Genomic DNA, 41,934 nt, shown 5'->3' with positions numbered 1-41,934 from the left:
GCGACCGCCGCCCGGCGGGCCTCCGCACCCGCCTCGCCGCCGGCCCGCGCGGCGCGGCCCGCGCCCTCCGCGGCCCCGCACCCTGGCGGCGCGGCCTCGTGCTCGCGGCGCTGGCGCTGCTGCTCGGCCTGCTCATGATGCTGCACGCGCAGATCCCGAACCGGGCCGGGAACGCCGGCAGCCTGGTGGAGACCTTCCTGCCGTGGTTCGGCGCCTTCGTCGTGCCGCTGCTCGCCGGGGCGCTGTGGCGCCGCTCGGCGACCGCGGTGGTCGCGCTGGTGCTGCCGGTCACGGTGTGGCTGAGCCTCTTCGGCGGGCTGCTGGCCGACAAGTCCCGGCCGGGCAGCGACCTCACGGTGGCCGGCCACAACGTCGGCGCCGCCAACCCCGACCCGGCCGGCACCGCCCGCGAGCTGGCCGCCTCCGGCGCGGACGTGCTGGCGCTGCAGGAGGTGCCCCCGGCGGCCCGGCCGGTGTACGAGGCGGAGCTGGCGAAGACGTACCCGTACCACACCGTGCGGGGCACGGTCGGGCTGTGGAGCAGGCTGCCGCTGTCGGACACGCGCACGGTCGACATCGCGATGTACCCGTCCCGTGCGCTGCGCACCACGGTGGCCACCGGCCGCGGGACGCTCGCGGTGTACGTGGCCCACCTGGGGTCCGTACGCGTCAACCCCCGGGCGGGGCTGTCGACCGGGCAGCGCGACGCGGGCGCGCGGGCGCTCGCCGGGGCCGTCGCCGCCGAGCCGGCCGAGCGGGTCGTGGTGCTCGGCGATCTGAACGGCACCATGGACGACCGTGCGTTCGACGGTCTCACCGGACAGCTGTGCTCGGTCCAGGAGGCGGCCGGGAACGGCTTCGGCTTCACCTGGCCGGCCGGCTTCCCGGTGGCGCGGATCGACCAGATCCTCGTACGCGGCGTGGAGCCGAGGAGCGCCCGGGTGCTGCCGGCGACGGACAGCGACCACCTTCCGGTGGCCGCCGGCATCAGCTGGTGAACCGGGCGCGCGGGACCCCGTCCGCGGGGCGGGCGGGAGCCGTGTGCCGTGGCAGGAAGGCGGCACCGCCCGCGCAGACGTATTGACGTGTCCCCGCGCCGTTGCCAGACTCCGCGGCCGAGTTCTCCTCGGCGGCCTCCACTGGGGGAGCAGCCCCGTCGGCCGGCCACCGATGCCCACGCAGCACACCCGACGGCTGAGGAGTGTTCTCATCATGCGGTTCACGCGGTCAACCACCACGCGCAGACGGGCCGTCACCGGCCTGCTCGGCACCGCGGCGGCGCTCGGCGCCGGCGCGTCCGCCACCGGCCCCGCCGTCGCCCGCTCCGGCGGCGGGGCCGGTTCCGGTTCGCCCGCCCGGCTGCTGGCCAGGGCGCTGGCCCGCCGGATGTCCCTGACGGAGAAGGTCGGCCAGCTCTTCGTGGTCGAGGTCGCCGGCCAGGACGCGGACGACGTCACCGACGCCGCCGCGGCCGTCAACGAGCGGCGCTACGGCGTCCGCACCCCGGCCGAGGTCGTACGCAAGTACCGCCCCGGCGCCGTCATCTACTTCAGCGGCCGCGGCGACGACAACCTCCGCGACCCCGGCCAGATCGCCCGGCTCTCCAACGGCCTGCAGCGCGCCTCGCTGGCACAGGCCCGCGGCGTTCCGCTGATCATCTCCACCGACCAGGAGAGCGGCCTCGTGCGCCGGCTGCCCGTCCCGCCGGCCACCGAGCTGCCCGGCAGCATGGCGCTGGGCGCCACGTACGCCGCCGCCGACGTCCACCGCGCCGCCGAGATCACCGGGCGCGAGCTGGCCGCGCTGGGCATCAACCAGAACTACGCGCCCGTCGCCGACGTCAACGTCAACCCCGACAACCCCGTCATCGGCCTGCGCTCCTACGGCGCCGACCCGCGGCAGGTCGCCCGCATGGTCGCGGCGGCCGTACGCGGGCACCGCCGCGGCGGCGTCGCCTCCGCCGCCAAGCACTTCCCCGGCCACGGCGACACGGGCGAGGACAGCCACTTCCGGCTGCCGCGCATCGAGCACACGCTGGCGCAGCTCCACGAGCTGGACCTGCCGCCGTTCCGGGCCGCGATCGCCGCGGGCCTGGAAACCGTGATGACCGCGCACATCCTCGTCCCGGCCCTCGACGAGGGCGTGCCCGCCACCATGTCGCACCGCATCCTGACCGGGCTGCTCCGCGAGGAGCTGGGCTTCGAAGGACTGATCGTCACGGACGCGCTGGACATGCGCGGCGCCACGTCCCAGTACCCGCCGGACCGGGCGCCGGTGGCGGCGTTCGCGGCGGGCGCGGACATGCTGGTGCTGCCGCCCGAGACGGACGTCGCGTACGCGGCGGTGCTCGCGGCCGTGCGCGGCGGGGAGATCAGCGGGCGGCGGCTGGAGGAGTCGGTGGTGCGCATCCTGGCCCGCAAGATCGAGGAGGGGCTGTTCTTCGGCCCGTTCGTCAGCGAGCGCCGGGCGGAGCAGGTCGTCGGGAACGCCGGGCACCTCGCGGACGCGCGGGCGGTCACCGGGCGGGCGGTGACGCTGGTCAAGAACGACGCGGGGCTGCTGCCGCTGGCCGCGGGGGCGCGGCGGGTGCTGGTCGCCGGGTGGCAGACGTCGTCGTCGCCGGCGCTGGACCGGCTGGCGCGGGCCGTCGGCGCGCGGAGCGGGCAGACCGCGACGGTGCTGGCGACCGGCGGCACGCCGTCGCCGGCGGTGATCGACGCGGCCGTGGCCGCGGCGCGGGCGCACGACCTGGTGCTGGTCGGCACCCACGCGGCGGCCGGCGGGGCGCCGGCGGCGGAGCGGGGCGCCGCGCAGGCGGCGCTGGTGCGGGAGCTGCTGGCGGCGGGGACGCCGGTCGTGGTGGTGGCGGTACGGAATCCGTACGACCTGCGGCGGTTCCCGGAGGCGCCGGCGTACCTGTGCACGTACGGCACGGGCGCGGGGGTGCTGACCCGCGCGGTCGACGCGCTCTACGGCGACCTGCGCCCGACGGGGCGGCTGCCGGTGGCGATCCCGGAGCCGGGGGCGACGGGCTCGGACCTGTACCCGACGGGACACGGCCTCACGTACTGAGCGGGCGGGCCGGCCGGGGTGCGGCGGCGGCCTGCGGGTCGTAGGCGCCGGGCCCGGGGGCCTCGTACGGGCCGGAGAGCGGCTGGATGAGCTGGGTGTCGTCGGCGTCGCCCGCGGGGCCCGGCGGCGGTGCGGCGCCGACCGGGGGTATGAGCTGGGTCGCGGCCCCGTCGTCCGCCGGGCCGGGCGCCGTCCCGCCCACGGGCCCGGACGCCACCTCGTCGTCGGGTCCCGGCGCCGTCCCGCCTCCCGGTCCGGGCGCCACATCGTCCGGTGCGGGCGGCACCCGGCCCGACGGCCCCGGCTCCCCCTCGGGCGGCTCCCCCTACGACCGGCCCTCCGGCGGCTCCCCGTACGACCAGCCCCCCGGCGCGATGCCCCCGCCCCCGCCCACGTACGGCGGCGGCGACACGGGCGGCGCCGGCTACGGCGGCGCCGCGTACGGCGCCCCCGATCCGCGGCTCGCCGGGATGCCGCCGCTCGCCGGCCTCGGCCGCCGGCTGCTGGCGCGCATCATCGACGCGCTGGTGGTCTACATCCCGGTGTCGGTCTTCCTCACCCTCATCGGCCGCATCGACGACTTCGGCGACTCCGACGCCACCGGCTCCCAGTACGGCTGGGGCCTGTTCGGCATGCTCGTCTACCTGGTGTACGAGGGCCTGATGCTCACCCGCAGCGGCCAGACCGTCGGCAAGAAGCTCATGGGCATCCGCGTCGGCATGCTGGAGAACGGTGCGGTCCCCGCCGGGAACCCGGGCTGGATCCGCGCCGCCGTCTACTCGCTGCCGCAGCTCGTGCCGTGCATCGGCACCCTGTTCTGGCTCTACAACGTGCTGTCCTGCACCTGGGACAAGCCGTACCGCCAGTGCGTGCACGACAAGGCGGCCAAGACCGTGGTGGTCTCCACCCAGGGGCAGCGCTTCACGCCGTGACGCGACCGGCGCACCGAAGCGGCCGGCGACCTGTCAGCAGGTCGCCGGCCGCCTCTGTCGGTCTCTCGGCCGTTCCCCCGTCGGCGCCCTCGCGGGCGCCGTACCGTCTCAGCGTTGCGCGGGCTGCGCGCCGACCGGTCGCCGGTCCGCCGCGGGTGCGGCGATTCCCTCGGGCCGCGGCACGACGACCGGCTCCGCCTCGACGGCGGTGGCGGCGCGGCTGGCGCGCGGCGAGGGGGCGGTCAGTGCGACGAGCACACCGAGCGCCAGGGCGATGACGCAGATCGCCACGAGGGCGATGGCTGCGCCGGCCTGCGTGAGCAACAGCATGGCTGCCGCTGAGGCGATGACTGTGGCCGACCCGTAGAGGAGTTGGGAGAGAGTCGGACGCGGCATGGCGGCCCCCCTGGTGGGCTCAGCATCGGTACGGACGGGTGAACGTGCCGAAGGGCGGCCCCGTGCATGCAGCCGCCCCCCACTACCCAAGGCGTTGCCCGCCCGGGAACGCAAGTAAGCGTGACCTTACCCACCGGGGGGGTGCACGAGGGGGCGCACGGTGTCATGCCGGGGTGGGGAACCGTGTCACCAGGGAGTCCGGCCCGTCCGGCCCAGCTGCTGAAACCCCGTAGCCCTCTGAGGTGTCCAAGTCAAGACTGTCATTTCTCTGTTCACTCCGGTCGAATGCTGGCACACCTATTCGTGCGGCGACGCGGGAGGGACAGCGCAAACGTGAACACCAGGCACAGAAAGTTGTCAAAAACTGCCGTTCCTCCATGCGCCTCACGTGGGCATCGGTGAACACTCTGTGGCGGAACCTGGTCACGAAGACCACGTGCACATGCTTCACGAAAGCACAGTGCCGACCAGTTCTGATCTCCTGCATATCGCCCATAACCACGTATGTAGCCTGGCTGTCATGCAGCTCCGGTACGTCTTCAGGCTGTACCCGGACTCCGGCCAGCAAAGGGCGTTGGCGAAGGCGTTCGGGTGCGCCCGCGTCGTGTTCAACGACGCGGTGCACGCCCGCGAGGACGCCCGAGCGGCCCGGCAGCCGTTCCCGAAGATCGGCGAGCTGTCCACCCGCCTGATCACCCGGGCGAAGCAGACGACTTCACGCTCCTGGCTGGGCGAGGTCTCCGCGGTCGTCCTGCAGCAGTCCCTGCGCGACGTCGAGACCGCATACCGCAACTTCTTCGCCTCCCTCAGGGGCACCCGCAAGGGCCCCAGGATCGGCGCGCCCCGCTTCAAGTCCCGCAAGGACGCCCGGCAGTCGATCCGGTTCACCGCCAACGCCCGCTGGCACCTCACCCACAGCGGCCGGCTGAACCTGCCGAAGATCGGCCCGGTGAAGGTGAAGTGGTCCCGTACCCTGCCCGCCACACCCACCTCGGTCACCGTCATCAAGGACGCGGCCGGCAGGTTCTTCGCCTCCTTCGTCATCGACACCGACCCCGCCGCCGACGCCGCCCGGATGCCCGACACCGACCAGACCATCGGCATCGACCTGGGGCTGACGCACTTCGCCGTCCTCTCCGACGGTACAAAGATCGACTCTCCCAGGTTCCTGCGCCGCGCGGAGAAGAAGCTGAAGAAGGCCCAGCGCGAGCTGTCCCGCAAACAGAAGGGATCCCGCAACCGCGGGAAGGCGCGACTCAAGGTCGCCCGCGCCCATGCACAAGTGACGGACGCCCGCCGTGAGTTCCACCACCGGCTCTCCACCCGGCTGATCTCCGAGAACCAAGCGATCGGCGTGGAGGACCTGGCGGTCAAAGGACTGGCGCGCACCAGGCTGGCGAAGAGTGTGCATGACGCGGGCTGGTCGCAGTTCGTGCACATGCTGGAGTACAAAGCGGCTCGGTACGGGCGGACCCTGGTGAAGATCGGCCGGTTCACACCGACCAGCCAGGTCTGCTCGCAGTGCGGGGCCAAGGACGGCCCGAAGCCCTTGCACATCCGGACCTGGACCTGTGGCGCCTGTGGTGCGGTCCATGACCGGGACCACAACGCCGCGAAGAACGTCAAAACGGCCGCCGGACTGGCGGTTACAGCCTGTGGAGCGCAGGTAAGACCAGGACTCGTCCCGGCACCGCGCGACGAAGCAGGAAGCCACGGATTCCCGTCCGAACCCCGTGCCGCGTAGCGGCACAGCAACGGAACGGAAGGCCAGAATCCTCGGGCTTCAGCCCGAGGAGCAAGTCAAATCGACCACTTCCAGCTGGTGCACGCCGGCGAGGACGAGTCCGCCGGCGGCGGCGTGCAGGGCGAGGACGCCATCGGCGACCTGCCCGGCGACATGACCGCCTGGGACAAGCTGCAGCTCGGCTGGCTGGACTACGAGACGGCCACGGCGGCGACGCGCTCGAAGCACACCCTCGGCCGCGCCGAGGAGCAGCGGCACGGCAGGCCGCAGGCGCTCATAGTGGAGCTGCCGGAGAAGGCCGTCACCACCACCGTCACCACGCCCGCCGAGGGCGCGATGCAGTGGTGGAGCGGCATGGGCGACGACCTGTCGAACACCCTGACGCGCACGGTCGACCTGACCGGCGCGTCCACCGCCTCGCTGGGCCTCAAGGGCTGGTGGGACATCGAGGAGAACTACGACTACCTCTACGCCGAGGTCTCCACGGACGGCGGGGCCAGCTTCACCCCGCTCGACGGCACCGCGAACGGCGCGCAGATCCCGCGCGACGGCGGCGACCGGCCGGCGCTGACCGGCGTCTCCGGCGAGTACCGCGACCTGGTGTACCCGCTGGACGCCTACGCGGGCCAGGAGGTCCAGCTGCGCTTCCGCTACCAGACCGACGGCGGGGTGGCGCAGAAGGGCTTCACCGCCGACGCGCTGTCGATCACGGCGGACGGCGAGGAGGTCTTCTCGCGCGTCGGCGAGTCCTTCACCAACGACTACCCGCAGTACTACATCGCCGAGAACCGGCAGTACGTGTCGTACGACAGGACGCTGCGGAGCGGCCCGTACAACTTCGGCTGGGTGACCGACAAGCCGGACTGGGTCGAGCACTTCCCGTACCAGAACGGCCTGGCGGTGTGGCTGTGGGACACCTCGCAGCTGGACAACAGCACCAGCGTGCACCCCGGCGAGGGCCTGGTGCTGCCGGTCGACGCGCACCCGGAGCCGGAGAGGTGGGCCGACGGCTCGGTGATGCGCAACCGCATCCAGACCTACGACGCCACCTTCAGCACCAAGCGGACCGACGGCTTCACCCTGCACCGGGACGGGGCGGCGGCAAAGATCCGGCCGAAGAGGGGGGTCTCGGTCTTCGACGACCACAAGGGGACGTACTGGAACGAGGAGAACCCGGGCGGCAGCGTGCAGGTGCCCGACACCAACACGAGGATCGCCATCGTCAAGGAGCCCGGCCATGGCCGGACCATGACAGTCCGGGTGGGGCCCTCCGTCCGGTGATCCGGTAAAGCCGCAGGTCAGAGACGTATCGGCCGCTGCCCCTGGCGGGGCGGCGGCCGATCGCGTAAAGATGGCGTGAGCATCTGGCCGACGAGACGTCACCCGAGGAGCGCCATGGGCGGAGGATTCACCAGGCTGCCGGACGGCAGCATGGTCGTCGCCGTCGGGCTGCCGGCTCCCGTGGGGGGCCGGCGGATACGTGTGCTCGTCCACGCCGGGAACCGCGCCCGCGCCCTGACCCGGCTGCGCAACCTCGGCCTGCGCTCCGTCTACCTCCGCGGCAACGCGCACCCGCCCACGCCCGACGAGGTGACCGCCGTGCTCTGCCACCCCGACGGCCTGGTCTGGCGCGGCTCGCTCGACGACGAGACGGAGTCCTGGCACCCGATCGGCGCCCTCCTCCGCCTGGCGACGTAGACCGCGCGGGCCGGGTACGCGAGCCGGGCACGGCCGGGCGGCGCCGCGGGCCCGCGGGCCGCGTACGCGCGCCCAGGGCCCCGCACGGGGCCGCGGCGTCAGCCGACGACCGGCTTGCCCGTCAGCTCCACACCCGCCTCCGCCAGCTCACCCAGCGCCGTGTGCGTGCTGTCCTCGGCCACCCCGGCCGTCAGGTCCAGCAGCACCTGCGTGCGGAAGCCCGCCGCCGCCGCGTCCAGCGCCGTCGCCTTCACGCAGTGGTCGGTGGCGATGCCCACGACGTCGACCTCCGTGACCTCCCGGGCGCGCAGCCAGTCCGCCAGCGGCATCCCGTTCTCGTCCGCGCCCTGGAAGCCGCTGTACGCGGCCGCGTACGCGCCCTTGTCGAAGACCGCGGAGATCGCGCCGGAGGCGACGGCCGGCGCGAAGTTCGGGTGGAACCCGACGCCCTCCGTGCCGGCGACGCAGTGCCGCGGCCAGGAGTGGACGAAGTCGGGGTGGGCGGAGAAGTGGTCGCCCGGCTCGATGTGGTGGTCGCGGGTGGCGACGACGTGCTGGTAGCCCGCGGTGGACCGGCCGATCAGGTCGGTGATCGCGGCGGCGACGTCCGCGCCGCCGGTCACCCCCATGCTGCCGCCCTCGCAGAAGTCGTTCTGCACGTCAACGACGATCAGTGCCCGATGCATGGTGCGATGCCCTTCGTGAGTCGGCGTCGGAAGGACGGAGCGCTGGGGAACGAAGCGCTGCGCGTCCCGGTTCTCTGCCCGCTGTCCCGGGGGTCATACGTACTCCGTCGGCAGGACCGGCTCGCCCCTGGAGAGCTGGGTGGCGGACAGCGGCAGCCCGTCCCGGGCCTCGACGTGCCGCGCCCTGGCGTCGTCCATCGGCTCCCGCCCCACGACCTCGCCGCCGCGCACCAGCGGCACCAGCAGCTCCCGGCCCGCCAGCTCCGCGGGCACCGCCCCGGTGCCGACGACCTCGGCCTCCGCCACGCCGTCCGCGTCGAGCCGCCGGGCCGCCCACTTCCGCCCGCCGACCGACGTCTTCCCGCCCTGGGCCTTCTTCGCCACCGGCACCAGCGGCGCGTCCGGGCCGCCTGCGGCGGCGCGGGCCACCAGCTTGTAGACCATCGAGCACGTCGGGTGCCCGCTGCCGGTGACCAGCCGGGTGCCGACGCCGTACGCGTCGACCGGCGCGGCGGCGAGCGAGGCGATGGCGTACTCGTCGAGGTCGCTGGTGACGATGATCCGGGTCCGGTCCGCGCCCAGCTCGTCGAGCTGCTGGCGGACCCGGTGCGCGACCAGCAGCAGGTCGCCGGAGTCGATGCGCACGGCGCCCAGCTCCGGCCCCGCGACCGCCACGGCGGTGCGGACCGCGGCGGCCACGTCGTACGTGTCGACCAGCAGCGTCGTCCCCGTGCCCATGGACTCCACCTGGGCGGTGAAGGCGTCCCGCTCGCTGTCGTGCAGCAGCGTGAAGGCGTGCGCGGCGGTGCCCACGGTGGGGATCGCGTAGCGGAACCCGGCGGCCAGGTCGGAGGTGGAGGTGAAGCCGCCGACGTACGCGGCCCGGGACGCGGCCACCGCGGCCAGCTCGTGGGTGCGCCGGGCGCCCATCTCGATCAGCGGCCGGCCGCCGGCGGCGACGGCCATCCGGGAGGCCGCGGCGGCGATGGCGGAGTCGTGGTTGAGGATCGACAGCACCACCGTCTCCAGCAGCACGCACTCGGCGAAGGTGCCCTCGACCCGCAGCACCGGAGAGCCGGGGAAGTAGACCTCGCCCTCGGGGTAGCCCCAGATGTCGCCGGTGAAGCGGAAGTCCGCCAGCCAGTCGAGGGTCGGGGCGTCGACCACGTCGTGCGCGCGCAGGAAGGCCAGCACCTCGGGCTCGAAGCGGAAGCTCTCCAGCGCGTCCAGCACCCGGCCGGTGCCGGCCACGACGCCGTAGCGGCGGCCCTCGGGCAGCCGGCGGGTGAAGGTCTCGAAGACCGAGCGGCGCTCGGCGGTGCCGGCGTGCAGCGCGGCCTGGACCATGGTCAGCTCGTAGTGATCGGTGAAGAGGGCCGTCGAGGGGACGGTGACCGGCAGCTTCAGTTCCGACATGTGCTCGATCCTACGCCCATACTCGTCACTCTGACGATTTCCGGTGTCCGAATGGCTGCGGCACCGCCTGGGGTGGCAGCATGGGGGGCGTCAGGGCTGCGGTCGCAGCCGGAGCCAACGAGGAGTTGCCGCCAACCGTGAGCGTCGCACCCACGGAGATCGAGCGCCCGGAGACCGTCGAGTCCCAGTCACCCGCGGCGGTGCCTGAACCGGACGTCCCCTGGGTGACGATCGTCCACAACGACCCGGTGAACCTCATGAGCTACGTGACGTACGTCTTCCAGGCGTACTTCGGATATCCCAGGGAGAAGGCACGCAAGCTCATGATGGACGTACACACCAAGGGGAGGGCCATCGTCTCCAGCGGCACCCGCGAGGAGATGGAGCGGGACGTGCAGGCCATGCACGGCTACGGCCTGTGGGCCACCCTGGCCCAGGACCGCTGATGGCGGGGCAGTTCGAGGCGGTCCCGGGCGGCGGCGCCGCCGTCGCGCTGGACGAGCTGGAGATCTCCATCCTGCGCACCCTGACCGTGCAGCTGCTGGAGCTGATCGGCCCCGGCGACGCCCCCGCGGACGCCGAGCAGCCCGCCGACCCGCTGGACGCGCTCTTCGCCGAGGGCCCCAGCAAGCCGCCGGCCGACCCGGCGCTGGCGCGGCTCTTTCCGGACGCGTACGGCGAACCGGGCCAGGGCCCCGACGACGAGGAGCGGGCCCGCTCGGCGGAGTTCCGCCGCTACACCGAGCCCGACCTGCGGGAGAGCAAGCGCGAGAACGCCCTGGCCGTCGTCCGCGGGCTCGACTCGCTGGCCGTGCAGGGCGAGGGCGGCGCGGTGCTCAAGATCGGTCCGGAGGAGTCGCGGCAGTGGCTCGGGACGCTCAACGACCTGCGGCTGGCCATCGGCGCCCGGCTCGACATCCGGGACGACGACGACGGCGAGGTGCTGTTCCGGCTGCCGGACGAGGATGAGCGCAAGCCGATGGTGATGGCGTACCTGTGGCTGGGCGGGCTGCAGGAGACGCTGGTCGAGACGCTCATGCCAACGGACTAATCTGCACATAATCACCCTTTTCCCGTGGTAAGGCTCCAGTCCGGGGACCGCACGGGAAAGGGCGCAACTCCACATGACCACTGCGAAGCTCCCGGAGGGCGGCCGCGGGGCCCCGGCCGCCGACGAGGGCTACGAGCGCGGGCTGGGCAGCCGCCAGGTCCAGATGATCGCCATCGGCGGCGCCATCGGAGTGGGCCTCTTCCTCGGCGCCGGCAAGATCATCGAGAGGGCCGGCCCCAGCCTCGTCTTCATGTACGCGCTCGCCGGCCTCGTCATCTTCTTCATCATGCGGGCCCTGGGCGAACTGCTGCTCTACCGCCCGGTCTCGGGCAGCTTCGCCGAGTACGCGCGCGAGTTCCTCGGCCCGTACTTCGGCTACGTCACCGGCTGGACGTACTGGCTGATGTGGGCGGTCACCGGCATGACCGAGCTGACGGCCGCCGCCATCTACATCAACTACTGGTGGCCCGCCGTCCCGCAGTGGCTCAGCGCGCTGGGCTTCCTGCTGCTCCTCTTCGGCGTCAACCTGATCTCGGTGAAGATCTTCGGGGAGCTGGAGTTCTGGTTCTCGATGGTCAAGGTCACCGCGATCATCGGCATGATCGTCATCGGCGTCGGCGTGCTCACCCTCGGCTTCTCCGCGGCCGGTGACGCCGCCACCCCCGCCAACCTCTGGAGCCACGGCGGCTTCTTCCCGCACGGCGTCGGTGACAGCCTCATGACGCTGCAGGGTGTGATGTTCGCCTACCTCGCCGTCGAACTCGTCGGCGTCACCGCGGGCGAGAGCACGAACCCCGAGAAGACCCTGCCCAAGGCGATCAACACGCTGCCCTGGCGGATCGTCCTCTTCTACGTCGGCTCGCTGATCGTCATCCTGTCGGTGGTCCGGTGGACCGAGTTCAGCGCCGGCGTCAGCCCGTTCGTCGCGGCCTTCGGCAGGATCGGCATCCCGCTCGCGGCCGGCATCGTCAACTTCGTCGTGCTCACCGCGGCCCTGTCGTCGTGCAACTCCGGCATGTACTCCACCGGCCGCATGCTGCGCGCCCTGGCCGCCAACTCCGAGGCGCCGAAGGTCTTCGGCAGGCTCAGCGCCCGCCGGGTGCCGGCCGCGGGCATCGCGCTGTCGGTCGTGGTCATGTCGGTCGGCGTGGTGCTCAACTACCTCGTACCGGAGAAGGCGTTCGGGTACGTCATGTCCGTGGCCACCGCCGCCGGCATCTGGACCTGGGCGATGATCCTCGTCAGCCACATCCGCTTCCGCCGCCGGGTCGCCGCCGGCCGGCTGCCCGCCTCCTCGTTCCCCGCGCCCGGCGGGTCGGTGTGCAGCTGGCTCGCGCTGGCGTTCCTCGTCTTCGTCACCGTGCTCACGGCGCTGGACGCCGACGCCCGCGTCTCGCTGTACGTGGGCGCCTGCTGGGCCGTGCTGCTGTCGGCCGGCTGGGCGGTGAGCAGGCGCGGCGAGGCCCGCGGCGGCGGGCCGGCGCCGGAGTACGCCGCCGGGGCGCAGTAGGCCCGGTAGGCGCCGTAGGGCGCAGGAGGGTGCCGGGGCCGGGCCGCCGGAGGACGCGGCGGGGCGCCGGAGACGGTGCGTTCGGCGGGCGTCGCCGCCCGCCGAACGCACCGTACCGTGCGCTTCCGCGCTGCCGCCGGCCGCTAGGCCCAGAGCTGCCCGTGCAGCGCTTCGACGGCCTCTTCCGCGGTCGCGGCGGTGTAGATGCCCGTCGACAAGTACTTCCAGCCGCCGTCCGCGACGAGGAAGGCGATGTCGGCGCGCTCCCCGGCCCGTACCGCCTTGCGGCCCACGCCGATCGCGGCGTGCAGCGAGGCCCCGGTGGAGATGCCCGCGAAGATGCCCTCCTGGCGCAGCAGCTCGCGGGTGCGGGTGACCGCGTCCGCGGAGCCGACCGAGTAGCGGGTGGTGAGCACGGACTCGTCGTACAGCTCGGGGACGAAGCCCTCGTCGAGGTTGCGCAGCCCGTAGACGAGGTCGTCGTAGCGCGGCTCGGCGGCCACGATCTGCACGTCCGGGCGCTGCTCGCGCAGGAACCGGCCGGCGCCCATGAGCGTGCCCGTGGTGCCGAGGCCGGCCACGAAGTGCGTGATGGAGGGCAGGTCGGCCAGGATCTCCGGGCCGGTGGTGGCGTAGTGCGCGCCGGCGTTGTCCGGGTTGCCGTACTGGTAGAGCATCACCCAGTCCGGGTGCTCGGCGGCCAGCTCCTTGGCGACCCGTACGGCGGTGTTGGAGCCGCCGGCCGCCGGCGAGGAGATGATCTCCGCGCCCCACATGGCGAGCAGCTGGCGGCGCTCCTCGCTGGTGTTCTCCGGCATCACGCAGACGATGCGGTAGCCCTTGAGCCCGGCCGCCATGGCCAGCGAGATGCCGGTGTTGCCGGAGGTCGGCTCCAGGATCGTGCAGCCGGGGGTCAGCCGGCCGTCCTTCTCGGCCTGCTCGATCATGAACAGCGCCGGGCGGTCCTTCACCGAGCCGGTCGGGTTGCGGTCCTCCAGCTTCGCCCAGATCCGCACCTCCGGGGCGGGGGAGAGGCGCGGCAGGTGGACCAGGGGCGTGTTGCCGACGGCCGCGAGGGGGCTGTCGTAGCGCATCAGGCGCCGGCCCTGCGCTCCGTACGGGCGCCGTCGGAGCCGCCGGCGACGGCGGGCAGGATCGTCACGCTGTCGCCGTCGGCGAGCTTGGTGGTGATCCCGTCGAGGAAGCGGACGTCCTCGTCGTTGAGGTAGACGTTGACGAAGCGGCGCAGCTCACCGCCGTCGACCAGGCGCTCGCGGATACCGGTGTGGCGGGACTCCAGGTCGTCGAACAGCTCCGCCAGCGTGGTGCCGTCGCCCTGCACGGCCTTCTCGCCGTCGGTGTAGGTGCGGAGGATGGTCGGGATGCGGACCTCGATGGCCATTTCGGGGCTCCTGTGGGATGCGGGAGTCGGGCTGCGGGCGGGGCGCGGGCACGGTCGGCCGCGGCACCGCAGGGGGCGGGACGTACGGACGTACGCGGGCGGGTGTCGGACGCGGGCGCCGGACGCGGGCGTCAGGCGGTCGGGACGCGGCCGGCCGCGCGGGGCGGCGCGGCCGGACAGGCGGCGCTGGCGAGACGGCAGAGGTCGACGTGCAGACGGGCCACGAGCAGCACCTGCCGGCCCGGCGGTTTCCGGGTCACGTCCTCGTCAACCATGGGCTCATCGTATCGATTCCCCGTCCGCGTGCCGGATCCCCGTTTCACCATGCGGACTCAGCCCGCGGGGGTCTCGTCGTACGAGGTGACCACGGCCACGTCCTCCTCGGTGACCACACCGTCCACGATGCGGAACGAGCGGAAGGAGACGGGCCCTTCGCCGGCGCCGGACTCGGCGACGGAGACGAGGACGTAGTGCGCGCCGGGCTCCTGGGCCAGCTCGATGTCCGTGCGGGAGGGGTACGCCTCGGTCGCGGTGTGCGAGTGGTAGATCACCACCTGCTCCTCGTCCCGCTCGTCCAGCTCGCGGTCGAGCCAGTAGAGGTCCATCGAGTCGAACTGGTAGAACGTGGGCGAGCGGGCGGCGTTGAGCATGGGGATGAAGCGCTCGGGACGGCCGTCCGCGGGCGCCGGCGCCGGGCCCGCGACCACGCCGCACGCCTCGTCCGGGTAGTCCTTGCGGGCGTGCGCGACGATCTGCTCGTACAGCTCCTCCGTGATGGTCAGCATGGCCGCAAGGATGACACGGCCGCGGCGGACCCACCGCGTACGTCCCGCACGCTGAGACGGATCAGCTCAGATGTCAGTCGCGCTCCTGCGGGCCCGGCTCAGGTGCCGGTGCCGCTCCCGGTCCCGCTCCCGTCCCCGTTGCCGTCCGCGTCGGCGTCCGCGCCCCCGGATCCGTTCCCGCCCGGGGATCCGTTCTCGCCCGGCGTCTCGCCCGGCTCCGGCCCGTCCGGGCGCCGGTGCGCGCGGCGCACCCGCCCGAAGCTGTCGACCAGCCCGGCGATCACCGCCAGCACCACCACGGCCGCGACGGCCGGCCACCAGGTGTCCATAGGCCGATCCTAGGGCCAGCCGGCCGCCGTCCCGTGCCCGCGCCGCGGCACCGGCGGGCGCGGGCCGTACCCCCCGGCATCCTGGTGATTCCGCCCACAACCGGGATGGCCGGGGGACCGCTGCGGCCCGTCCCGGCTTACCCTCGGCAGAGCCGGCGGGGCATCGTCGCCCCGTCCCGACCGTGCCGGAGGTCCTTCCCCGATGAAGCTCACCGTCGTCGGTTGCTCGGGCTCGTTCCCGTCCGCGGAATCCGCGTGTTCGAGCTACCTGGTCGAGGCGGAGGGGTACGCGCTCCTGCTCGACATGGGCAACGGCGCGCTGGGGGCGCTGCAGCAGCACCGCGGACTGTACGACCTCGACGCCATCCTGCTGAGCCACCTCCACGCGGACCACTGCATCGACATGTGCGCCTACTTCGTCGCGCGCTACTACCGCCACGAGGGCGGCCCCGCCGAGGTGCTCCCCGTCTACGGCCCCAAGGGCACGGAGCAGCGGCTGACCACGGCGTACGCGGACACCCCTTCGGAGACGTCGATGAGCGAGGTCTTCGACTTCCGGGCGCTGGAGCGCGGCGCGTTCGAGATCGGCCCCTTCACGGTGCACGCGGACCGCGTCAGCCACCCGGTCGAGGCGTACGCCTTCCGCATCGAGCACGACGGCCGCAGCCTCGTCTACTCCGGCGACACCGGCCCCTGCGGCGCGCTGACGGAGCTGAGCGCCGCCGCCGACCTGCTGCTGTGCGAGGCGGCGTTCACGCACGGCCGCGAGGAGATCCCCGACCTGCACCTCAACGGCCGCGAGGCGGGCGAGGCCGCCGCGGCCGCGGGGGTGGGGCGGCTGGTGCTGACGCACATCCCGCCGTGGACGGACCCGCAGGTGAACCTGCGGGACGCCCGGGGCGCGTACGGGGGACCGGTGGAACTGGCGCGCGCGGGCGCGGTGTACGAGGTCTGACGGCCGGCGCCGCCGGGCGGCGGCGCCCGGGACCGCGCCGTACGGCCCCGGACCTCCCCGCGGTACGCCGGGCACTGCGCCGGGTACCGCGGCGGGCGCTACGCCTTGTACTGCGCCTTCTCCTCTTCCTCGATCTCCTCGTCGCTCTCCCGGCCCGGGGTGGGCAGGTTGAACCTGACGATGGCGAAGCGGAAGATCACGTAGTAGACCGCCCCGAAGCACAGCCCGACCAGCGCCAGCCCCCACGGGTTGGTCGCGATGCCGAGGTTGAGCAGGAAGTCGATCGCGCCGGCCGAGAAGCCGAAGCCGTCCTTCATCCCCAGTCCCCAGGTCAGCGCCATGGAGACGCCGGTGAGCACCGCGTGGATCGCGTACAGCACGGGCGCGATGAACATGAAGGTGAACTCGATCGGCTCGGTCACGCCGGTGATGAACGCGGTGAGCGCGATGGAGAACATCATCCCGCCGACGACCTTCTTACGGTCCGGCCGCGCGGTGTGGTACATCGCCAGGCAGGCCGCGGGCAGGGCGAACATCATGATCGGGAAGAAGCCGGTCATGAACTGCCCCGCCGTCGGGTCGCCGGCCAGGAAGCGGGCGATGTCGCCGTGCACGGTCTCGCCGGCGGAGTTCTCGTACGAACCGGTCTGGAACCAGGGGAACGAGTTCAGCAGGTGGTGCATGCCGACCGGGATCAGCGCCCGGTTGGCCACGCCGTAGATGCCCGCGCCCGCGGCGCCGGAGCCGACGAGCCACTCGCCGAAGTTGTGCAGGCCCGTGCCGAGGACCGGCCAGATGTAGCCGAAGAGGACGCCGAGGGCCAGCCCCGCGAACGAAGTGAGGATCGGCACCAGCCGCCGGCCGCCGAAGAAGCCGAGCCAGTCGGGCAGCTTGGTGCGGTGGTAGCGCTGGTAGAGCAGCGCCGCGACCAGGCCGATGACGACGCCGCCGAGGACGCCGGCGTCGACCGGGGCGTCGGTGTTGTCGTCGTGGAAGGTGCCGAGCACGTTGCTGAAGACGAGGTAGCCCACGACGGCGGCCAGCGCCGTCGAGCCGTCCGACTTCTTCGCGAAGCCGATGGCGATGCCGACGGCGAAGAGGATCGCCATGTTGTCGAGCAGCGCCCCGCCGCCCGCGGCCATGAACTCGCCGACCCGGTTGAAGAAGTCCGGCAGGGACTCCTTGCCCAGCATGTCGTCGGCGCCGAGGCGGGTGAGCAGCGCGGCGGCGGGCAGCGTCGCGATGGGCAGCATGAGGCTGCGGCCCAGCCGCTGCGCGTTGGCCATGATGCGGGACCCGCGGCCCCTCTTGCCGGCCTGGCCGGCGGCGGCCGGAGCGGAAGCCGTGGACATCCATTCCTCCATCGGAACGCAGGTGGTCTACACCTTTGAGTGGTGTAGACCTGTTCTAGCATGGTGAGCGAGGATAACGGAATATCGAGTTCCGTTCACATCGATGGCCCGGGGAGGGACGTCACACTTGATGACTCTTCGCCCGGTCCGTGCATCACGAGCGCTGACGCATACTGGAGTAGACCAGTGCCCGCATGAAAGAACCTGGAGCGTGTGGCATGCCCAGCAAGGCTGAGAAGATCGTCGCCGGCCTCGGCGGGATCGCGAACATCGAAGAGATCGAGGGCTGCATCACCCGCCTCCGCACGGAGGTCGCGGATCCGGCACTGGTCGACGACACGGCCCTGAAGGCCGCCGGCGCCCACGGCGTCGTCCACATGGGCACCGCGGTCCAGGTCGTCATCGGCACCGACGCGGACCCCCTGGCAGCCGAGATCGAGGACATGAGGTAACCGCCGGCACCGGCTCCGTAGGCCGGTACTCGCGTATCCCGCGCGGCGGGCGGAGGGAACGCGCCGCCTACGGCGGGGGAATCGGGCGTCACTTGCGGTAACCCCCTTCCCGAACCTGATGGAATCGTCCACCGGGGGCCGGGTTTTGCCTCGCGACGTGCACACAGCAGGCTCCTGATCGCCCCGAGGCGCGCGTGGCGCCCGAGGGGCGTTGCGGTCGGGCGCCGCAGGGCAAGAGCAGCTTGCGGGGCGGGCCGGATTGACACCGGACGACGAGGGCGCGTCGCCGCCCGCTCCGGTGGATCGTCGGGCCACATGTCGCAGCCCGGTGAGGTCGGGCCGCAGCCGGATCGGCACCGCGTCGTTACTGGGGGTGAAAAGATCTCGGTATTGACAGGTGCGCGTCGCTATGGTGCGCTTTCCGTGCACATCCCCCCACGGAATGTAGTCGAGTGATCATTCGTTTCTGGGTGGGGGCGAAGTGTTGGGATGTTGCCTACGGCGCGGTCGTGGTGCGGCCGTCGTTCTGGCTTCGGCGTTGTTATGGGGGCTTGTCCCCGGGCTGGGTGCAGCTGGTGCCGCCGGGGCTGAGGGAGACGCCGAGCCGGCTACGGCGGAGCAGCGGGCGCTGGCGGCGGCGGAGTCGTCGGGCGAACGGGTGGAAGTGCCCGCCCAGCGCAGTGAGTACGCGACGGTGTACGCCAATCCGGACGGTTTCTCCTTCACGCTGGAGGAGTCGGCCGTGCCGGTGCGCGTGCGTACGGCCGGTGGGGACTGGACGGAACCCGACCCGACGCTGGAGCTCCGGCCGGACGGCACCGTGGCGCCGAGGGCGGCGATGGCCGAGCTGGCGTTTTCGGGCGGAGGCGCGGGCGCCGAGCTGGTGTCGGTGGCGCGGCAGGGCCGGTCGCTGACGCTGGGCTGGCCGGGCCGGCTGCCCGAGCCGCGGCTGGAGGGGGCGACGGCGACGTACGCCGAGGTGCTGCCGGGCGTGGATCTGCAGCTGACCGCCTCGGTGACGGGCTTTCGGCAGGTGCTGGTGGTCAAGACCCGGGAGGCGGCGGCCAGCCAGGCGCTGGAGCGGATCGACTACGGCGTACGGGCGAAGGGCCTGGCGCTACGCGAGCGGGCCGGGGGCGCGCTGGCGGCGGTGGATGCGGACGGCCGCACGGTGTTCGCGGCGCCGCCCGCGCAGATGTGGGACTCGGCCGGTGCGGCGACGGCGCAGCAGCAGGCGCAGGATACCGGCTCGGTGTCGACGGCGGATGACGGTTCGGACGCTCCGAATCCGGGGGTGGAGCCGGCGCCGGGGGACGCGGTGACCGAGATGGAGGTGGAGGTCTCCGAGGACGCGCTGTCGGTGATCCCGGATGCGGCGATGCTGTCGGAGACCGACGCGTCGGCGTTCCCGCTGTACATCGACCCGACGGTGACGTGGGGTGAGGCGGAGCGGACGCTGCTGCGCTCGGACGGCTACAAGAACTACGGCTGGGGCAACGGCTCGGACGACCGGGGCAAGGGCATGGGCAGGTGCGGCACGGCGAACGGCTACACCTGCGGGCCGGGGTATCGCCAGCGACTGTACTTCGAGTTCTCGCCGTCGAAGCTGAAGGGCAAGAAGGTCCTGGACGCCACGTTCCGGGTGACGGAGACGTGGTCGTTCGACTGCACCGCGCGGTGGGTGGATCTGCGGCGGACGAAGGGCATTTCGTCGTCGTCGAAGTGGCCGGGCCCGGAGGCGTTCGACTTGCTGGGGGACCGGAAGGTCTCCGCGGGCCGCGGGAGTCTGTGCGACCCCTCGCAGCCGCGGAAGGCGATCGAGTTCAACGACAATCCGAACGAGTCGGACGAGAACCTGACGCCGACGGTGCGGAAGTTCGCCGACGGGAAGTTCTCGCGGCTGACGCTGATGCTGCGGGCGAAGAACGAGTCGTACACGGTGGCGTGGAAGCGGTTCAAGAACGACGCGGTGCTGGCGGTGAAGTACGTCGGCAAGCCCGCCAAACCGTCGGCGGTCGGGCTGGTGTCCGGCAGCTCGCAGGTGTGCGAGACGAACGCCTCCGACCCGCAGATCGTCTCTGATCCCACCCCGGCGCTGACCGCGACGCCGCGCACGAAGAAGGGCGGGGGCAGCGGGGCGAAGCTGCGCGCGTACTTCGACATCGACCACAAGAAGGCCGACGGCTCCTGGGCCGACACCCCCAACGACGTCGGCAACCTGCGGCCCTCCAGCGGCTTCGTGGGCTCCGGGCACCGGCTGGTGATGTCGTGGGGCCCGGCGCTGGCCGAGGGCAAGCTGTACCGGTACCGGGCGTGGACGCGCTCGTACTACGACAACGGCACCCAGTATCTGGCCGGTCCTTCGAACGCCTCGACCGGCGGCTGGTGCTACTTCAGGGTGGACAAGGAGCGCCCGCTGGCGCCGCAGGTGACCATCGCGGACCCGTACAGCGAATGCCTGCCCAACGCCTGCGCGCGCGGCGGCGGACCGGGTGTGGCGGCGTCCTTCGCCTTCTCCCCGGCCGACGGGGTGACGGACACCACCGGCTACCAGTTCCGCGTCACCGGGCAGAGCTCGTGGTCGCCGAAGCTGTCCGGCGAGACCGCGCAGGCGTCGTACACCCCGCCCAAGTCGGGCACGTACCGGGTGTACGCGCGGGCCAGGGACACGGTCGGCTGGGGCGAGACGCAGGTGATCGACTTCCTGGTCGACGCCGGGGCCGGGCCGGTGGGCCGCTGGCACTTCGACGAGGCCAGCGGCATGGCGATCGACTCCGCGACGGCCGACGGCGTACCGCGCCACGACGCCACCCTGCACGGCACCGCCACCCGGGACGACCGGGGGCGGCGCGGGCTGCTCACCCACGACGGCGACGGGCAGCCGCTGCCGGAGTGGCACGAGGACCGGGGGCTGTCCCTGGACGGCAGCGGCGCGCACGCGGCCACCGACGGGCCGGTGATCGAGACGCGGTCGGCGTACACCGTCTCCGCGTGGGCGCGACTGAACAGCACGGACCGGGACGGGATCGTGCTGTCGCAGGACGGGAACAACTACAGCCCGTTCATCCTGTGGTACGAGACCTCGTATGACACGTGGGTGTTCGGGGTGAAGGAGAAGGACGAGGACACCGGCACCGCCTACTACGGGGTCGTGGCCGACCAGCCCGCCGCGTCCGGGACCTGGACGCACCTGGCGGGCACCTACGATCCGGCCAGCGACGAGCTCAAGCTGTATGTCAACGGCAAGCTCCAGGGCACCCGCACGGTGCCCGGGTCGTGGAACGCCACCGGCGATTTCCAGTTCGGCCGCTACCTGTGGGCCGGCAACCGCTACTGGGACTTCAACGGCTCCATCGACGAGGCCGCGGTCTGGCAGCGGGTGCTCACCCCGGAGGAGGTCGCGGACGAGGCGCGGCTGATGACCTCGGATGAGATCGCCGGGGCGGAGCTGGTGGCCGACTGGGACCCGTCCCTGGACTCCGGTACCACCCTCCAGGATCGCTCCTCCGGCTACGGACGGGACATGACCCTGGTCGGCGGCGCGACGCTGGACGGCGAGGCGATCGTCCTGGACGGGGTCGACGGTGCGGGCACGGTGCCGGGGCCGCTGGTCGACGACACCGGCTCGTTCACCGTCACCGCCGAGGCGGAGCTGGACCGGGATGCGCTGGTCGGCAAGGACGTCGGCTATGTGGGGCCGGTCGCCGGACAGCGCACCGGGGACGGCTCCGCATGGGGGCTGTGGTTCGAGCTGACAGGAAAGAAGACCGGGGTCGATGACGAGGGAGTCGAAGTAACCGTCCCGCTGGGGGTGTGGCACTTCGGGCGGCTGAACAACGACAACTCCTTCGCCTCGGTCTCCTCGGCTGCGGCAGAGGTCGACGACCTGGCCCGGATCACCGGCGTGTTCGATGCGCAGGACAGCACGGTCAGCCTCTACCTGGGACTGAACCCGGAAGGCGAGCCGCAAGCGTTCACGGCGAAGGTCGGCTCGGGCGACTTCACGGTCGGTAGGGCCTACGCCGGCGGAAGCTGGGGGCACTATCTGCCCGCCCGGCTGACCGATGTGCGCCTCTTTGCAGGGGCTATGGCCGACGACCGCCAGATCCAGGTCCGCATCGGCGATTGAACACGGCCCGGGGCGGACCGCGGTCACACCGCGGTCCGGCCCCTGGCCGATGGCACCACCCAAGAGCTTCGAAGACATCACACACCTGGGGCGGGACGAGAAGACCATGGCTGTCGATGCAGGCACGTGGAGTCGGAAGGTGCGCAGGGCGGGGCGGCGCCGCGGCAGCCGGACGCTCATCGCCGCAGTATCCCTGGCGGTGCTCGCTCCGCTGACCCCCCTGACCCCGGTGGTTGAGGCGGCGGACAGAGCTGAGCCGCTGGACAGGCCGGAGGTGCCCGCGCAGCGGGCGAGCGAGGTCGACGAAGTCGACTGGTTGGGGGCGAAGAAGGCGCGTAGTCGTGTGGCAGAGGCCGCCGCGGCGAACGCAGCGCAGGCCAAGCAGGCCCGGGCTGAGCAAGCCGATGCTTGGCCGCGGCCGGGCCGGGCCACGGTGCAACTCCCCGCGGCGGGCAAGGCTGCGGTGGCACGTGCGGGCGGTCTGCCGGTCACTGCGAGACTGTCCGGCGACGCCGGGCACACGCCGGCTGGCGAGGCACGGGTCGAGGTGCTGGACCGGCAGGCTGCGCGGCAGGCCGGTGTTACCGGGGTGCTGCTGACTGTCGAAGGTACGGGCACCACCGGCCCCGGCGAGGTGCGGCTGGGCGTGGACTACAGCTCGTTCGCCTCAATGGTAGGCGGAGGCTGGGCACAGCGGCTGGAACTGGTGCAACTGCCGTCGTGCGCGCTAACCACGCCTGAGGAGCCGCAGTGCCGGACCCGGACAGCCTTGGAGTCGGACAACAACATCGTCGGCCAGTCGGTGTCCGCCGCGGTTGATCTCTCGCACCCGGCCTCCGGCGATCCGGCGATGCGCGGCCAGGCGGCGGACGGGCCTGCGGTGCTGGCGGTGACGGCCACCGCCGCCGCGGAGGAGTCGGCGGACGGCACCGGGGACTACTCAGCCACGGAGCTGTCGCCGTCGTCCTCCTGGGAGGCCGGAGGCAGTTCAGGTGCGTTCACCTGGTCGTACGACTTCCAGGTGCCTCCGGCGGCGGCCGGTCCGGAGCCGGAGCTGGGGCTGTCGTACGACTCGGGCAGCATCGACGGCCGTACGGCGACGACGAACAACCAAGGCACATCTGTTGGTGAGGGCTTTACCTTCAGCGAGTCGTACATCGAGCGCTCCTACGGTTCGTGCGACGACGACGGCCACGACGACATCCATGACTTGTGCTGGAAGTATCACAACGCGCAGCTGGTGCTGAACGGCAAGTCCACCCGGCTGGTCAAGGACAACGACACCGGCACCTGGCGGCTGGCGGACGACGACGCCTCGAAGGTGGAGCACAAGACCGGCGCCGCCAACGGGGACAACAACGGCGAGTACTGGGCGGTGACCACCGGCGACGGCACCCGGTACGTCTTCGGCAAGCACAAGCTGCCCGGCGCTTCCGACCAGCGCACTAACTCGGCCTGGACCGTGCCCGTGTTCGGCGACGACGCGGGCGAGCCGGGCTACGGCTCCGGCAGCAGCTTCGCCGGCAGGTCGGTCAAGCAGGCCTGGCGGTGGAACCTGGACTACGTCGTGGACACCTCAGGCAACGCCATGACGTACTGGTACGCCAAGGAGACCAATCACTACCGCAAGAACAAGGCCGACACCGCCAATGCCTCCTACATCCGCGGCGGATACCTGAAGCGGATCGAGTACGGGCTGCGTCAGGGGGCGCTGTTCACCGACGACGCGGACGCGAAGGTCACCTTTGACTATGCCGAGCGGTGCACGGCCACCGACTGCTCCAGCCTCACCGAGTCCACCGCCAAGAACTGGCCGGACGTGCCGTACGACGCCATCTGCACTGCGGGCGAGTCCAAGGAAGACTGTCTGGCGGTGGGGCCGTCGTTCTTCTCCCGCAAGCGGCTGACCGGCACCAACACCTCCTCATGGGACGCCGCGAGCAGCGCCTTCAAGGCGGTGGACTCCTGGAAGCTGACCCAGGACTACCTGGACGGCGGCGACATCGGAGACTCCTCCGACCACACACTGGTCCTGAAGTCGATCATCCGCACCGGGAAGGCCGGCACGGACATCACTGTGAACCCGGTGAAGTTCACCTACCACATGCGGCCCAACCGCGTCGATGCGACCGACGACATCCTGCCGCTGACCCGTCCGCGGCTGAACACCATCACCACCGAGACCGGCGCGATCACCACCGTCACGCTGTCCAGCACCGAGTGTCGGCGCAGCGAGGTCATCGACGCCCCGGAGGACATGAACACCCGCAACTGCTATCCGCAGTACTGGAACATCAACGGCGCCGAGGAAGCCTCGGTGGACTGGTTCCACAAGTACCGGGTGCTGGCGGTGACCGAGTCCGATCCCACCGGCCTGGGCGAGACCATGGAGTACGCCTACGCCTACTCCGGCGCCGCCTGGCACCACAACGACGACCCGCTGACCCCGAAGGACGAGCGGACCTGGTCGGACTGGCGCGGCTACCGCAAGGTCACCTCCTACAAGGGCGCGCAGGAGACCACACGCTCGAAGGGGGTCTCGCTGTACCTGCAGGGCATGCACGGCGACAAGAAGGCCGACGGCACCACCCGCTCGGTGAGCGTGCCCGCGCTGGCGAATCCGGACCTGGGCATCGGCGCGATCACCGACCGCGACCAGTTCGCAGGGCAGCTGCGCCAGGAGGTCACCTACGACGGCAGCAGCCCGATCAGCAGCACCGTGCACGGCAAGTGGTCGAAGGAGACCGCTCGTCAGGACGTTCCGGGCGCTTCCGACCACGTCGCCCGCTACGTCCGCACCCAGAAGGAGACCTCGTATACCCACCTGACCGCGGCCGGCACCTGGCGCGAGCGGGCTGTGTCCACCACCTTCGACGACTACGGCATGCCGGTGAAGGTCAACGACACCGGCGAAGTCGGCAAGGGCGGCGACCAGACCTGCACCCGCACCTGGTACGCCCGCAACCCGGCCGTCGGCCTGCTGGGCCTGGAGTCCCGCACCCGCACGGTCGCCAGACCCTGCTCGGTGGCCGACGCCGACCTCGACCTGCCCGCCGACGCCTCCCGCCGCGGCGACGTGCTCTCCGACACCGCCACCGCCTACGACGGCCTGGCGTGGTCGTCGTCGATGAAGCCGGCCAAGGGCCTGCGCACCTGGACCGGCCGCGCCAAGGCCTACAGCGGCACCACGCCTTCCTGGCAGAAGACGTCGGCCACCGAATACGACACCCTCGGCCGGCCCACCTCGGTCACCGACAACCAGGGCAATGCCGCCACCACCAGCTACACACCGGCCGATGCCGGCCCGCTGACCCGCACCGATGAGCACAACCCGGCCGGGCACCGCACCATCAGCTTCCTCGATGCGCGCCGCGGGCTGCCGCTGCGCGTCTACGACGCCAACAACGAGAAGACCGAGACCGCCTACGACGCCCTCGGCCGGGTGACGAAGGTGTGGCTGCCCAACCTCCCCTCCTGCTGCGAGAAGCCCAACTACAAGTTCGCCTACCACCTGAGCAACACCAAACCTTCCTGGGTGTCGACCGGCACGCTGAAGAAGGACCGCCAATCCCACCTGACCAGCTACGCCATCTACGACGCCCTGCTGCGCCCGCTGCAGACCCAGACCCCCACCCCGCAGGGCGGCCGGCTGCTGACCGACACCCGCTACGACACCCGCGGCCTGGCCTACGAGTCCTACGCCGACATCTTCGACACCAGCTCCACCCCCAGCGGCACCTACACCCGCACCGCATACGGCGAGGCACCCAAGCAGGCCGAGACGATCTACGACGGCGCCGAGCGGGAGACGACCTCCACGCTGTACAGCTTCGGCCGCGAGAAGTGGTCCACGCACACCTCCTACACCGGCGACTCGACCGCGACCACCGCCCTGGAGGGCGGCAGCGCCACACGCACCATCACCGACGTCTTCGGCCGCACCACCGAGACCCGCGACTACGAGGGCACCGCGCCGGCCGACGCCCAGTACGGCCCCGGCCCCAGTGCCCCGTACGCCTCCACCCGCTTCACCCACACCCTCGACGATCTGCCGAGCAAAATCACCGGGCCGGACGGGGCGGTGTGGTCCTACGGCTACGACCTGCACGGCCGGGGGATCAGCAGCACTGACCCGGACAAGGGCACCACCACCACCGTCTACGACAGCCTCGACCGCCCGACCAAGATCACCGACGCCCGCGGCGAGACGCTGCTTGCCGCCTACGACACCCTCGGCCGCCCGACGGGCACCTGGACCGGCTCGAAGACGGACGCCAACCAGCTGACCGCCTACGCCTACGACACCCTGCTCAAGGGCCTGCCCACCGCATCCACCCGCTACATCGGCGGCAAGACCGGCCAGGCCTACACCCGCGAGATCACCGAGTACGACTCCATGTCCCGCCCGGTGCGCACCGAACTCCGACTCCCGGCCGACGACCCCTTCGTCCAAGCCGGAGCACCGGACACGTACGAACACCGCGCCCACTACCGCTACGACGGCAGCCAGTCCTCGGCCACGGAACCGTTCATGAACCGCGGCGTGGAGCAGGAGATCGTCTCCTTCGACACCAACGACTTCGGCCAGCTGACCGGCATCGGCGGCAACACCGGCTACCTGCTGGACGCCGACTACTCCGCCCTCGGCCAGCCGCTGCAGTACACCCTGGGCACCTCCACCGTCGCAGGACACAAGCAGACGTACGTCACCAACACCTACGACGAGGCCACCGACCGCCTGACGCGCAGCCACGTCACCGACTCCACTCACCCGTGGATGCTCCAGGACGTCAACTACACCTACGACGACGCGGGCAACGTCACCTCGATCTCCGATCCGACCACCCTCGGCGGCACGAGCGCGGCCGACACCCAGTGCTTCACCTACGACGGTCACCGCCGCCTGACCGACGCCTGGACCCCGGCCAGTCAGGACTGCGGCGGCGTGCCGGACGGCACCAGCCTGGGCGGCCCGGCCCCGTACTACACCAGCTACACCTACAACGACGCCGGCCAGCGCACCACCGAAACCCAGCACACCAGCGCCGGCAGCAACCTGACCACCTACTGCTACACCGGTAGTCAGCCCCACACCCTGACCGGCACCAGCACCGACGACGACTGCGCCAGCCCGGACGCCACCTACACCTACGACAAAACTGGCAACACCACCACCCGTCCTGGTTCCGCCAGCCAGCAGCAGTTGGCCTGGTCACCGGAGGGGCAGCTGAGCACCCTCACCGAAGGCGACACCGTCACCGACTACCTCTACGACGCCGACGGCGAGCTGCTCATCCGCGACACCGAAGGCGGCGAGCGGGTGCTGTATGCCGGGGCGAGCGAACTGCACCTCACTTCCGAGGGCAAGCTGTGGGCCCAGCGCTACTACACCCACGGCGGCCTGACCGTGGCCATGCGCACCAACCAGCGCACCGACGACCTGACCAGCGACCTGCGCTACCTGGCCGCCGACCACCACCACACCTCCACCCTGGCCATCACCTCCGGTACCAACGACACCGACCAGCAGTTCACCAAGCGCTACACCACCCCCTTCGGCGACACCCGCGGGCAACCCGCCGGCATCGCGGGTCCCTGGCCCGACGACAAGACCTTCCTGGGCAAGACACACGACACCACCACCGGCCTGATACACGTCGGTGCCCGCGAATACGACCCGGGAACCGGCCAGTTCCTCTCCGCCGACCCCCTGCTGGAGATCGACAAGCCGCAGACCCTCAACGGCTACAGCTACGCCGCCAACAATCCCCTCACCTACTCCGACCCCAGCGGTGAGGGCCTGGCCTGCGGCCAGCCCGGGATGCCTGCCTGCCCGCACCGCCCCGACGGCAGCCGCGGCAACGGCCGTCCCAACGAAGCCGTCGACTACAGCAAGCCCAAGCCCCACCACCCCTGCAACAGCAACTGCGGCGGCACCCACCGCGGCAGCTCCGGAGGTGGCGGTGGCGGCGGCAACGCCGGCGGCGGAGCCTACGGCGGCCCGGCCCCCGACCCGGGCCCGCCACCGCCGGTCGACGAGAACACCGGCGGCGGCAGGACCGGAGCCGGCAGCGGTGGCGGATCACTCCTGGACATCATCGCGAGCGGTGTGAGTCTCCTCGCGGACGCCCTCGCGCCGGACTTCCAGGCAGCGTTGAAGTGCTTGCAGAGTCTCGGGCTGTCGGCCGGGGACTGCGCCAACGCAGGTCTTGATTTACCACAGGCCAAGGGTGCCAAGACCGCCAAGGACTTCGCTGACGGGGCAAAGAAGGGAGGGAAAGCAGCAACCCGGTGCACCCGGGACAGCTTCACCGCGGGCACCGAGGTCCTGATGGCCGACGGCACCACCAAAGCCATCGAGGACATCCAACCCGGCGACGAAGTCCTGGCGACCAACCCGGAAACCGGCGACACCCAGCCCAAGACCGTCACCGCCACCATCATCACCAAAGACGACAAACAATACGTCGACCTCGTCACCGCCACAGATGACGGCAGCCACACCCTCACCACCACCGACCACCACCCCTTCTGGTCCGAAAGCAACGGCACCTGGACCGACGCCGGCGACCTCACCCCCGGCACCACCCTCCGCACCGACGACGGAACCACGACCCACGTCCAAGGAGTCCGCAAGTACGCCAGCCACCACACCACCTACAACCTGACGGTAGCCAACACCCACACCTACTATGTACTCGCCGGAAATACGCCGGTGCTGGTGCATAACAGCAACTGTGGCGATCTTGGCGAGAATTGGAAGCCTGCCAAGACTTCGACCATCTGCGGAAGTACGGGGTGTGAGGATGTGGCCCGGAAAATTCAGAGTCAAATCGGTGGCACGCGGTATCGGATTACTGACTCCTATGGTGCTCCATCCCTCGGGAAATATCGCGGCGAAGACACGATGTGGGCTCACCACGACGTCGTAATTAGGGATGGTCGCGTGTATGACGCCTGGACAAGCAGATACGGAGAGCCACTAGACCAATACCGAAGCCGGTTCGAGTATGGTGACGATCTACGCTTCGACCCCCTGGACTAGGTGAGATCATTGGACTACCGAACCATGTTTGCCGACGTCAGACGTCGACCCGGTAACTACGGACTGGGTGGAACATTCCGGGAGGCGTCCGCCTTCGTGAATGGCTGTGACGCTGGAAATTCCTGGGGACTTCTCATCGGATTTCGCGAATGGCTTGCTCTAAAGCTGGGATGTGAAGCCAATCTCACGTGGGCAGGATTGATTCTCAAGCTGGCCGATGTCGACGCTTCGTTGCATCCGTCAGGAAGTAACCTGTCAGCGACAGAGGATGAGCGTGCTGTAGAGGTGCTCTTCGCGGAGCTTGATGAGTTCTTGAGTGCCAGGAAGGGTGCGAGTGACGTCGGCAGGATCCTAGAGAAATATTTGCGTCAAAACTCGTGAGCGAAAATCCAGCAGCCCCGCCAGAATTTGTTTCTGGCGGGGCTGCTGTGAGTTTTGACGGCAACGGTGACGGCAACGTCAGCGGATGACGGCTGCGGCGGGTGGGTCGTCGGGGGCGTCGTCGGTCGGGTTGAGGGCGTCACCCAGGGTGTCGATGGCCTGCCTCTGGAGGTGCAGCCGGACATGGGCGTAGACGGTCGCGGTGACGCCGATGTGGGCGTGGCCCAGCAGCTCCTTGATCACGACGAGGTCGACACCCTGCTCCAGGAGCAGGGTGGCTGTGGAGTGTCTGAGGTCGTGGAAGCGGATCCGGCGCAGGCCGGCGCGGTCGAGGAGGGCGCGGAAGCGGCGGGTGAGGTTCGCGGGGTCCAGGGGGCCGCCGGTCGGTGTGGTGAAGACGAGGCCGGCGTCCCGCCAGTCGGGCCCCGCAGCCGCTCGCTCGTCGTCCTGTCGTGCGCGGTGCTCGCGGAGGGAGCGGAGGCATTCGGTGGGGAGAGCGATGCGCCGCTCGGAGGCAAGGGCCTCCGCCGCGACCAGCTCAGGCGGGCGACGCCGTCGGAGAGCTGACCGTTGAAGATCCGCGCCCACGGGGTGGCAAACAGCTCCACCGGCCGCACCATCACGCCCGGCTTCAGCCCTGCCGCGAGGCCCGTCTCAGGAACCGTGATCTTTAGGACCTCGGCCCGGCCGTCCTCCATGAGCATCACGGTCACGGTGTACAGCGATGTGCCGGTCTCCCGGTCGGTGGCGACCTCCCCGGTCTGCTGGTCCTTAGCCCTCGGAGCGAAGATCCTGACGGCCACCGAATACCGCTGGCTGGCCCGCCGGTTGACCGAAGCCCTCTCCGACGCATCCGGGTCGCCGACTCGCGCGGGCAACGCCTCCCAGGCCCGCAGGAGGAAGAGGAAGCGGACGACGATGTCTGACCCCACGAACGCTGGCGCACCTTCCCGCAGGACTGCCCGTGGCCGCTTTCGATTCCGCGAGAACCACGTGACCACCGTCCCCGATACCTTGGCCCTGCCGACCGTCACGGCGGAGTGCGTCACCGGCGAAGGCCACAACTGCGGTGCCAACTCCGGCCCCTACACACCCCGGACGAGCTGACGCGTTGGATCGCTGAACACTGCGCCGCCACCGGTTACCAGGACTACGAGCAGCCCGTCCGATCCGTACTCCGTGCCGAGCCCGGGGCCTGGCAGTAGTCCCCCTGCGCCGACAGCGGCCAGCGGCAGCACCACCGTGCGCCCCGGGCTCCTGACGGCAGTAGCGACGGCAACACCCACGGATTCTCCCGCACAACCACGGACACCAGCGGAACCCGAAACCACCGCTGATCTGCGAATACGCAGATAGAGAGGGGTCGCGTAGCACACGTACTATGTTGTGGCAGGACAGACACCTGTCCTCGTACACAACAGTAATCCGTGCGGTCCGCCGAAGATCACGGTCAATCGCCATGGGCAACTAACAAATGGAAGGTATACTCTCGACTCGACGGGTATGGATCCCCATGTAAACGGGACTGCAGGAAAGAGTCAGTTCGGGTTTCACGTAAACTCTGGTAAGGCTACTCTCGATGCGGCTGCGTATGCAGATGAATTTGGCCTATGGGTGGGCAACAAGGCCAAGGTTCCTGTCGCCAATGGCCCCGTAGGATACTTGGGTGACGGTACGCCAACAAGCTGGATTAATGTCTATCGAACGAAGAGTGGGTTCGTTCACGGGACCCCAGGGAGTCCGCAATGATTGACATCGATGCGACGCTCCGGCGCGCTTCGCGCGGAGTGTCTACCTGGTCGCCTGAGGCTGCCCGCGCGTCTGCTGCTCTGATCGCAAGCGGTCCTCAAGTCAGGATCGACTGGGATGAAAGCGCAGGAGAAAACTGGCTTCGCATTGTCGATGAGACCCACGTCGTCGCCCTGGTGTCAGTCGCATTTCCCTTCGCTCTAATCCAGAAGGCTCCCGGTGTGAAACGTCCGGAAGGTGAGATCGTTTCGGTAGTCGTGGACGGCCTGGACGACGTGGAACTGGAGTGCTCAAGCGAAACTCTCGTAGAGGTCTACGGGAATTTTGACCGGCTCCGCACGCTGAATTCTGGAGGATTTTCTGCCAATGATCTATGGTATGTGACTGTGTAGGCGGTAATCTGAAATTTAGTTGCCTGGATGTTATGGATCGTGTTCCGTAATCTCAGCCTGGATCCATCGTGTGATCCTGGATCCACCGGGTGACGATCAGTTCGGGTGGCCCTGGGTATAGAGGAGGTGCCCGCTGAGCTGGGGTGATGGGAGTTCTTCACGATTCCATCGGCACCAATCAGCAAGGCACCTCGTAAGTGAAATCTTCCCATACGGCCGCGGCGACGTTCGCGGCGGCCGATGACTCGAATCTGATCGCGTACGGCGGCCTGGCGGCTGGGGCGCGGCTGGCCGAGCGGTGTGGACTGTCCGGGCTGGTCCGTGACAGGGTTCGCCTCGCCGGGGCCGCGAACGGTGCGGGCATGGCGCCGGATGCGAAGGTGATGTCGCTGGTGGCGGGCATGCTGGCCAGGGGCGGACAGCATCGATGATGTGGATGTGCTGCGGCATGGAGCGATGTCCCGCGCGTTCGGCGGCATACGCGCCCCCTCAACGCTGGGTACGTTCCTGCGTGCCTTCACCTGGGGCCATGTGCGTCAACTGGAGTCCGCCACCGAGGCGTTCACGGCGAACCTGGTCGGCACTGCGGGCTGCTGCCCGGCGCGCACCAGGTGATATTCCTGGACATCGACTGGAAGGTGAAGCCCGTCCACGGCTACGCCAAGCAAGGCGCCGCCTTCGGCTACACCCGACAGCGCGGGCTGCACTTCCAGATCGTGACCGCCTCCACCCCGATCGCCGCGCCGGTCATCGTGGCCTCGCGGCTGCGCAAGGGCTCGGCCGGCTCCGCCAAGGGCGCCGCCCATCTGATCGCCGAGGCGGTCAACACGGTCCGGGCCATGGGCGCGACGGGCCAGATCATCGTGCGAGGCGATTCCGCGTTCTGCTCCCACAAGACCGTGGCCGCCTGCCGCCGTCTTCGGGTGCGCTTCTCCTTCACGATCGCCCAGCGCAAGAAGGTCCGCACCACGATCGCCGCCATCGACCCCACCGCATGGACGGCGATCAAGTACACGGACGCGGTCTTCGACCAGGACGAGCAGCGGTGGGTCTCCGACGCCGGGGTCGCCCAGACCGCATACACCGCCTTCACCGGCAAGCCGCAGAAGTACCACGTCACGGCCCGGCTCCTGGTCCGCCGCGTCAAGCGGCTCGGTCAGGCTCATATCCCCGACGGGCAGGGCGAGTTGTTCACCACCCACCGCTTCCACGCCGTGTTCACCGACACCGCGCTCGGCCTCGTCGAAGCCGAGGCCACCCATCGCCGGCATGCCATCATCGAGCAGGTCTTCGCCGACCTGGAGGATTCCGCCCTGGGTCACTTGCCGTCGGGGAAGTTCACCGCGAACGCGGCCTGGCTCACCCTTGCCACCCTCGCTCACAACCTCACCCGCGCGCTCGGCGCCCTGGCCTCCACCTTCCACGCCAGGGCCCGCACCGGCACCCTCCGCCGCCACCTGATCGCCGTCCCCGCCCGCCTCGCCACCGGTGCACGCACCCTGACCTGGCACTTCCCCGACCGGTGGCCCTGGCCGGGAGCACTGGAGAACCTCTGGACGACCGTCGGCCACCGCCTGCGCACCTGACCAGCCGGACCGACTGCCCGCCCACGACCCGAAGGACCTCGAAGACCCCGCCACCGGACCGGCCACCCGGCACCCGCCCCTGCCCGAAACCGGAAAAACAACCGAAACCGATCAGCAAACCCGATCAGGATTCACACCGGCGGGGTCGCATCCGAGCAGTTCGGCGAGCCCACCGGGGCACACAGCAGCCAGTACGCGGCCCAGTGTGGAGGTTGAGGGAGCGGCGCGCACGCCGAGAGAGCCCCGGCAGCGGGCGTCGAGCCGGGCGAGGGTGTCCTGGGGAGCGTTGCGGGCCCACTGGCCGATCGCGCGCAGGGAGCGCGCTCCGGTCAGCACGGCGCAGCAGCAGGTCAACAGCACCGTGACCAGGGAGTGGCGGCGGCCACGGCGGCATCGCGGGTCAGGCAGGGCGGCCAGCCGCTCAGCGATGCCGTCCGCAGCGCGCTGCTCGGGGGCGGGCGACTTGATCAGGCACACGGTGGCAGACTGGCGACACATCGAGGCTCCGGCGGCTCGGGTGACTTGGCGGTCCCCCTGATCGTCGGAGCTTCGTTGCGCTCGCGGACTTGTCCTGATGGATCGTCATGCCGCTGTGACCTGCGAGCCCTCATGGTCAAATGGAGAATGAATCAGCCCTGCTCCGGGAGGAGCCGGGCCAGTCACGCAACGTGGAGCTGAGCCGCTGCGGCGCAGAGCACCTGTGTGCGCGGTTGCGGTTCTTTCTCGACGGAGGCCGAAGCCTTTCGCCATGCGGCGACGCATGTCATCGGGTGCCCTGGAGCGCCGGCCGGTGCTCTCCGGACGACGTGAGCAGGCTGAACGAGTATCGGGCGGGGACGGGGGCGAGCGGCTTCAGGTGTGCCCGATAGGGTCGGGGCCATGCCTACTCCCGAGCCCTTCGCCGGCTCCTCCCGCTTCGACGGTCGTACCCCCGCCGAGCTGCGCCCGGTGGCGCTGGAACGCGGCTGGAGCATGCACGCGGAGGGGTCCGTGCTGATCTCCTTCGGCGACACCCGGGTGCTGTGCACCGCCAGCTTCACCGAGGGCGTGCCGCGCTGGCGCAAGGGCAGCGGCGAGGGCTGGGTCACCGCGGAGTACGCGATGCTGCCGCGGTCCACGAACACCCGGGGGGACCGGGAGTCCGTACGCGGCAAGATCGGCGGGCGGACGCACGAGATCTCCCGGCTCATCGGCCGTTCGCTGCGGGCCGTCATCGACTTCAAGGCCCTCGGCGAGAACACCGTCGTCCTCGACTGCGACGTCCTCCAGGCCGACGGCGGCACCCGTACCGCCGCCATCACCGGAGCGTACGTGGCCCTCGCCGACGCCGTCGCGTGGGGGCGGCGCAACAAGCTGATCAAGTCCAGGGCGACCCCGCTGACCGGCACCGTGGCCGCCGTCAGCGTCGGCATCGTAGGCTCCGTACCACTGCTCGACCTCTGCTACGAGGAGGACGTGCGGGCGGAGACCGACATGAACGTCGTCTGCACCGGCGACGGCCGTTTCGTCGAGGTGCAGGGCACGGCGGAGGGGGAGCCCTTCGCCCGGGCCGAACTCGACGCGCTGCTCGACCTCGCGGTCGGCGGCTGCGCGCAGCTGGACGGGCTGCAGCGCGAGGCACTGGAGGGAGACCGGTGAAGGGGAAGAAGCGCTGGACGCGCGCCGGCGTCGCGCTGGCGGCGGGGGCCGCCGCGGTGGCGTTCACCGGCGCGTGTGACGCGGTCAGCAAGGCCATAGACTGCGCGCAGCTCGCCACCGAGGTCGCGGCCGACGCCGACCGGCTGCAGGAGGCCGTCTCCGGCGCGGGCGAGGACCCGCAGGCCGCCGCGGACGCGCTCGACGAGATCGAGCGGAGCCTCAACGACTTCGGCGACAAGACCGACGACGGCGACGTCGGCAAGGCCGTCGACGACATGCAGCGGGCCGTCGACAACGCCCAGCAGGCCGCCGACCGCGGCGAGGTCCCCGACTTCCAGCCGGTCGGCGACGCCGCCGGCGAGCTGACGAACGTGTGCTCGCCGTGACCGCGGACCGCCTCGTCCTCGCCACCCGCAATGAGGGCAAGGTCACCGAGCTGCGCGCCATCCTCGGCGCGGCGGGCGTCGCCGCCCGGCTCCTCGGCACCGACGCCTTCCCCGACGCGCCGGACGTGCCCGAGACCGGCGTGACCTTCGCAGAGAACGCCCTGCTCAAAGCGCACGCGCTGGCGCGGGCCACCGGGCTGCCCGCGGTCGCCGACGACTCCGGGCTCTGCGTCGACGTACTCGGCGGCGCGCCCGGCATCTTCTCCGCCCGCTGGTCCGGCCGCCACGGTGGTGCCGACGTGGACGCAGCGAACCTCGCCCTGCTCCTCGCCCAGCTCGCCGACGTCGGCCCCGAGCACCGCGCCGCGCACTTCGCGTGCGCCGCGGCGCTCGCGCTGCCGGACGGCACGGAGCGGGTCGCGGAGGGGCGGCTGGCGGGCACGCTGCGGTACGAGCCGGCGGGCAGCGGCGGCTTCGGGTACGACCCGATCCTGCAGCCGCTCGGCGAGGAGCGTACGTGCGCGGAGCTGACCCCGGCGGAGAAGAACGCGATCAGCCACCGCGGCAAGGCGTTCCGCGCCCTGGCCCCGGCGGTGCGGGAACTGCTCAAGGACTGACCGCGGCCGCCGGCCGCCGCGCGCCCGGCCGCCGCGCTACGCGGCCTTGAACTCCTGGCGCTGCCGGCCCAGGCCGTCGATCTCCAGCTCCACCACGTCGCCCGCCCGCAGGTACGGCTTCGGCTCCGGCATGCCCATCGCGACGCCCGCCGGCGTGCCGGTGTTGATGACGTCGCCCGGGTACAGCGTCATGAACCGGCTCAGATACCGGACCACCTGGGCGACCGGGAAGATCTGGTCCGCCGTCGTGCCGTCCTGCCGCTTCTCGCCGTTCACCCACAGCCGCAGCCCCAGGGCCTGCGGGTCCGGCACCTCGTCGGCCGTCACCAGCCACGGGCCCAGCGGGTTGAACGTCTCGCAGTTCTTGCCCTTGTCCCACTGGCCGCCCCGCTCCAGCTGGAACGCGCGCTCGGAGACGTCGTGCGCCACCGCGTAGCCGGCGACGGCGGCCAGCGCGTCCGCGTCGGACTCCAGGTAGCGGGCGGTGCGGCCGATGACCACCGCCAGCTCCACCTCCCAGTCCGTCTTCTCGCTGCCGCGCGGCACGAGCACCGTGTCCTCGGGCCCCACCACCGTGTCCGGGGCCTTCATGAAGAGGATCGGCTCCGCGGGGATGGCCGCGCCGGTCTCGGTGGCGTGGTCGTGGTAGTTCAGCCCGATGCACACGATCTTGCCGATGCGGGCCAGCGGCGGGCCGGTCCGCAGCCCGTCGGCGTCGAGGGCCGGCAGGTCGCCGGCCGCGGCGGCGTCCCGTACCCGGGCGAGCGCGGAGGCGTCGGACAGCAGCGCTCCGTCCACGTCGGACACGACCCCGGAGAGGTCCCGCAGGGTCCCTCCGGCGTCCAGCAGGGCCGGGCGCTCGCTTCCCGCCGGTCCGACACGCAGCAGCTTCATTTGACGACTCCCCTCTCCGCGGTCGATCGATCTTCCGTTGATCGCCGTTTGGTCCGCAAGACCCTGTTCAGCCCGTGGACCCGGGAGGCGATAGAGGAGGGTGCGTTCTGCGGCGGTCCAGGCGGTCGTGGTCGGTGAAGAGCCGGTACATCACCGGGTTCCTCTGAGGGGCTCGAGCGTCAAGCCGGGGAGGAATCGGACTCCTGCGGAACGGGGCGGAGGTGGCCGCATCGCCGTCAGGGCGATTCGGTGTCTGCCGGACGACCGGTGAGCGCGACTTCCAGGAGGTGGACGATCTCGCTGTTGACTGACCTGCGGTCTCGCTTCGCGAGTGCGGCGAGACGTTCGTGGAGTTCGAGGGGGAGCCGGACCGTGATGCGCTTCTCTTCATCCATGCCGCCACTGTAGTTGCTCGAATGCAGGGATTTGACATATGTTTGACGTCGTGACGACAGCGAAACAACAGGCGGAGAATGCCGGGCACGCCCGGTACACCTACCGGCTGCGCGTGCCGTCGACCGCCCGTATCGGCCTGGAAGCCGAGTGGGCGCGCTGCCGGTGGCTCTGGAACGAGAGCGTGGCCCGCTCCCGCAGAGCACACTCCGAGGACGAGAAGTGCGGCCCGGCCCGTCTCGACAAGATGCTGACCGAGGCCCGCACCGCCATGGCGTGGCTGCGTCAGGGATCCTCGGTGCCGCAGCAGCAGACCATCCGCGACTTCGGCAAGTCCCGCGCCAAGGCCCTGAAGGACATCAAAAACCGGCTCCCGATGCGGCGCCGGGCCGGGATGCCCAAGGTAAAGCGGAAGCGCGACGCGCTGCCGTCGCTGAACTACACCCGGCGTGGCTTCCGTCTGAGGGACGGCCGCCTCCACCTCGCCGGGAACATCGCGCTCACCGTGGTGTGGTCCCGCGACCTGCCCGCCAAGCCGTCCTCGGTCCGCGTCTACCAGGACGCGGTGGGGCACTGGTACTGCTCGTTCGTCGTACCCACACAGGTTCAGCCACTCCCGCAGACCCGCCGCGTGATCGGGATCGACTGGGGCGTGAAGGAGACCGCCACCACCACATCCGACGCGCATGACCTCCCCCACGCGCAGCAAGGGAAGAAGGCACAGACCAAGCTGACCCGGTACGACCGGATGATGGCCCGCCGCAAGCCGATGAAGGGCCAGACCGGATCGAAGGGATATCGCGAGGCAAAGAAGTGGCGCGCGAAGACCTACGCGAAGATCGCCCGGCAGCGGCAGGACACCGCCCGCAAGTGGGCCAAGCGCGTCGTCCGTGACCATGACGCGCTCGCGGTCGAGGACTTCCGGCCCAAGTTCCTCGCGAAGACCACCATGGCCCGCAAAGCGGCCGACGCCGCGATCGGCGCAACCAAGACGGCCCTGATCGAGATGGGCCGCAAGCACGGGCGGGACGTCCGCCTCGTGCACCCCGCGCACACCACCATGGACTGCGCGTCGTGCGGAGCGAGAACCAAGCACGCACTTCCTCTTTCGGAACGTACCTACACCTGCACCGCGTGCGGAACCGTGTCCCCCAGGGACAAGAACTCCGCCCGCGTGATGCTCGTCCGGGCTGGTCTCAACCCGGCTGGTGCCGAGGGCGTAAGACCCCCGGGAGCGCCGCTCCCCGAGGCAGCCTGAGCCAGGAATCCCCTCCCTTCAGGGAGAGGAGGATGTCAACATGAACACCGGGATCGACGACGGAGGCGTCTGCTGCCCTCACGCCCACCCGGGTCCGGCGCGGTCTGTGCCCCGGCTCAGCCCGCGATCGCCCGGTACACGGTGTAGATGACCAGGCCCGCGAGCGCGCCCACCACCGTGCCGTTGATGCGGATGAACTGCAGGTCCCGCCCGATGTGCGCCTCGATCTTCCGCGACGTGTGGTCCGCGTCCCAGCCCGCCACCGTGTCCGTGATCAGCGAGGTGATCTGGTGCTGGTACGTCGTCACCACGTGCGTCGCGACGTCCTCCGCCCAGCCGTCGACCTTCGCCTGCAGCCGCTCGTCCGCGGCCATCCGCTGCCCGAACGACAGCAGCGCGGCCCGCGCCCGCAGCCGCAGCTCGCTGCGCTCGTCCTCCGCCGCACCGACGATCATGCCGCGGAGCGACGTCCAGGCCGAGGCGATGAAGTCCTGCACCTCGTCGCGGGCCAGGACCTCGCCCTTGAGCCGCTCGACGCGCGCCCGGGTCGCGGTGTCGCCCTGCAGGTCGGCGGCGAAGTCGGTGAGGAACCGGTCGAGCGCGCCGCGCGCCGGGTGCTCCGGGGACTCGCGCATCTCGCCGATGAACCGCAGCAGTTCCTTGTAGACCCGCTCGCCGACCCGGCGGTCGACGAACTTGGGGGTCCAGCCGGGCGCGCCGCCGGCGACGGCGCCGACGACCGAGGGGCCGTTGAGGATCAGCCAGTTCTCGGCGCGCTCGCAGACCATGTCGACGACGCGGCGGTGGCCGCCGTCCGCGACGACCTTCTCCAGCAGCTTGCCGAGCCCGGGACCGACCTCCAGCGCGGCGGCGCGGCGGTTGATGGCCTCGCCGACGACGGCCTGGACGTCGTTGTCCCGCAGGACGGCCAGCGCGCCGCGCAGCGCGGTCGACGCCTCGGCGGTGACGCGGTCGGCGTTGGCGGGTTCGGCGAGCCAGCCGCCGACGCGGCTGCCGAGGCCGAGGGCGTGCAGCCGGCCGCGCACCACCTCAGCGGAGAGGAAGTTCTCGCCGACGAAGTCGCCGAGGCTCCGGCCGAGCTGGTCCTTCTTGGTGGGGATGATCGCGGTGTGCGGGATGGGCAGGCGGAGGGGCCGCTTGAAGAGCGCGGTGACCGCGAACCAGTCCGCCAGCGCGCCCACCATGCCCGCCTCCGCCGCCGCGGCGACGTAGCCCGACCAGGCGCCGGCGCCGTTGTGCTGCGCCCAGCGGGCGAGGGTGAAGACCACGGCGGCCAGCAGCAGCAGGCCGGTGGCGGTGGTCTTCATCCGGCGCACGCCGCGCCGCTTCTCCGCGTCGGCATCGGTGTAGGCGAAACCACCCGGTCCGTCTGTTGTCGCCCGCGCCATCCCGCTCCGTCCGCTCACGCCGTCCCACGTCCCCCGGCGGCCATTGTCCCCCGGGCTCGTCACCGTCCTTCACATCCGGCGCGGCCCCGGGGTTCCCGGCTCGATCGTAACTTTACCTTCCGGATGGTAAAGTTACCGGGTATGCGACCCAGCTCCCGCCACCAGATCCTCGAAGCGGCCGTCCGCGTGGTCGAGCGGGCGGGCGTCACCGCCCTCACGCTCGACGCCGCCGCCGCCGAGGCCGGGCTGACCAAGCCCGGGCTGATGTACCACTTCCCCACCCGGGACGCGCTGCTGGCGGCGATCCAGCGGCACCTGACCGAGGCGCTGGACCGGGACCTGCGCGCCGCGCTGGGCAAGCCGTTCGAGGAGGCCACCGCCCGCGAGCGGGCCGCCGCCTACGTGCGGTGCTGCGGCCAGGGCGGCGGGCGGGCGGACTTCGCCTTCATGGTCGCGTCGGCGACCCGGCCGGAGCTGGCGCGGATCTGGGACGAGTTCGCGGACCGCTGGGCGCCGGAGCCGCCCGGCCCCGACCCGGACCCGGAGGCCGTCGACCTGTTCCTGGCCCGGCTGGCGGCGGACGGGCTGTGGCTGTTCCACGCCACCGCGCAGACGGCGCTCGCCCCGGGCGTGGCCGAGGCGGTGCGGGACCGGCTCGCCGCGCTCACCGACCCGGCGCCCTGAGCCCCGGGCGCGTACGCACACACGCGGAAGGCAAGGTGCCCGATGATCATGGCGCGACGCTGGTGGGTGCTCGCCACCGTCTCGGCGGGACTGCTGCTCATCTCGCTCGACATGACGATCCTCTACACCGCGCTGCCCACCCTCACCGCCGACCTGCACGCCGACGCCTCGTCGAAGCTCTGGATCATCAACGCCTACCCGCTGGTGATGGCCGGGCTGCTGCTGGGCGCCGGCACGCTCGGCGACCGCGTCGGCCACAAGCGCATGTTCCTCGTCGGGCTCGTCGTCTTCGGAACCGCCTCCACGCTGGCCGCGTTCGCCCCCTCGGCGGCGGTGCTGATCGGCGCCCGCGCCCTGCTCGCGGTCGGCGCGGCGGCGATGATGCCCGCGACGCTCGCGCTGATCCGGCTCACCTTCGAGGACGAGCGCGAGCGCGGCATCGCGATCGGCATCTGGGGCACGATCGCCGTCGTCGGCGCCGCGCTCGGGCCCGTCGCGGGCGGACTGCTGCTCGACCACTTCTGGTGGGGCTCGGTCTTCCTCGTCAACGTCCCCGTCGTGCTGGCGGCGCTCGCCGCGACCGCGGTGTTCGCGCCCGGCGGCTCCGGCAGCCGGGACCGGCCGTGGGACCCGGTGGCCTCCGCGCAGGTCATGGCCGGTCTGGTGGGCCTCGTCTACGCGATCAAGGAAGGCGCGCGGCCGGCGCCCGACCCGCTGCACATCGCCGTGGCGCTGCTGGTCTCCGCGGCGGGCTTCACCGTCTTCGTACGCCGCCAGCGCACCCGCACGTACCCGCTGATCGACTTCGCGCTCTTCCGCAACCGCCGGCTCCTCGCCGGCGTGCTCGGCGCGGGGCTCTCGATGTTCGCCACCGCCGGCATCGAACTGGTCCTCGCCCAGCGTCTCCAGCTCGTGCTCGGCCTCAGCCCGCTGCACGCCGGGCTGCTGGTCGCCACCTCCGCGCTCGGCGCGCTCCCGGCCGGCATCGTCGCCGGCGCCCTCGTCCACCGCGTGCCGGTGCGGCGCCTCGTCGGCGGCGGCCTGCTCCTCGGCGCCCTCGGCGTCGCGCTGACGCTCCTGCTCACCCCGGGCGCCGGCCCGCTGCTGGCCGCCGGGCACGCCGCGGGGTGGATCGTCCCCGGCACGGTCCTGGCGGGCCTCGGGCTCGGCACGGTCATGACCGCGGCCTCCGCCGCGATCATCGGCGGCGCCCCGCCGCACCGGGCCGGGATGGCGTCGTCGGTCGAGGAGGTCTCGTACGAGTTGGGCAGCCTCACCGGCGTCGCGGTCCTGGGCAGCGCCATGACCGCCGTCTACACCGCCACCGTCGACCTCCCCGCCGGGGTCCCCGGCCGGGCGGCGGACAGCCTCGACGAGGCCCGCGCCGTCGCCGCCGGACTGCCGCCGGACGGCTCCCGGCCGCTGCTGGAGACGGCGGTGGCGGGCTTCGACAACGGGTACGCGCTGACGCTGGCCGGCACCGTCCTCGTGCTGGCCGCCGGCGGTGCCGCCGTGCGCGTCCTGCTCGGCCGCCGCACCGGCGCCGGCGCGCCGGACGCCGGTGCGCCCGGGGACGGGGCTTCCGGCGACGGG

General features: G+C 71.2%; 35 protein-coding genes and 3 pseudogenes. 23 read left to right on the top strand and 15 right to left on the bottom strand.

Annotated elements, in window-relative coordinates; all coding sequences use genetic code 11:
- Window positions 1-98: 98 nt before the first annotated feature.
- Together ABD317_RS07070 and ABD317_RS07065 are read left to right on the top strand one after the other, a co-directional pair.
- Window positions 99-998 (top strand): endonuclease/exonuclease/phosphatase family protein, encoded by a 900-nt coding sequence (locus ABD317_RS07070; RefSeq protein WP_344288915.1) that lies wholly within the window; start codon window positions 99-101, stop codon window positions 996-998.
- A gap of 214 nt (window positions 999-1,212) precedes the next feature.
- The gene (locus ABD317_RS07065) at window positions 1,213-3,072 is read left to right on the top strand and encodes a glycoside hydrolase family 3 protein (protein WP_344288913.1); all 1,860 of its coding nucleotides are present in this window, start codon (window positions 1,213-1,215) and stop codon (window positions 3,070-3,072) included.
- Here the strand turns inward: ABD317_RS07065 and ABD317_RS07060 are convergent.
- Window positions 3,062-3,274, bottom strand: coding sequence for a hypothetical protein (locus ABD317_RS07060; RefSeq protein ID WP_344288911.1), 213 nt, complete (start codon window positions 3,272-3,274; stop codon window positions 3,062-3,064). The two genes, ABD317_RS07065 and ABD317_RS07060, sit on opposite strands and share 11 nt — an antisense overlap.
- Before the next feature lie 172 nt (window positions 3,275-3,446).
- Between ABD317_RS07060 and ABD317_RS07055 the strand changes: the two genes are divergently transcribed.
- Window positions 3,447-4,004 carry an RDD family protein gene (locus ABD317_RS07055; protein WP_344288910.1) on the top strand — a complete coding sequence of 186 codons (558 nt, stop codon included), beginning with the start codon at window positions 3,447-3,449 and terminating at the stop codon, window positions 4,002-4,004.
- 108 nt (window positions 4,005-4,112) lie between these two features.
- Here ABD317_RS07055 and ABD317_RS07050 read toward each other — a convergent pair whose 3' ends face one another.
- Complete coding sequence (locus ABD317_RS07050) at window positions 4,113-4,400, bottom strand: hypothetical protein (protein ID WP_027754320.1); 288 nt, start codon at window positions 4,398-4,400, stop codon at window positions 4,113-4,115.
- 520 nt (window positions 4,401-4,920) lie between these two features.
- Between ABD317_RS07050 and ABD317_RS07045 the strand changes: the two genes are divergently transcribed.
- The 3 genes and pseudogenes from ABD317_RS07045 (at window position 4,921) to ABD317_RS07035 (ending at window position 7,842) form a co-directional block, all read left to right on the top strand.
- Entirely contained in the window at window positions 4,921-6,144 is a 1,224-nt protein-coding gene (locus ABD317_RS07045; protein WP_344288908.1) for an RNA-guided endonuclease InsQ/TnpB family protein, read from the top strand.
- Between the two features lie 60 nt (window positions 6,145-6,204).
- A pseudogene (locus ABD317_RS07040) lies at window positions 6,205-7,425 on the top strand (immune inhibitor A domain-containing protein); the annotation flags it as partial.
- 114 nt (window positions 7,426-7,539) lie between these two features.
- Window positions 7,540-7,842 (top strand): hypothetical protein, encoded by a 303-nt coding sequence (locus ABD317_RS07035; RefSeq protein WP_344288906.1) that lies wholly within the window; start codon window positions 7,540-7,542, stop codon window positions 7,840-7,842.
- A gap of 98 nt (window positions 7,843-7,940) precedes the next feature.
- On the opposite strand, the gene ABD317_RS07030 is transcribed toward ABD317_RS07035, so the two are convergent.
- The gene (locus ABD317_RS07030) at window positions 7,941-8,528 is read right to left on the bottom strand and encodes an isochorismatase family protein (protein ID WP_027754317.1); all 588 of its coding nucleotides are present in this window, start codon (window positions 8,526-8,528) and stop codon (window positions 7,941-7,943) included.
- 93 nt (window positions 8,529-8,621) lie between these two features.
- A complete protein-coding gene (locus tag ABD317_RS07025) occupies window positions 8,622-9,944 on the bottom strand; it encodes a nicotinate phosphoribosyltransferase (protein WP_344288904.1) in 1,323 nt (440 codons plus the stop codon).
- A gap of 80 nt (window positions 9,945-10,024) precedes the next feature.
- Between ABD317_RS07025 and clpS the strand changes: the two genes are divergently transcribed.
- From clpS to ABD317_RS07010, 3 genes are all read left to right on the top strand, one after another.
- The gene (clpS, locus tag ABD317_RS07020) at window positions 10,025-10,390 is read left to right on the top strand and encodes an ATP-dependent Clp protease adapter ClpS (RefSeq protein ID WP_199789009.1); all 366 of its coding nucleotides are present in this window, start codon (window positions 10,025-10,027) and stop codon (window positions 10,388-10,390) included.
- Entirely contained in the window at window positions 10,390-10,995 is a 606-nt protein-coding gene (locus ABD317_RS07015; protein WP_344288902.1) for a DUF2017 domain-containing protein, read from the top strand. The genes clpS and ABD317_RS07015 overlap by 1 nt, the downstream gene beginning before the upstream one ends.
- A 73-nt stretch (window positions 10,996-11,068) precedes the next feature.
- Window positions 11,069-12,505 (top strand): amino acid permease, encoded by a 1,437-nt coding sequence (locus ABD317_RS07010; RefSeq protein ID WP_344288900.1) that lies wholly within the window; start codon window positions 11,069-11,071, stop codon window positions 12,503-12,505.
- A 143-nt stretch (window positions 12,506-12,648) separates the two neighbouring features.
- On the opposite strand, the gene ABD317_RS07005 is transcribed toward ABD317_RS07010, so the two are convergent.
- The 5 genes from ABD317_RS07005 to ABD317_RS06985 form a co-directional block, all read right to left on the bottom strand.
- On the bottom strand, window positions 12,649-13,599 hold the full coding sequence (locus ABD317_RS07005) for a PLP-dependent cysteine synthase family protein (protein ID WP_344288898.1): 951 nt from the start codon (window positions 13,597-13,599) through the stop codon (window positions 12,649-12,651).
- The gene (locus tag ABD317_RS07000; RefSeq protein ID WP_027754311.1) at window positions 13,599-13,907 is read right to left on the bottom strand and encodes a MoaD/ThiS family protein; all 309 of its coding nucleotides are present in this window, start codon (window positions 13,905-13,907) and stop codon (window positions 13,599-13,601) included. The genes ABD317_RS07005 and ABD317_RS07000 overlap by 1 nt, the downstream gene beginning before the upstream one ends.
- A 131-nt stretch (window positions 13,908-14,038) precedes the next feature.
- Window positions 14,039-14,182, bottom strand: coding sequence for a putative leader peptide (locus ABD317_RS06995; protein WP_344288896.1), 144 nt, complete (start codon window positions 14,180-14,182; stop codon window positions 14,039-14,041).
- A gap of 57 nt (window positions 14,183-14,239) precedes the next feature.
- On the bottom strand, window positions 14,240-14,692 hold the full coding sequence (locus tag ABD317_RS06990) for a M67 family metallopeptidase (protein ID WP_344288894.1): 453 nt from the start codon (window positions 14,690-14,692) through the stop codon (window positions 14,240-14,242).
- Window positions 14,693-14,790: 98 nt separating this feature from the next.
- Window positions 14,791-15,021 carry a hypothetical protein gene (locus ABD317_RS06985; protein ID WP_344288892.1) on the bottom strand — a complete coding sequence of 77 codons (231 nt, stop codon included), beginning with the start codon at window positions 15,019-15,021 and terminating at the stop codon, window positions 14,791-14,793.
- Between the two features lie 202 nt (window positions 15,022-15,223).
- Here ABD317_RS06985 and ABD317_RS06980 point away from each other — a divergent pair, with 202 nt between their 5' ends.
- On the top strand, window positions 15,224-15,976 hold the full coding sequence (locus tag ABD317_RS06980; protein ID WP_344288890.1) for an MBL fold metallo-hydrolase: 753 nt from the start codon (window positions 15,224-15,226) through the stop codon (window positions 15,974-15,976).
- Between the two features lie 98 nt (window positions 15,977-16,074).
- Here the strand turns inward: ABD317_RS06980 and ABD317_RS06975 are convergent, their stop codons facing one another.
- Window positions 16,075-17,328: a PTS transporter subunit EIIC gene (locus tag ABD317_RS06975; protein ID WP_344288888.1), complete on the bottom strand. Its 1,254-nt coding sequence runs from the start codon at window positions 17,326-17,328 to the stop codon at window positions 16,075-16,077.
- A gap of 218 nt (window positions 17,329-17,546) precedes the next feature.
- On the opposite strand from ABD317_RS06975, the gene ABD317_RS06970 reads away from it, so the two are divergent.
- From ABD317_RS06970 to ABD317_RS06955, 4 genes are all read left to right on the top strand, one after another.
- Entirely contained in the window at window positions 17,547-17,780 is a 234-nt protein-coding gene (locus tag ABD317_RS06970; protein ID WP_344288886.1) for a PTS sugar transporter subunit IIB, read from the top strand.
- A 538-nt stretch (window positions 17,781-18,318) separates the two neighbouring features.
- Entirely contained in the window at window positions 18,319-21,909 is a 3,591-nt protein-coding gene (locus tag ABD317_RS06965) for a laminin G domain-containing protein (protein ID WP_344288884.1), read from the top strand.
- Between the two features lie 106 nt (window positions 21,910-22,015).
- Window positions 22,016-28,954: a polymorphic toxin-type HINT domain-containing protein gene (locus ABD317_RS06960; RefSeq protein ID WP_344288882.1), complete on the top strand. Its 6,939-nt coding sequence runs from the start codon at window positions 22,016-22,018 to the stop codon at window positions 28,952-28,954.
- A gap of 24 nt (window positions 28,955-28,978) precedes the next feature.
- On the top strand, window positions 28,979-29,335 hold the full coding sequence (locus ABD317_RS06955) for a hypothetical protein (protein ID WP_344288880.1): 357 nt from the start codon (window positions 28,979-28,981) through the stop codon (window positions 29,333-29,335).
- A gap of 78 nt (window positions 29,336-29,413) precedes the next feature.
- Here the strand turns inward: ABD317_RS06955 and ABD317_RS06950 are convergent.
- Window positions 29,414-29,914, bottom strand: a pseudogene (locus tag ABD317_RS06950) (tyrosine-type recombinase/integrase); the annotation flags it as partial.
- Between the two features lie 117 nt (window positions 29,915-30,031).
- Between ABD317_RS06950 and ABD317_RS06945 the strand changes: the two are divergent.
- From ABD317_RS06945 to ABD317_RS06935, 3 genes and pseudogenes are all read left to right on the top strand, one after another.
- Complete coding sequence (locus ABD317_RS06945; protein WP_344288878.1) at window positions 30,032-30,442, top strand: hypothetical protein; 411 nt, start codon at window positions 30,032-30,034, stop codon at window positions 30,440-30,442.
- Between the two features lie 638 nt (window positions 30,443-31,080).
- On the top strand, window positions 31,081-31,476 hold the full coding sequence (locus ABD317_RS06940; RefSeq protein ID WP_344288876.1) for a hypothetical protein: 396 nt from the start codon (window positions 31,081-31,083) through the stop codon (window positions 31,474-31,476).
- A gap of 197 nt (window positions 31,477-31,673) precedes the next feature.
- Window positions 31,674-33,062: pseudogene (locus tag ABD317_RS06935) on the top strand (IS1380 family transposase).
- 111 nt (window positions 33,063-33,173) lie between these two features.
- Here the strand turns inward: ABD317_RS06935 and ABD317_RS06930 are convergent.
- Complete coding sequence (locus ABD317_RS06930; protein ID WP_344288873.1) at window positions 33,174-33,539, bottom strand: transposase family protein; 366 nt, start codon at window positions 33,537-33,539, stop codon at window positions 33,174-33,176.
- A gap of 402 nt (window positions 33,540-33,941) precedes the next feature.
- On the opposite strand from ABD317_RS06930, the gene rph reads away from it, so the two are divergent.
- The 3 genes from rph to rdgB are packed head-to-tail and all read left to right on the top strand — an operon-like array spanning window position 33,942 to window position 35,703.
- On the top strand, window positions 33,942-34,700 hold the full coding sequence (gene rph / locus ABD317_RS06925; protein ID WP_027754306.1) for a ribonuclease PH: 759 nt from the start codon (window positions 33,942-33,944) through the stop codon (window positions 34,698-34,700).
- Window positions 34,697-35,086 (top strand): hypothetical protein, encoded by a 390-nt coding sequence (locus ABD317_RS06920; protein WP_344288870.1) that lies wholly within the window; start codon window positions 34,697-34,699, stop codon window positions 35,084-35,086. Before rph ends, ABD317_RS06920 begins: the two co-directional genes overlap by 4 nt.
- Window positions 35,083-35,703 (top strand): RdgB/HAM1 family non-canonical purine NTP pyrophosphatase, encoded by a 621-nt coding sequence (gene rdgB, locus ABD317_RS06915; RefSeq protein ID WP_344288868.1) that lies wholly within the window; start codon window positions 35,083-35,085, stop codon window positions 35,701-35,703. Before ABD317_RS06920 ends, rdgB begins: the two co-directional genes overlap by 4 nt.
- 36 nt (window positions 35,704-35,739) lie before the next feature.
- Here rdgB and ABD317_RS06910 read toward each other — a convergent pair whose 3' ends face one another.
- Both ABD317_RS06910 and ABD317_RS06905 read right to left on the bottom strand, forming a co-directional pair.
- The gene (locus ABD317_RS06910) at window positions 35,740-36,597 is read right to left on the bottom strand and encodes a fumarylacetoacetate hydrolase family protein (RefSeq protein WP_344288866.1); all 858 of its coding nucleotides are present in this window, start codon (window positions 36,595-36,597) and stop codon (window positions 35,740-35,742) included.
- A gap of 236 nt (window positions 36,598-36,833) precedes the next feature.
- Complete coding sequence (locus tag ABD317_RS06905) at window positions 36,834-36,992, bottom strand: Arc family DNA-binding protein (RefSeq protein WP_078627634.1); 159 nt, start codon at window positions 36,990-36,992, stop codon at window positions 36,834-36,836.
- A 38-nt stretch (window positions 36,993-37,030) separates the two neighbouring features.
- On the opposite strand from ABD317_RS06905, the gene ABD317_RS06900 reads away from it, so the two are divergent.
- Window positions 37,031-38,248: an RNA-guided endonuclease InsQ/TnpB family protein gene (locus tag ABD317_RS06900; protein WP_344288864.1), complete on the top strand. Its 1,218-nt coding sequence runs from the start codon at window positions 37,031-37,033 to the stop codon at window positions 38,246-38,248.
- A gap of 116 nt (window positions 38,249-38,364) precedes the next feature.
- On the opposite strand, the gene ABD317_RS06895 is transcribed toward ABD317_RS06900, so the two are convergent.
- The gene (locus ABD317_RS06895) at window positions 38,365-39,657 is read right to left on the bottom strand and encodes a DUF445 domain-containing protein (protein ID WP_344288862.1); all 1,293 of its coding nucleotides are present in this window, start codon (window positions 39,655-39,657) and stop codon (window positions 38,365-38,367) included.
- Between the two features lie 141 nt (window positions 39,658-39,798).
- On the opposite strand from ABD317_RS06895, the gene ABD317_RS06890 reads away from it, so the two are divergent.
- Together ABD317_RS06890 and ABD317_RS06885 are read left to right on the top strand one after the other, a co-directional pair.
- Window positions 39,799-40,341, top strand: a complete 543-nt coding sequence (locus tag ABD317_RS06890; RefSeq protein ID WP_027754300.1) for a TetR family transcriptional regulator — start codon at window positions 39,799-39,801, stop codon at window positions 40,339-40,341.
- 42 nt (window positions 40,342-40,383) lie between these two features.
- Window positions 40,384-41,934, top strand: a 1,551-nt coding sequence (locus ABD317_RS06885; protein WP_344288859.1) for an MFS transporter, incomplete at its 3' end; no start/stop codon positions are given.

The organism is Streptomyces synnematoformans (genome assembly GCF_039531005.1).
GTDB lineage: Bacteria > Actinomycetota > Actinomycetes > Streptomycetales > Streptomycetaceae > Streptomyces > Streptomyces synnematoformans.
This window is presented reverse-complemented; position numbering and strand designations above follow the sequence as displayed.

What these genes read in the sequence shown, in the direction of transcription:
- ABD317_RS07065 (WP_344288913.1), top strand. Translation starts at nt 1,213, where the DNA reads ATGCGGTTCACGCGGTCAACCACCACGCGCAGACGGGCCGTCACCGGC.
- ABD317_RS07055 (WP_344288910.1), top strand. Translation starts at nt 3,447, where the DNA reads ATGCCCCCGCCCCCGCCCACGTACGGCGGCGGCGACACGGGCGGCGCC.
- ABD317_RS07050 (WP_027754320.1), bottom strand. Translation starts at nt 4,400, where the DNA reads ATGCCGCGTCCGACTCTCTCCCAACTCCTCTACGGGTCGGCCACAGTC.
- ABD317_RS07045 (WP_344288908.1), top strand. Translation starts at nt 4,921, where the DNA reads ATGCAGCTCCGGTACGTCTTCAGGCTGTACCCGGACTCCGGCCAGCAA.
- ABD317_RS07035 (WP_344288906.1), top strand. Translation starts at nt 7,540, where the DNA reads ATGGGCGGAGGATTCACCAGGCTGCCGGACGGCAGCATGGTCGTCGCC.
- ABD317_RS07030 (WP_027754317.1), bottom strand. Translation starts at nt 8,528, where the DNA reads ATGCATCGGGCACTGATCGTCGTTGACGTGCAGAACGACTTCTGCGAG.
- ABD317_RS07025 (WP_344288904.1), bottom strand. Translation starts at nt 9,944, where the DNA reads ATGTCGGAACTGAAGCTGCCGGTCACCGTCCCCTCGACGGCCCTCTTC.
- clpS (WP_199789009.1), top strand. Translation starts at nt 10,025, where the DNA reads ATGGGGGGCGTCAGGGCTGCGGTCGCAGCCGGAGCCAACGAGGAGTTG.
- ABD317_RS07015 (WP_344288902.1), top strand. Translation starts at nt 10,390, where the DNA reads ATGGCGGGGCAGTTCGAGGCGGTCCCGGGCGGCGGCGCCGCCGTCGCG.
- ABD317_RS07010 (WP_344288900.1), top strand. Translation starts at nt 11,069, where the DNA reads ATGACCACTGCGAAGCTCCCGGAGGGCGGCCGCGGGGCCCCGGCCGCC.
- ABD317_RS07005 (WP_344288898.1), bottom strand. Translation starts at nt 13,599, where the DNA reads ATGCGCTACGACAGCCCCCTCGCGGCCGTCGGCAACACGCCCCTGGTC.
- ABD317_RS07000 (WP_027754311.1), bottom strand. Translation starts at nt 13,907, where the DNA reads ATGGCCATCGAGGTCCGCATCCCGACCATCCTCCGCACCTACACCGAC.
- ABD317_RS06995 (WP_344288896.1), bottom strand. Translation starts at nt 14,182, where the DNA reads ATGGTTGACGAGGACGTGACCCGGAAACCGCCGGGCCGGCAGGTGCTG.
- ABD317_RS06990 (WP_344288894.1), bottom strand. Translation starts at nt 14,692, where the DNA reads ATGCTGACCATCACGGAGGAGCTGTACGAGCAGATCGTCGCGCACGCC.
- ABD317_RS06985 (WP_344288892.1), bottom strand. Translation starts at nt 15,021, where the DNA reads ATGGACACCTGGTGGCCGGCCGTCGCGGCCGTGGTGGTGCTGGCGGTG.
- ABD317_RS06980 (WP_344288890.1), top strand. Translation starts at nt 15,224, where the DNA reads ATGAAGCTCACCGTCGTCGGTTGCTCGGGCTCGTTCCCGTCCGCGGAA.
- ABD317_RS06975 (WP_344288888.1), bottom strand. Translation starts at nt 17,328, where the DNA reads ATGTCCACGGCTTCCGCTCCGGCCGCCGCCGGCCAGGCCGGCAAGAGG.
- ABD317_RS06970 (WP_344288886.1), top strand. Translation starts at nt 17,547, where the DNA reads ATGCCCAGCAAGGCTGAGAAGATCGTCGCCGGCCTCGGCGGGATCGCG.
- ABD317_RS06960 (WP_344288882.1), top strand. Translation starts at nt 22,016, where the DNA reads ATGGCTGTCGATGCAGGCACGTGGAGTCGGAAGGTGCGCAGGGCGGGG.
- ABD317_RS06955 (WP_344288880.1), top strand. Translation starts at nt 28,979, where the DNA reads ATGTTTGCCGACGTCAGACGTCGACCCGGTAACTACGGACTGGGTGGA.
- ABD317_RS06945 (WP_344288878.1), top strand. Translation starts at nt 30,032, where the DNA reads ATGAGCATCACGGTCACGGTGTACAGCGATGTGCCGGTCTCCCGGTCG.
- ABD317_RS06940 (WP_344288876.1), top strand. Translation starts at nt 31,081, where the DNA reads ATGATTGACATCGATGCGACGCTCCGGCGCGCTTCGCGCGGAGTGTCT.
- rph (WP_027754306.1), top strand. Translation starts at nt 33,942, where the DNA reads ATGCCTACTCCCGAGCCCTTCGCCGGCTCCTCCCGCTTCGACGGTCGT.
- ABD317_RS06910 (WP_344288866.1), bottom strand. Translation starts at nt 36,597, where the DNA reads ATGAAGCTGCTGCGTGTCGGACCGGCGGGAAGCGAGCGCCCGGCCCTG.
- ABD317_RS06905 (WP_078627634.1), bottom strand. Translation starts at nt 36,992, where the DNA reads ATGGATGAAGAGAAGCGCATCACGGTCCGGCTCCCCCTCGAACTCCAC.
- ABD317_RS06900 (WP_344288864.1), top strand. Translation starts at nt 37,031, where the DNA reads ATGTTTGACGTCGTGACGACAGCGAAACAACAGGCGGAGAATGCCGGG.
- ABD317_RS06895 (WP_344288862.1), bottom strand. Translation starts at nt 39,657, where the DNA reads ATGGCGCGGGCGACAACAGACGGACCGGGTGGTTTCGCCTACACCGAT.
- ABD317_RS06890 (WP_027754300.1), top strand. Translation starts at nt 39,799, where the DNA reads ATGCGACCCAGCTCCCGCCACCAGATCCTCGAAGCGGCCGTCCGCGTG.